50 protein-coding genes and 2 tRNA genes (1 of these 52 running past the window's edge) are annotated in these 57,671 nt (G+C 56.4%); 30 read left to right on the top strand and 22 right to left on the bottom strand.

What is annotated here, in order from left to right:
* The 3 genes from dapC to VJ369_RS05660 form a co-directional block, all read left to right on the top strand.
* A protein-coding gene (gene dapC, locus VJ369_RS05670) for a succinyldiaminopimelate transaminase (RefSeq protein ID WP_324091131.1) crosses the window boundary here: on the top strand, positions 1-723 show its 3' portion. Its footprint begins 393 nt before the window's first position; 723 of the gene's 1,116 nt are visible here — the last part of the coding sequence; its start codon lies beyond the left edge, outside the window; it ends in the stop codon at positions 721-723.
* A 98-nt stretch (positions 724-821) separates the two neighbouring features.
* Positions 822-2,102, top strand: a complete 1,281-nt coding sequence (locus VJ369_RS05665; RefSeq protein ID WP_096255960.1) for a citrate synthase — start codon at positions 822-824, stop codon at positions 2,100-2,102.
* 145 nt (positions 2,103-2,247) lie between these two features.
* Positions 2,248-2,847, top strand: a complete 600-nt coding sequence (locus VJ369_RS05660) for a hypothetical protein (RefSeq protein WP_324091130.1) — start codon at positions 2,248-2,250, stop codon at positions 2,845-2,847.
* Between the two features lie 65 nt (positions 2,848-2,912).
* Here the strand turns inward: VJ369_RS05660 and dapD are convergent, their stop codons facing one another.
* Complete coding sequence (gene dapD / locus VJ369_RS05655; protein WP_324091129.1) at positions 2,913-3,869, bottom strand: 2,3,4,5-tetrahydropyridine-2,6-dicarboxylate N-succinyltransferase; 957 nt, start codon at positions 3,867-3,869, stop codon at positions 2,913-2,915.
* Between the two features lie 74 nt (positions 3,870-3,943).
* Here dapD and dapE point away from each other — a divergent pair, with 74 nt between their 5' ends.
* Positions 3,944-5,038 carry a succinyl-diaminopimelate desuccinylase gene (gene dapE / locus VJ369_RS05650; protein WP_324091197.1) on the top strand — a complete coding sequence of 365 codons (1,095 nt, stop codon included), beginning with the start codon at positions 3,944-3,946 and terminating at the stop codon, positions 5,036-5,038.
* An 87-nt stretch (positions 5,039-5,125) separates the two neighbouring features.
* Here the strand turns inward: dapE and VJ369_RS05645 are convergent, their stop codons facing one another.
* The 4 genes from VJ369_RS05645 to VJ369_RS05630 form a co-directional block, all read right to left on the bottom strand.
* On the bottom strand, positions 5,126-5,947 hold the full coding sequence (locus VJ369_RS05645; protein WP_324091128.1) for an amino acid ABC transporter permease: 822 nt from the start codon (positions 5,945-5,947) through the stop codon (positions 5,126-5,128).
* On the bottom strand, positions 5,944-6,624 hold the full coding sequence (locus VJ369_RS05640; RefSeq protein WP_324091127.1) for an amino acid ABC transporter permease: 681 nt from the start codon (positions 6,622-6,624) through the stop codon (positions 5,944-5,946). The genes VJ369_RS05645 and VJ369_RS05640 overlap by 4 nt, the downstream gene beginning before the upstream one ends.
* Positions 6,625-6,722: 98 nt before the next feature.
* Complete coding sequence (locus tag VJ369_RS05635; protein WP_324091126.1) at positions 6,723-7,553, bottom strand: glutamate ABC transporter substrate-binding protein; 831 nt, start codon at positions 7,551-7,553, stop codon at positions 6,723-6,725.
* A 34-nt stretch (positions 7,554-7,587) separates the two neighbouring features.
* On the bottom strand, positions 7,588-8,361 hold the full coding sequence (locus VJ369_RS05630; RefSeq protein WP_414652624.1) for an amino acid ABC transporter ATP-binding protein: 774 nt from the start codon (positions 8,359-8,361) through the stop codon (positions 7,588-7,590).
* Positions 8,362-8,496: 135 nt separating this feature from the next.
* Here VJ369_RS05630 and VJ369_RS05625 point away from each other — a divergent pair, with 135 nt between their 5' ends.
* The 3 genes from VJ369_RS05625 (at position 8,497) to VJ369_RS05615 (ending at position 9,920) form a co-directional block, all read left to right on the top strand.
* Positions 8,497-9,279 (top strand): TIGR00730 family Rossman fold protein, encoded by a 783-nt coding sequence (locus VJ369_RS05625; RefSeq protein WP_324091125.1) that lies wholly within the window; start codon positions 8,497-8,499, stop codon positions 9,277-9,279.
* Positions 9,280-9,281: 2 nt separating this feature from the next.
* A complete protein-coding gene (locus VJ369_RS05620) occupies positions 9,282-9,626 on the top strand; it encodes a DivIVA domain-containing protein (RefSeq protein WP_324091124.1) in 345 nt (114 codons plus the stop codon).
* Between the two features lie 126 nt (positions 9,627-9,752).
* Positions 9,753-9,920: a DUF3117 domain-containing protein gene (locus tag VJ369_RS05615; RefSeq protein ID WP_096255978.1), complete on the top strand. Its 168-nt coding sequence runs from the start codon at positions 9,753-9,755 to the stop codon at positions 9,918-9,920.
* 72 nt (positions 9,921-9,992) lie between these two features.
* On the opposite strand, the gene VJ369_RS05610 is transcribed toward VJ369_RS05615, so the two are convergent.
* Positions 9,993-10,652, bottom strand: coding sequence for an O-methyltransferase (locus VJ369_RS05610; protein WP_324091123.1), 660 nt, complete (start codon positions 10,650-10,652; stop codon positions 9,993-9,995).
* A gap of 142 nt (positions 10,653-10,794) precedes the next feature.
* Between VJ369_RS05610 and sigE the strand changes: the two genes are divergently transcribed.
* Together sigE and VJ369_RS05600 are read left to right on the top strand one after the other, a co-directional pair.
* Entirely contained in the window at positions 10,795-11,418 is a 624-nt protein-coding gene (gene sigE, locus VJ369_RS05605) for an RNA polymerase sigma factor SigE (RefSeq protein WP_096255980.1), read from the top strand.
* Between the two features lie 66 nt (positions 11,419-11,484).
* On the top strand, positions 11,485-11,877 hold the full coding sequence (locus VJ369_RS05600; RefSeq protein WP_324091122.1) for a sec-independent translocase: 393 nt from the start codon (positions 11,485-11,487) through the stop codon (positions 11,875-11,877).
* Positions 11,878-11,884: 7 nt separating this feature from the next.
* Here VJ369_RS05600 and VJ369_RS05595 read toward each other — a convergent pair whose 3' ends face one another.
* From VJ369_RS05595 to VJ369_RS05585, 3 genes are read right to left on the bottom strand one after another with little or no spacing between them, the layout of a single operon-like run.
* The gene (locus VJ369_RS05595; RefSeq protein WP_324091121.1) at positions 11,885-12,988 is read right to left on the bottom strand and encodes an Mrp/NBP35 family ATP-binding protein; all 1,104 of its coding nucleotides are present in this window, start codon (positions 12,986-12,988) and stop codon (positions 11,885-11,887) included.
* On the bottom strand, positions 12,988-13,593 hold the full coding sequence (locus tag VJ369_RS05590; protein ID WP_324091120.1) for a DUF1003 domain-containing protein: 606 nt from the start codon (positions 13,591-13,593) through the stop codon (positions 12,988-12,990). Before VJ369_RS05590 ends, VJ369_RS05595 begins: the two co-directional genes overlap by 1 nt.
* Positions 13,594-13,640: 47 nt before the next feature.
* Positions 13,641-14,891, bottom strand: a complete 1,251-nt coding sequence (locus tag VJ369_RS05585) for a magnesium transporter MgtE N-terminal domain-containing protein (protein WP_324091119.1) — start codon at positions 14,889-14,891, stop codon at positions 13,641-13,643.
* A 132-nt stretch (positions 14,892-15,023) separates the two neighbouring features.
* Here VJ369_RS05585 and VJ369_RS05580 point away from each other — a divergent pair, with 132 nt between their 5' ends.
* Positions 15,024-15,857, top strand: a complete 834-nt coding sequence (locus tag VJ369_RS05580; RefSeq protein WP_324091118.1) for a general stress protein — start codon at positions 15,024-15,026, stop codon at positions 15,855-15,857.
* Between the two features lie 169 nt (positions 15,858-16,026).
* Here VJ369_RS05580 and VJ369_RS05575 read toward each other — a convergent pair whose 3' ends face one another.
* The gene (locus VJ369_RS05575) at positions 16,027-17,574 is read right to left on the bottom strand and encodes an aminopeptidase P family protein (protein WP_324091117.1); all 1,548 of its coding nucleotides are present in this window, start codon (positions 17,572-17,574) and stop codon (positions 16,027-16,029) included.
* A gap of 66 nt (positions 17,575-17,640) precedes the next feature.
* Here VJ369_RS05575 and VJ369_RS05570 point away from each other — a divergent pair, with 66 nt between their 5' ends.
* A complete protein-coding gene (locus VJ369_RS05570; protein ID WP_324091116.1) occupies positions 17,641-18,486 on the top strand; it encodes a PHP domain-containing protein in 846 nt (281 codons plus the stop codon).
* On the opposite strand, the gene VJ369_RS05565 is transcribed toward VJ369_RS05570, so the two are convergent.
* From VJ369_RS05565 to VJ369_RS05540, 6 genes are all read right to left on the bottom strand, one after another.
* Complete coding sequence (locus tag VJ369_RS05565) at positions 18,471-19,316, bottom strand: DNA-methyltransferase (RefSeq protein WP_105676104.1); 846 nt, start codon at positions 19,314-19,316, stop codon at positions 18,471-18,473. The genes VJ369_RS05570 and VJ369_RS05565 overlap by 16 nt on opposite strands.
* A gap of 110 nt (positions 19,317-19,426) precedes the next feature.
* Positions 19,427-21,058 (bottom strand): DEAD/DEAH box helicase, encoded by a 1,632-nt coding sequence (locus VJ369_RS05560; RefSeq protein ID WP_324091115.1) that lies wholly within the window; start codon positions 21,056-21,058, stop codon positions 19,427-19,429.
* A 268-nt stretch (positions 21,059-21,326) separates the two neighbouring features.
* Positions 21,327-22,793 carry an RNB domain-containing ribonuclease gene (locus VJ369_RS05555; RefSeq protein WP_324091114.1) on the bottom strand — a complete coding sequence of 489 codons (1,467 nt, stop codon included), beginning with the start codon at positions 22,791-22,793 and terminating at the stop codon, positions 21,327-21,329.
* Between the two features lie 101 nt (positions 22,794-22,894).
* On the bottom strand, positions 22,895-23,116 hold the full coding sequence (locus VJ369_RS05550) for a DUF3107 domain-containing protein (protein ID WP_105675182.1): 222 nt from the start codon (positions 23,114-23,116) through the stop codon (positions 22,895-22,897).
* A gap of 64 nt (positions 23,117-23,180) precedes the next feature.
* Positions 23,181-23,804: a TetR/AcrR family transcriptional regulator gene (locus tag VJ369_RS05545; RefSeq protein ID WP_324091113.1), complete on the bottom strand. Its 624-nt coding sequence runs from the start codon at positions 23,802-23,804 to the stop codon at positions 23,181-23,183.
* A 134-nt stretch (positions 23,805-23,938) separates the two neighbouring features.
* The gene (locus VJ369_RS05540) at positions 23,939-25,282 is read right to left on the bottom strand and encodes a glutamyl-tRNA reductase (protein WP_324091112.1); all 1,344 of its coding nucleotides are present in this window, start codon (positions 25,280-25,282) and stop codon (positions 23,939-23,941) included.
* A gap of 148 nt (positions 25,283-25,430) precedes the next feature.
* Between VJ369_RS05540 and hemE the strand changes: the two genes are divergently transcribed.
* The 9 genes from hemE (at position 25,431) to VJ369_RS05495 (ending at position 35,303) form a co-directional block, all read left to right on the top strand.
* The gene (gene hemE, locus VJ369_RS05535) at positions 25,431-26,486 is read left to right on the top strand and encodes a uroporphyrinogen decarboxylase (RefSeq protein ID WP_324091111.1); all 1,056 of its coding nucleotides are present in this window, start codon (positions 25,431-25,433) and stop codon (positions 26,484-26,486) included.
* Between the two features lie 119 nt (positions 26,487-26,605).
* Positions 26,606-28,186 carry a protoporphyrinogen oxidase gene (gene hemG / locus VJ369_RS05530; RefSeq protein WP_324091110.1) on the top strand — a complete coding sequence of 527 codons (1,581 nt, stop codon included), beginning with the start codon at positions 26,606-26,608 and terminating at the stop codon, positions 28,184-28,186.
* 84 nt (positions 28,187-28,270) lie between these two features.
* Entirely contained in the window at positions 28,271-28,957 is a 687-nt protein-coding gene (gene hemQ, locus VJ369_RS05525; protein WP_324091195.1) for a hydrogen peroxide-dependent heme synthase, read from the top strand.
* The gene (locus VJ369_RS05520; RefSeq protein WP_324091109.1) at positions 28,954-30,159 is read left to right on the top strand and encodes a ferrochelatase; all 1,206 of its coding nucleotides are present in this window, start codon (positions 28,954-28,956) and stop codon (positions 30,157-30,159) included. Before hemQ ends, VJ369_RS05520 begins: the two co-directional genes overlap by 4 nt.
* Entirely contained in the window at positions 30,156-31,130 is a 975-nt protein-coding gene (gene hemC / locus VJ369_RS05515) for a hydroxymethylbilane synthase (RefSeq protein WP_324091108.1), read from the top strand. The genes VJ369_RS05520 and hemC overlap by 4 nt, the downstream gene beginning before the upstream one ends.
* A gap of 10 nt (positions 31,131-31,140) precedes the next feature.
* Entirely contained in the window at positions 31,141-31,923 is a 783-nt protein-coding gene (locus tag VJ369_RS05510) for a uroporphyrinogen-III synthase (RefSeq protein WP_324091107.1), read from the top strand.
* Between the two features lie 25 nt (positions 31,924-31,948).
* Positions 31,949-32,935, top strand: a complete 987-nt coding sequence (hemB, locus tag VJ369_RS05505) for a porphobilinogen synthase (RefSeq protein ID WP_324091106.1) — start codon at positions 31,949-31,951, stop codon at positions 32,933-32,935.
* Positions 32,936-34,243, top strand: coding sequence for a glutamate-1-semialdehyde 2,1-aminomutase (gene hemL, locus VJ369_RS05500; protein ID WP_324091105.1), 1,308 nt, complete (start codon positions 32,936-32,938; stop codon positions 34,241-34,243). It abuts the gene before it with no gap.
* Between the two features lie 139 nt (positions 34,244-34,382).
* The gene (locus VJ369_RS05495) at positions 34,383-35,303 is read left to right on the top strand and encodes an amidohydrolase family protein (RefSeq protein ID WP_324091104.1); all 921 of its coding nucleotides are present in this window, start codon (positions 34,383-34,385) and stop codon (positions 35,301-35,303) included.
* Between the two features lie 67 nt (positions 35,304-35,370).
* Here VJ369_RS05495 and VJ369_RS05490 read toward each other — a convergent pair whose 3' ends face one another.
* The 4 genes from VJ369_RS05490 to VJ369_RS05475 form a co-directional block, all read right to left on the bottom strand.
* A complete protein-coding gene (locus VJ369_RS05490; RefSeq protein WP_324091103.1) occupies positions 35,371-36,222 on the bottom strand; it encodes a MetQ/NlpA family ABC transporter substrate-binding protein in 852 nt (283 codons plus the stop codon).
* Positions 36,223-36,327: 105 nt separating this feature from the next.
* Positions 36,328-37,008 (bottom strand): methionine ABC transporter permease, encoded by a 681-nt coding sequence (locus tag VJ369_RS05485; protein ID WP_324091102.1) that lies wholly within the window; start codon positions 37,006-37,008, stop codon positions 36,328-36,330.
* Between the two features lie 3 nt (positions 37,009-37,011).
* A complete protein-coding gene (locus VJ369_RS05480) occupies positions 37,012-38,004 on the bottom strand; it encodes a methionine ABC transporter ATP-binding protein (protein WP_324091101.1) in 993 nt (330 codons plus the stop codon).
* Between the two features lie 244 nt (positions 38,005-38,248).
* Entirely contained in the window at positions 38,249-38,932 is a 684-nt protein-coding gene (locus VJ369_RS05475) for a 3'-5' exonuclease (protein ID WP_324091100.1), read from the bottom strand.
* An 87-nt stretch (positions 38,933-39,019) separates the two neighbouring features.
* Between VJ369_RS05475 and VJ369_RS05470 the strand changes: the two genes are divergently transcribed.
* From VJ369_RS05470 to VJ369_RS05460, 3 genes are read left to right on the top strand one after another with little or no spacing between them, the layout of a single operon-like run.
* Entirely contained in the window at positions 39,020-39,409 is a 390-nt protein-coding gene (locus tag VJ369_RS05470; RefSeq protein ID WP_324091099.1) for an MGMT family protein, read from the top strand.
* Positions 39,406-42,615 carry an ATP-dependent DNA helicase gene (locus VJ369_RS05465; RefSeq protein WP_324091098.1) on the top strand — a complete coding sequence of 1,070 codons (3,210 nt, stop codon included), beginning with the start codon at positions 39,406-39,408 and terminating at the stop codon, positions 42,613-42,615. The genes VJ369_RS05470 and VJ369_RS05465 overlap by 4 nt, the downstream gene beginning before the upstream one ends.
* Entirely contained in the window at positions 42,612-45,959 is a 3,348-nt protein-coding gene (locus VJ369_RS05460; protein ID WP_324091097.1) for an ATP-dependent DNA helicase, read from the top strand. Before VJ369_RS05465 ends, VJ369_RS05460 begins: the two co-directional genes overlap by 4 nt.
* On the opposite strand, the gene VJ369_RS05455 is transcribed toward VJ369_RS05460, so the two are convergent.
* Entirely contained in the window at positions 45,949-47,247 is a 1,299-nt protein-coding gene (locus VJ369_RS05455) for a phosphotransferase (protein WP_324091096.1), read from the bottom strand. The two genes, VJ369_RS05460 and VJ369_RS05455, sit on opposite strands and share 11 nt — an antisense overlap.
* 116 nt (positions 47,248-47,363) lie before the next feature.
* On the opposite strand from VJ369_RS05455, the gene nudC reads away from it, so the two are divergent.
* The 3 genes from nudC to VJ369_RS05440 all read left to right on the top strand — a co-directional run bounded on the left by nudC (position 47,364) and on the right by VJ369_RS05440 (position 51,136).
* On the top strand, positions 47,364-48,293 hold the full coding sequence (gene nudC / locus VJ369_RS05450) for an NAD(+) diphosphatase (protein ID WP_324091095.1): 930 nt from the start codon (positions 47,364-47,366) through the stop codon (positions 48,291-48,293).
* Positions 48,290-50,413 carry an ATP-dependent DNA helicase UvrD2 gene (locus tag VJ369_RS05445; protein WP_324091094.1) on the top strand — a complete coding sequence of 708 codons (2,124 nt, stop codon included), beginning with the start codon at positions 48,290-48,292 and terminating at the stop codon, positions 50,411-50,413. The genes nudC and VJ369_RS05445 overlap by 4 nt, the downstream gene beginning before the upstream one ends.
* Positions 50,414-50,524: 111 nt before the next feature.
* Positions 50,525-51,136, top strand: coding sequence for a M48 family metallopeptidase (locus VJ369_RS05440; RefSeq protein WP_105675143.1), 612 nt, complete (start codon positions 50,525-50,527; stop codon positions 51,134-51,136).
* 82 nt (positions 51,137-51,218) lie between these two features.
* On the opposite strand, the gene VJ369_RS05435 is transcribed toward VJ369_RS05440, so the two are convergent.
* Complete coding sequence (locus tag VJ369_RS05435) at positions 51,219-52,637, bottom strand: zinc-dependent metalloprotease (RefSeq protein ID WP_324091093.1); 1,419 nt, start codon at positions 52,635-52,637, stop codon at positions 51,219-51,221.
* A 176-nt stretch (positions 52,638-52,813) separates the two neighbouring features.
* Here VJ369_RS05435 and VJ369_RS05430 point away from each other — a divergent pair, with 176 nt between their 5' ends.
* The 4 genes from VJ369_RS05430 (at position 52,814) to VJ369_RS05415 (ending at position 57,526) form a co-directional block, all read left to right on the top strand.
* Complete coding sequence (locus tag VJ369_RS05430) at positions 52,814-53,929, top strand: YlbL family protein (protein WP_324091092.1); 1,116 nt, start codon at positions 52,814-52,816, stop codon at positions 53,927-53,929.
* A gap of 115 nt (positions 53,930-54,044) precedes the next feature.
* Complete coding sequence (locus VJ369_RS05425) at positions 54,045-57,086, top strand: UPF0182 family protein (RefSeq protein WP_324091091.1); 3,042 nt, start codon at positions 54,045-54,047, stop codon at positions 57,084-57,086.
* A gap of 59 nt (positions 57,087-57,145) precedes the next feature.
* Positions 57,146-57,219: transfer RNA gene (locus tag VJ369_RS05420), tRNA-Met, on the top strand.
* 233 nt (positions 57,220-57,452) lie between these two features.
* A tRNA-Met gene (locus tag VJ369_RS05415) sits at positions 57,453-57,526 on the top strand.
* Positions 57,527-57,671 lie beyond the last annotated feature (145 nt).

The raw sequence follows: 57,671 nt of genomic DNA, 5'->3' as shown, positions 1-57,671 counted from the left end.
GCTATCGCTGCCGATGACCTCAATGAGCTCAGCGATGAAGAACGTGCGCGGGTCAAATTGGTGTGGGTTAATTCTCCGGGTAACCCCACCGGCAAGGTGCGAGACCTAGCATCGTTACGCCAGCTTGTACTCGAAGCTCGTGAGCTGGGCGCGGTAGTTGCCTCCGATGAGTGTTATGCAGAACTTGGCTGGGATGAATATGAAGACGCCGTACCTAGCGTCTTGGATCCGCGTGTTAACGACGGAAATTTGGATAATCTCCTTTCGCTCTACTCGTTGTCTAAGCAGTCGAACCTTGCCGGGTACCGCGCCGCTTTTGTCGCCGGTGCCCCCAACCTGATGCCGACCTTGGTCAACAGCCGCAAACACGCGGGCATGATTGTTCCAGGTCCAATTCAGCATGCGATGGTTGTCGCCTTGGGCGATGATGAGCATGTTGCAGCTCAGCGGGAAATTTACCGGGCGCGCCGTGAAATGCTTCGTCCGGCACTTGAAAACTTTGGCTTGACCATCGAAGACTCGGTGGCAGGTTTATACCTGTGGTGCACGGAAGGGCAATCCAGTTGGCAGACGCTACAGCGTTTGGCTGAACTTGGAATTGTGGCTGGCCCAGGTGCTTTCTACGGAACTGCCGGAGAACTACACGTACGTGTTGCCCTCACCGGTTCCGATGAACGGATAGCCGCAGCAGTTGAGCGGTTAAACTCTTCCGCCAATCGGTGAAGATGACAGTTGAATTAGCGTGAATGGGTCAATTAGCGGTATGTTCTACCGTGACGACTGACCTTTCGGAACTAAAGCCTTTCCGGTTAGGAGATGCAATGACAGATATTAAATCTGCACAGCTACAATTTGGTGATTCCAGCCTAGAGCTACCGGTTATCCCGGCTGCCGAGGGCAATGATGGTTTTAATGTAGCGCCACTTTTGAAGACCACCGGGAACGTAACCTACGACCCGGGCTTCATGAATACAGCGGCCACGAAATCCGCGATTACCTACATCGACGGCGACGCAGGCATCCTGCGTTACCGCGGTTACCCAATCGAACAGCTTGCCGCGCACTCGAGCTTCACCGAAGTCAGCTACCTGCTGATCAACGGCGAACTGCCTACTGCAGACCAGCTAGAAACCTTCGACGGATCCCTGCGCCGCCACACGCTGCTGCACGAGGAACTCAAGGGCTTCTTCGGCGGATTCCCGCGCGATGCACACCCAATGCCAGTACTCTCCTCGGCCGTCTCGGCCCTGTCGACCTGGTACCAGGATTCTTTGGATCCAAAGGATGACGCACAGGTTGAGCGTTCAACCCTGCGTCTGCTCGCTAAGCTGCCAGTTCTTGCCGCGTACGCGCACAAGAAGTCCATTGGACAGGCACTGCTGTACCCAGATAACTCGATGAACATGGTCGAAAACTTCCTGCGCTTGTGCTTCGGCACCGCAGCGGAGCCATACGTTCCGGATCCAGACGTGGTCAAGGCACTTGACCTGCTTCTGATCTTGCACGCAGACCACGAGCAGAACTGCTCGACCTCTACCGTGCGCCTGGTCGGCTCTTCGGAAGCTAACATGTTCGCGTCCGTTTCGGCCGGTATCCACGCACTGTCCGGTCCTGCCCACGGCGGTGCCAACGAGGCTGTGCTGAAGATGCTGCGCGAGATCCAGTCCTCGGGTATTTCTCCAGAAGACTTCATGGAGAAGGTCAAGAACAAGGAAGATGGCGTACGCCTGATGGGCTTCGGCCACCGCGTGTACAAGAACTACGATCCACGCGCAAAGATCATCAAGCAGACCGCTCATGACCTGCTGGCTAAGCAGGGCAAGAATGAATTGCTTGATATCGCAATGAAGCTGGAAGAGACTGCGCTAAACGATGAGTACTTCATCTCACGCAAGCTCTACCCGAACGTAGACTTCTACACCGGCCTGATCTACACCGCGATGGGCTTCCCCGAGAAGATGTTCACCGTCCTCTTCGCCATTGGCCGCCTGCCAGGTTGGATTGCCCAGTGGCGCGAAATGATCAAGGACCCAGAACTTAAGATTGGCCGTCCACGTCAGTTGTACATGGGCGAGACCGAGCGTAACTACCCAGGCGTCTAAGCTTAGAAATAGTTCGCGTAACTGGTTCAAAAATGGCCGGGCAGACACTAAGGTGTTTGCCCGGCCGTTTCCTGTTTTAACACCGATTATCGGCGTATCCTAGGGGACAGGGCACATTGTTGCTTGGATGAGTCAGGTGGTGCGCGTGTATTATCGTCGTGGCAATAATTGGTCTTTGGCCATAAATACCAATCCAAATATGCTGTTGGCTCTCTACCTTCGCGACTTGGGTGGAATAGATCCTTCGGAAGTTGGGCCGAACTCCGCTCTGGCCCCAGCAGTAAAAGCCCGTGGTCACCGCCAAGTGGCTCCAGGACAGATTAAACAAGAATGGTCCTCGTGGTGGGATTCGCTGATTACCCGCGAACCAACCAACGACACCGATCCTATGGATTTGCTCGCGGACCTCGGCGCCGGCTGCTATCCGGAACTAGCTAAGCTGGCCAATGCCCACTATGGTCAAGCAACTATGTTCGCCCATCAGCACCGTGAGAATTTTAGCGAACAGTCGAAGGACTACATTCCTGCGCGTATGGATGAGGTTGAAAGAATTCTCATCGACCATGGGGTGGAGCACGCCCAAGATGTGAAAGAAACTCAAATTCACGTCATCGACATTCCGTTGACCGAGCCACGTGCATGGCTTGTTGGCGGAGCGACGATCGTTGCTAGTACGTCATTATTGCGTGATGGGCGGGCTTTCCACGGATATATTCAGCCGATGGTGACCATCATCTTTCCCTGAAGTCACTACAACCACGGCGAGGGGCACACCGTGGTGTGCCCCTCGCCGTCAAGTACTGCTAAAAATTAGTTAGCATGCAATGCACTATTTAGTTCCACGAGCTGACCGGCGCGTGGCAAAACCTCGACAGCTCCGCTGATTGAGTTGCGACGGAAGAGCAGGTTAGGCACTCCGGATAGCTCCAGTGCCTTCACACTCTTGCCCTCCAGCTGCACTCGGGTTCCGGCGGTGACGTAGAGTCCGGCTTCAACCACACAATCATCACCAATGGAAATGCCTACGCCGGCATTGGCACCAAGCAGAACTCGTTCGCCAATAGTGATGCGTTCTTTGCCGCCACCGGAGAGCGTGCCCATGATGGAAGCGCCGCCACCGACATCAGAACCATTACCGACAACTACCGATGCCGATATACGTCCTTCGACCATTGAGGTGCCTAGGGTGCCAGCGTTAAAGTTGACGAAACCTTCGTGCATCACGGTGGTGCCTTCGGCCAGATGCGCTCCGAGTCGTACACGATCCGCGTCGGCGATGCGTACACCCGAAGGCAGGACGTAATCGACCATGCGCGGGAACTTATCCACGCCGTATACGTCCACATTGCCGCGTGTGCGCATTTTTAGACGCGTCATTTCAAATCCAGCGACCTGGCATGGGCCGAAGTTTGTCCACACCACATTTGCCAGGTGGCCGAAGATCCCGTCAAGGTTGATGGTATTCGGGGCCACCAAACGGTGTGAGAGCAGGTGCAAGCGGAGCCAGACATCTGCAGTATCTGCCGGCGCTACATCAAGATCAATGGTGAGCGAGATGACCTTCTGCGTGGTTCCGCGTTGTGCGTCATCAATTGCTGCTGCGGCTAATTCACCGGATAGTTCGGGGGCTTCAGAAATCACTCCGAGAACGGGAGCTGGGTACCAGACGTCCAAAACCGTGCCGTCAGTTGCGATCGTGGCCAGCCCATGAGCGGAAGCCAAACGTACCGATGAGTCAAAAGGTGCTGCTGCGGGTTCAAAAGTCATTCTCTGATCGTAGCGTTTACACTGCGAGTAATGTTGATAAATGACAGCGGAACGAAATCAAAAAGTGACGAATGATGGGTATTGTGAGCGAACTTAATCTTCGAGAAGACGTCGCCAAGCTAACCGAACGAATCATGAACATTGAATCGGTTTCAGGGAATGAAAAAGCCCTCGCAGATCAGGTTGATGAGGCGCTGCGCGGACTCGGCCACCTGGAGGTGCACCGGGATGGGGATTCCATCGTGGCACGCACCAATTTTGGGCGTGCACAACGGGTGGTCTTAGCCGGGCATTTGGACACCGTTCCGTTGCCGCACATGGCCGGGGCACGCGGGACAGTGCCGGCCACGGTCACCGACGGAGTTCTATTCGGGCGTGGGGCCACCGATATGAAAGGTGGCGTCGCGGTGCAATTGGCTCTCGCGGCCGAACTGACGAACCCCCGCTTTGATGTGACCTATATTTTTTATGATCATGAAGAAGTTGCCGCAGAAAAATCCGGGCTGGGAAGATTGGCCCGTAACTCGCCTCAGCTATTGCACGCAGACTTTGCGATTCTCCTTGAGCCCACCAACGGAACGGTTGAGGGTGGTTGCAATGGTACGAGCCGCTTCTTGGTGCGAACTACTGGCGCCGCCGCTCACTCGGCACGCGCATGGATGGGGGAGAACGCGATCCATAAAGCCGCTCCGATTCTCTCGCGCTTGGCTTCTTATCAGCCGGCCACCGTGGACGTGGAGGGGCTTGCGTACCGAGAGTCGATGAACGCAGTACGCATTAGCGGGGGAATCGCTGGCAACGTGATTCCTGATTATTGTGAGGTAGAGGTCAACTACCGGTTCGCCCCTGATAAGAACTTGTCGGATGCGGAAGCCGCTGTGCGGGCGCTCTTTGAGGGCTTTGACGTAGAACGCACCGATGGGGCCGAAGGGGCACGCCCGGGCCTTGACCAGCCCATTGCGGCCTCCCTAGTCCAGATTCTTGGACAAGAGCCCAAGCCAAAATACGGTTGGACCGATGTCTCACGATTCTCCGCCTTAGGGATCTCGGCGGTGAACTTCGGTCCAGGGGACGCGTTATTGGCGCACACCGATGACGAGCATGTGAGCCAGCAAGCCATCCGTGATTGTCTGAACACCTTGCGGCTCTGGCTGACCGAAGCCAACTAAACCCTAAACAGGCAAGCTTAAACTCACATCGGCTGGTGACTGCCCCAAGGGGCGGCCACCAGCCGATGTGTTGTTATCTGCAGTTCCCTAGGCAATACCTCGGGAGCTGAGCCGGCCTGAAACGTAAGAGGCCAGTTTAGATAGTGCAAAGTTGAGAATAATGAAGATTGCCGCAGCGATCACCAACGACTGGAAGGTGTTCGAGTTACCGGTACCCACCAGCTTGCTCATGAAGAGCAGCTCGTTGAAGTTGATGATGTAGCCCAAGGCTGAGTCCTTCAAGATCACAATGAACTGGCTAATCAATGCCGGAAGCATTGCCGTCAGCGCCTGTGGAATCTCAATTAAGCTCAGTGACTGCGTGCGGGTCAGGCCGATGGCAATACCTGCTTCACGCTGCCCCTTAGGCAAACCGTGAACACCTGAACGAATCAGCTCGGCAACTACCGAACCGTTGTACAGGGTCAGACCAATAACCACCGCGAAGAACGGCGAATCTTGGGGCTTTACCCAGCCGGATTCGGCAAGCATGATCCACAAGAACAGCATCATCAGCAAGACCGGAACCGCACGGAAGAACTCAACAACGACCGTACTGACCCAGTTGAGGAACTTGTTATGTGAGAGCCGGCCCATGCCGAAAATGAAACCAAAAATCAGCGAGGTAACGATCGAAATCGCTGCCGACTGAAGTGTCTTGATCAACCCAGGAAGGATGAAATTACTCCATACTGACCCGGTGGCAAATACATTCCACTTTTGTGGGGTCAGCTGACCAGCCCCGTACAACCCGTAAATCAGGTAGGCGATGAGACCTAGGAAGATCAAGGCCCAGATGATGTTGAGGATAAGGATGCGACGTCTGGCCTTGGGACCTGGCGCATCGAAGAGAACTGACTGAGTGCTCATCGCGCGACCGCCAACTTCTTAGAGAGCCAGGTAACTAGCAGACCGATGGGAACAACGATGACCACGAACATCAAAGCCACCGTGAGGAAGATCAGGAAACCCTGATCTGCACGGTACTCGATCATCGTTTTCATCAGACCCGAAATTTCGGCGACGGACCCGGCCAATGCCACGGTGGTGTTCTTGATCAGCGCGATCAGCACGTTGCCCATCGGGACGATGGCACCGCGGAACGCCTGAGGCAGGATGACCAGCTGAGCTGCCGGAAGGAAGCTCAGACCGATAGCACGGGCGGCCTCGGCCTGACCTAACGGCACGGTGTTCACGCCTGAGCGAATTGCTTCGCAGAAGAATGCGGCGTGATAGATGCTCAACCCGATAATGGCAATCTGGAAGAAGTTCAGATTGAAGTCGCTGCTGATTTGCAGTTTGAATACGCCGAAGAGCACCAAGACACCGAATGCCATGATGATTGTCAGCGGGGTATTGCGGAAGATATTAACATAGGCGGTACCAAAGGCACGCAGGCTGGGGATCGGGCTGATGCGCATGATGGCAAGCAGCGTACCCAGTACTAGCGAGATCAGGAACGCCCAAAAGGTGAGCTGCAGGTTAGCCCAGAAGGACTCCATAATGCGCGCACCATATTCATCCCAAAGACTTAAGTAGCCTTCCACGGCTTGTTCTCCTTGGTAGAAGGTATGGGTCTAAACCATTGGTGCCGCGCCTGGCCTTGGCCAGCGCGGCACCTGGTCATGAAATGACTGCCTTTGCTCTATGCGCAGGCTTCGAATTCCTTAGGTGGGTTCAGATCCGATGGAACGTATCCGGTACCCTCGGTGTTCTTGTCCAAGGACTTCTTCCAGTCACCGGAATCGATCATCTTCTGGATTGCGGTGTTGATGTCAGCGCACTTCTCGCTGGTCTTGTTCAGACCCACGCCGTATGGCTCTTCGGAGAATGGCTTGCCAACAACCTTGAACTTGCCCTTGTTAGCTTCGGTAGCTGCCAGGCCTGCAAGGATGATGTCATCGGTGGTGATCGCGTCAACGCCGCCGGTCTCCAACAGACCCAAGCAGTCTGCGTAGCCCTGCTGCTCGACCAGGTTAACGCCGGTGATGTCCTTCTTGACGTTCTCAGCAGAGGTCGAACCGGTGACCGAGCAAAGGTTCTTGCCGTCAAGCGATTCCTTGCCGGTGATCGAGCTTTCATCGGCGCGAACCAACAGGTCCTGGCCGGCGATGAAGTATGGTCCTGCGAAGCCAACGCGTTCCTTGCGGGAATCGTTGATGGTGTAGGTCGCGAAGATCATGTCAACCTGGTTGGTTTCCAACAGTGTCTCGCGGTTTGCCGACGGGGCCGAGACGAATTCGATCTTATCTTCGGCGTAGCCCAATTCGTTGGCGACGTACTTGGCGACATCAACGTCGAAACCGGTGTACTTGTCGCCATCCTTGAAGCCCAGGCCTGGCTGGTCAAACTTAATGCCAATACGGACCTTGTCGCCAGCCTCGTCACTACCGGCATCAGAGCCGCCACATGAAGTGAGAGCCAAAGCTGCGACGGCGGCCATTGCGGCGATTGCGCCTAAACGATTCTTACGCATGATTCCTCCTGAATACAGAATGCGGTGATGGAATTTAGTGGTTGGTAATGAGCTTGCCCAAGAAATCCTTGGCGCGCGCACTTTTCGGATTGGTGAAGAACTCATCTGGAGTGGCCTGCTCGACGATCTGGCCGTCGGCCATGAAGATCACGCGGTCCGCAGCCTTGCGCGCGAAGCCCATCTCGTGGGTCACCACCAGCATGGTCATGCCTTCCTTGGCTAGACCAACCATGGTGTCGAGCACCTCGTTGATCATCTCCGGGTCCAGCGCACTGGTCGGTTCATCAAAAAGCATGACCTTCGGACGCATTGCCAACGCGCGGGCAATAGCCACACGCTGCTGCTGACCGCCGGAGAGCTGAGCAGGAAGTTTGCCAGCCTGGTTGGCGACGCCAACGCGTTCCAGCAGCTTCATCGCCACCTTGTCAGCCTCGGATTTTTTCATGCCCTTGACCTTGATCGGGCCAAGGGTGACGTTCTCCAAGATGGTCTTGTGCGCGAAGAGATTGAAGGACTGGAAGACCATTCCTACATCGGCGCGCAGCATTGCCAGCGCCTTACCTTCTTCGGGAAGCACCTTGCCATCAATGGTGATGGTTCCATCATCGATTGTTTCCAGTCGGTTGATGGCGCGGCACAGCGTCGACTTACCTGAACCGGACGGTCCGAGGATGACGACGACTTCGCCCTTGGTGACCTGAAGATTGATGTCGTTCAGAACATGTAGTGCCCCATAATGCTTGTTGACCCCACGTAGTTCTACGATGGGGCCGTCAGAAGAAGCTTGAGCCTGATGATCGCTTTTCATAAATTAGACATTACTGCATGTGACGCACATTATGCGAGGTCGCGAATGAGTCACAAAGAGTTGTTATCAAACTGTTCTTTAAACGTGCGTCTCCAGATGGACACGATGTCGGGACGATACAGATAGAGTGAGGTCATGGACCATAAGCGGAAGAGTGAAGAAAATGCCCGGGCGGGGCGCAAGGTCCACGTTGAAGCGAGCTGGCCAAATAAGCAGCCTGCCGAGCAACTGGACCGCTATCTCTTAGCAAGCCCGCAAGAAGATGTGACGCACAGTGACGTTTGGCGCGTTCTGCGTATCCAATCCGAATTTGTTTCAGGTTTTGGCTCGCTGGCTGGGCTTGGGCCGGCGGTCTCCGTCTTCGGGTCGGCACGCACCGAGCCCGAAAGTATCTATTACAAGCAGGCTTACCATGTTGGGCAACGGCTGGCTCAAGCAGGCGCCATCACCATCACCGGCGGTGGCCCCGGAGCGATGGAAGCTGCCAATAAGGGTGCCAGCGAAGCTGGCGGAACTTCCGTAGGGCTGGGCATTGAATTGCCTTTTGAGACCGGACTAAACGCCTGGGTCAATCGAGGCATCAACTTCCGGTACTTCTTTGTGCGCAAAACAATGTTCGTCAAGTACTCGCAGGGCTTCATTGTCCTGCCCGGTGGCTTCGGAACATTGGATGAACTGTTCGAGGCACTCACACTGGTGCAAACGCAGAAAATTACTGGGTTCCCCATCGTTCTAGTTGGTACCGAATACTGGGGCGGCCTCGTGGGGTGGCTTACCGACGTTGTCGCCAAAGAGCGCACCATTTCGCCCAAAGATTTAGATCTATTCCACCTCACCGACGATCCAGATGAGGCAGTAGACATTGTGTTGCGTAACATGGTTAAGGACAAAGAAAAGAAGTCATCGAGCCGGAGTTAGTTATGCCATTTTTTCTCATTGCACTAGCAATCTTGTGCGTTGGCGGCGTGGCATTGCTGATTTCCAGTCAGCGAAGGTCCACTCCTGCAGGCCGTCACTTCGAATCAACTGATGAACCAATCGTGGGGCTGGTAGAACATGAGGCATCTTTGCCTCCGGTGCTGCTGCCGGAGCATCCACGAGCCAACGATATAAATGCAGTGAAGTTTTCTCTCGGTTTCCGAGGCTATCGCTGTGATCAGGTTGATGACACCTTGGATGTCCTCTCGGCCGAGATTTCCCGGCTAGAAAATACAATTCGTGACATGGAGTCACGGCGTGTGATTAGCGACACGACGCAAAATTAGCAATAATAGAAGATAAGTGTCCCTTATCAGCGACGAATCATCGCAGAAGGTGGACTTAGACATTGGGTTGTGCGCAAAGCAAATACATGTTGCGCGCGTTAGCCACGGACGAAGGGAACAGCTCATATGGCTGCGATGAAGCCACGTACCGGTGACGGGCCGATGGAAGTAACTAAAGAGGGCCGAAGCCTCATCTTACGGTTGCCAATCGATGGCGGCGGGCGTCTAGTAGTGGAGCTGAATAGTGCAGAAGCTGCAGAACTGCGTAACTGTCTAGTTGGGGTCACTGAATAAAACTTAAATAGCTAAGGACCGGTTCGCGAACCGGTCCTTAGCTATTTCCCGTTAACGGGATTTACGAGTTGCCTACCGCGCTTTGTGCCCGGCAATCACCGTAGCGACGAATAAGCCCTGTTCACTCGGGAAGAGATGAGTTTGCAGCTTCGGATCTTCGCGAAGCAAACGCAGCGCGTCGCGGGTAGCCACGGTCGAAGCGCGCCTTACCGCAGGGCGAGCCAAACGGTGCTCATCAAAGGCATTGTTCAAGATAATAACGCCGTTAGCTCCCACCAGGCGCTTAGCTTCGGCCACATAATCCAAGAGGTTTTCGGCACTGGCGTCGATGAGTACCAAATCGTAGGCGTGGTCAGCGAGTCTGGAGAGCACATTCTCAGCGCGTTCGTTGATGATGCGCACGCGTGCAGAGAGAATGCCTGCATCGCGCAAGCCCTGGCGCATCGCATTAGCGTGTTCCAGATCTGATTCGATGGCTGTCAGCGTTCCGGTGGCGCCCATGGCTTCAAGCATGGCCATCGAGGCTACACCGACACCCGAACCGATCTCCACGATGCTGTGTGGTGCGCGCAGTGTGCATAACAACGTAAGCATGGACCGACCTGCCGGGTCGATGCAGCCAACTCCAAGATCTGCGGCACGTTCGCGGGCCGCGAGTACATGATCACGCTCAAGACGCTGGTTCTGGCTGAAGCCCCAGCTAGCGAGGAGTTCGGGATTCATCGATGGCATGAGTGTGTGGTCCTTGCAGGTTGAGTGTAGGTTGCTCCGGGAACCATCGTACCTACCTTGAGCGGTGCGTGTTGGCCGAATTGCTGGCCTGCGCGCAGGGGATTCTTAGCTTCAGCTCAGCTTCCCGGGTAACACTAGAAGAGTGAATACGCTTAGAAGTCAGCTCAGCGCCTCCGCCGATGGTCCCGAAACCGAAACTCCTTCATGGGATGCGATGGTCTTGGACCATGGTCAGCAGGTCTTTCGTTTGGCCTACCGTTTGACCGGTAATCGTCAGGACGCCGAAGACCTTTCACAAGAAGCCTTTGTTCGCGCGTTTAATGCGCTTGAAAAATACACTCCCGGCACCATGGGTGGATGGCTGCATCGCATCACCACCAATCTGTTTCTAGATCAGGCACGCCGTAAGTCAAAGATTCGTTTTGACCGTTTTGCCGAAGGTGCCGAAGACCGTTTCCCCAGTAGCGCGGTTACCCCCGAGCGGGACTTTGAATTTAACAACTTAGATGTGGACGTGGCCAGAGCTCTCAAGGCGCTCGCCCCAGATTTCCGTGCAGCGATCGTATTGTGCGATATGGAGGGGTTCTCCTACGAAGAAGTCTCACAAATTCTCAACGTCAAATTGGGTACCGTACGCTCACGAATTCACCGCGGGCGGGCCATGTTGCGTGACGCATTAGCGCACCGTAACCCGGCAAACCCTGTCCCGCTGACGGTGAGCCTGCCGCGAATCCCACTCGGCTTGCGCACCGCACAGCAGGGCTAAGCATAAGTCACCTGCCATGGCGCGGTGATTTCGACCATTTGAAGCCGACAAGGTAATCTTTCATACGTGGAGTTTATTGGAATTAATGGCGGAGAATTCATCATTCTCGCCGTACTCGCAGTAGTCATCTTGGGTCCCGAGAAGCTTCCCGAGTATGCCAAAAAACTGGCGAATCTTGTCAAGGAACTTCGCAGGATGGCCAATGGCGCCAAAGAGCAGCTGCGCGAGGAAGTCGGCGACGAGGTTGCCGACATAGATTGGCGCAAACTGGATCCGCGGCAATATGATCCGCGGCGGATCATCAAAGAGGCGCTGATCGATGAATTTGATGACGCAGTCAGTGCGGCCAAGGGAGCCCCGGCCGTGCAAGCAGCTCCGGTCCGCACGGCGATAGCTCCACAGGAACAGCAGCCCTTGGCTAACAATGAGCCAGCACCCTTTGATACTGAAGCAACCTAAAGATTTATTAGAACGACATTGGCAGCGATCGCCCGGCAAGCCCGCGTGGTCGCTGTCCTAGTTTAATTGCCAGTTCACGCAATGATTGAGCCACCGGAGATTCAGGGGTGCTCAGTACCACCGGGACACCTTCATCGGAACCTACCCGGACCGCCACTTCCAGTGGCAACTGCGCCAGCAGTGGAACCATATACTCTAGCTGGCTGCTTAGCGACTCGCTGAGCCGCCCACCGCCGCCGCTACCAAAAATCTCCATCTTGCTTCCATCAGGCAGGCGGAGGTAGCTCATATTCTCCACCACGCCAATGACCTTTTGTTTGGTCTGCAAGGCGATGGTCCCGGCGCGCTCGGCCACCGCGGTGGCAGTAGATTGCGGGGTAGTGATGACCAGCAATTCACTGTTAGGCAAGAGCTGGGATACGGAGATCGCCATGTCTCCGGTGCCCGGGGGCAAATCCAAAAGCAGTACGTCCAGATCACCAAAGTACACATCGGTGAGGAACTGTTCTAACGCACGGTGCAGCATCGGGCCACGCCAGATCACCGGCTGGTTTGAATCCAAGAACATGCCGATGGAGATGACCTTCACGCCGTGCGCTACCGGAGGCAGAATCATCTCATCCACTCGAGTGGGCGGCTGGGTGATGCCCATCAGCGATGGAATCGAGAAGCCGTGCACGTCGGCGTCGATCAACCCAACTTTGAGCCCGTTCGCCGCCATGGCTGCGGCCAGGTTTGCGGTGACAGATGACTTGCCCACCCCGCCCTTGCCACTGGCCACCGCGATAATTCGGGTCAGCGAATCCGGATCGGAGAAGACTGTGCGTTTGGCCTTGAGCCGATCGCGCAGTTCGGCACGCTGGTGCGGATCCATTACACCTAAGGTGACCTCGACCTGCTGCACTCCGGCTACCGCTGCGACCGCGGTAGTGACATCGGATTCGATGGTTGAGCGCATCGGGCACCCGGCAATCGTCAGCAATACTTTGACCTTTGCCGTACCATCATGCAGCTGCGCAGATTCAACCATGCCCAGTTCTGTGATGGGCCGGCGCAGCTCGGGGTCGATGACGGTATCAAGTGCACGGCGTAAAGCCGCCGAATCAGTCACTAGTTATTGCCCTTCCGATGCTGGGAGCGGTTCGAATCGACGGTGTCGATCAGACCGGTATTAGGTGAGCTGTGCTTGTTTTTCCTTTTGGCACGCAGATGCAGTTCTTCGCCGTCCGCGGTTTCCAAGAGTTCTTCGAGCACATTGCGAAGCTCCGAACGGACATAGTCACGGGTGGCAACGTCACGCATGGCCAAACGCAGCGACGCAAGTTCCCGGGTCAGGTACTCAGTGTCATAGAGGTTTCGTTCCGCACGGTTGCGGTCTTCACTGAGCGAGACACGGTCACGGTCATCCTGGCGGTTTTGTGCAAGCAGCAGCAGTGGAGCCGCGTAAGAAGCCTGCAAGGAGAGCATCAGCGTCAGCGCGGTAAAACCAATCGCCGCATCGTCAAAGCGCCAGGCCTCGGGGGCCGCGGTATTCCAGATCAGCCAGAAGGCACAGAAGATCGTCATATAGAACAGGAATTGCGGGGTGCCCATGAAGCGGGCGAACTTCTCCGTCGCGGAACCAAACATGTCGGGATCCGGATTGAACTTCGGCCAGAAACGACTCCGTGCCGAAAGAGGAGTATCCAGTCCGTTGCTCTTGCGCTGTTCGGCCATGGGGTGAACTCCTTTACAACCGATCGAAAATGCTGAAGATGAGAGGCTTAGTCCGCTGAGCGCCAGTCATCGGGAAGAATGTGGTCCAACACGTCATCGACGGTGATGGCACCGACGAGGCGACCTTCGTTGTTGACCACGCCCACCGAGGTGAGGTTATATGTGGCCAGATGGCGGACCACATCGGTAATGCTGGATAAGTCAGACATAGGCTCAAGTTCTTTATCAAGAATATCGCCCAGCGGTTCCGGGGGAGCAGCACGCAACAGTGCCTGGATGTGAACTTGGCCTAAGTACCGTCCGGTGGGAGTCTCCAAGGGCGGGCGCACCACGTACACGGTGGATGCCAACGCGGGACTAAGCTCTTCCATACGTACCGAGGCTAAAGCCTCGGCGACCGAGGCCTCCGGGGTGAGGATCACGGGAACCGGGGTCATCACCGAGCCGGCGGTACCTTCGGGGTAGGCCAGCAGACGGCGCACGTCTTCGGCTTCTTCCTCGTTCATCAATTCCAGCAGTTGGTGTTTGGTATCTTCGGAAACCTCCGCCAACAGGTCGGCCGCGTCATCCGGGTCCATTTCTTCGAGCACGTCTGCGGCGCGTTCAAGGCTCAGCGCGGAGAGGATCTCAACCTGTTCACGGTCTGGGAGTTCCTGCAGCACATCGGCAAGACGATCATCTTGCAGGTGGGCTGCAACCTCAAGACGACGTTTACCGGTCATCTCGTGCAGGGCGTCGGCGAAGTCAGCTGCCTTCATCTCATCGTGAGTGGCTACGAAGTTATCCGCCGATTGCGGTTCGCTTTGGGCACCGTGACGCACATCTTCCCAAGAAACGAGCACCTTATTACGTCGTCGATTACGCAACCCCAACAGTGTGTTGGTCGTTTCGATCCGCTGCACGTAGTATTCGTTGATTTCCCAGTCGCCACGCCGGGTCTGAGTCAGTCCGACATCTTCAATCAGTCCGCGGCCCGAGGCGTCCACGAAGGTTACCGTACGGTCGAATATTTCGGCCACGACGAGCATTTCCTGCCCGCGCTGCTGGAAACGACGCATATTGACCAGACCAGAGCAGATGATCTGTGTGGATTCCATGGATTGGATTCGTGTCATGGGCACAAAAACGCGACGTTTGCCGGGCACCTCTACGACGACACCAACGCAGGCTGGGGCCTTCTGCGGGCCGCGCGAAACGACAACGACGTCGCGTAACCTACCTAGACGGTCGCCTAAGGGGTCGAAGACATCCAGCCCGAGCAGCCGGGCGACAAAGATTTTAGACACTTGTGCGCTCACCGTTCTAGCCTAGCGTGCTAGAGGCCGGTTGGTGGTGTGCTGAGCCACGTGAAATACGCCTAATCTTTCACCCTCAGCGATAGTTGGTGCGCAACTTGGCCTGCTCACAGTAAGAGAGTGCACAATATAGGTATGACCTCGCCGCATGGAGTAAATTCAATCAGCCCCAACGGTTTGCCCCGTGGCGAACTGCTTGGGCGCTACACCAGCTACCTGGATGCCCAGAAACTGGTGGACTATCTTGCAGATAATAACTTCCCAGTATCTGCGGTGACCATCGTCGGTAACGACGTGCGCACCGTGGAGCGGGTGACCGCCAAATTGTCCTACCCTAAGGTGGCCTTGGCCGGTGCAGCTCAGGGCGGCATGATGGGTTTGTTTGTGGGATTGCTGCTCTCACTATTTGGCGGCACAGGAAATGGTTTGTACCAGATCCTCTCGGCCATCGGCCTAGGCATGGCGATCTGGATGATCGCCGGTGTGGTGTCGTATTCCACCCGTCGCGGTAAGCGTGACTTCGCGTCCTCAAGCAAATTTGTCGCCACGAGCTTCGACGTAGTCGTCGACTTTGAACACGCGCAGGCCGCCCGTCAGATGGCCTCCCAGCTGCCAATGCGCCCGCAGCAGGCTTCCCCAGCGCAGCAGCCGGTTCAACCGGTTCAGCCGCCGGTGGCCCCGGCGCAGCCGCAGCCCCCGGTGACTACCGATGGAGTGCAGGCCCCGGCCCAAACTACCACGGCGCAGCCCGCGCCAACCAGCCAGTTTAACGATCTTCCCGATGGCCGCCCACGTTATGGTGTGCGAGTTGATGAACCAAAACCGGCAGCCCCGGAACAGCCGCAGAACGCCGATGTTGCAGCCGCCGAGCCGACGGTTGCCCAGCCTGCGGTGAACCCTGAAGCGGCCCAGGCGCCAGCCGAGCCGGACGACGACACTAAGTCTTCGGAAGAACCAAAACAGCAGTAAACTCCAGCAACGTCAAAGCCCGCCATGAATGATTTCATGGCGGGCTTTGACGTTGCCAGAACTACTTTTGTTCCCGGACAATGAGCTGAAGAATAACAAAATGATGGGCGGTTCAGAATCTCACAGAGACTCTGAACCGCCCATCGTTTTGCTGCGAGGCGACGTGCGATTAGCTGCGAAGTTTTGCCATCCAGGCCTCAACCTCTTCAGGCTTGCGTGGAAGCGCTGCCGAAAGGTTCACCGCACCATCGGCGGTAACTAAGATGTCGTCTTCAATGCGTACGCCAAGCCCGCGGTATTCCTCTGGAATCGCGAGGTCTTCGTTCTTGAAGTACAGTCCTGGCTCGATGGTGAAGACCATGCCCTCGACGAGCTCCGCGTCAAGGTAGAGATCCGCGCGTGCCTGAGCGCAGTCGTGGACATCCAGCCCGAGGTGGTGGCTGGTTCCGTGTGGCATCCAGCGGCGGTGGTGCTGGCCTTCGGGGGACAGCGCCTCTTCCAGGGAAACTGGGAGCAGCCCCCAGTCCTGCAGGCGTTCGGCCAAGACCGTGGTGGCAATGACGTGCAGGTCGCGGAATTTTAGTCCCGGACGAACCGCTGCGTAGGCGGCATCAGCCGCGTCTAGTACGGCCTGGTAGACCTTGCGCTGCACCTCGGTGTACTTACCGGAGACCGGCAGGGAACGGGTGATGTCCGCGGTGTACAAAGACTCTGCTTCAACGCCGGCGTCGAGCAAGAGCACTTCACCTTCGCTGACCGAACCGGTGTTGCGGATCCAGTGCAAAATCGTCGCGTTGTTGCCCGAGGCAGCGATGGTGTCGTAGCCCAGTTCATTGCCCTCTAGCCGGGCGCGGGCGAAGAAAGTACCTTCAACGATGCGTTCGCCACGCTTGTGGGCGATGGCAGCGTCGAGGTTGCGCACGACATCTTCGAATCCGGCGATCGTGGCGTCAACCGACTTCTGCAGTTCGGCTACTTCGTACTCATCCTTGACCAGACGCAGCTCGGAAACGAATTCTGAAAGTTCGTTATCAAGTGCGTCGCTGGACTCAAGATCCTGTCCGGTATTAATCCGGGAGGTGTCGACTAATGCTTCGACGTTGAGATCAACTTCGCGCATTAGACGCAGGCGGATACCGCCCAGCGCCTGTGGGCCAGAGTTCTTGGTGAGCGCATTTTCCAGCATGTCCAAGGACTCGGTAGGCATTCCGGTTCGTGCAGACATGGTGGAAAGAGTTGGACGTGGGCCCACCCAGAACTCACCGGCACGGGAGTCGAGGTAGAAATCTGAGGAGTCACGCCCTGCCATCGGGGCGAAGTACAGCGTCGCGGCGTGGTTGCCACCCTGATCTCCGGCGCCGTCATCGGTAGGCTCCAAAACCAGTACGGCGTCTGGTTCGTGATCTACGCCTAGCCCGGTCAGGTGTGCGAAGGCCGAGTGCGGGCGGAAACGGTAATCGGTGTCGTTGGAACGAACCTTGGCTGGGCCTGCAGGAACGACCAGGCGTTCGCCCGGGAACTGTGCGGAAAGCGCTGCACGGCGGGTGGCTGCAAAGCTTGCTGCAGGATCTTCTGCTGGAAGCGGTGAGGTGTCTGGAGCCCAAGCTGAAGCCATGAAAGTTTTGAAAACATCCGAGGTGGGGCGCTGGGAACGATTGTTGACACGATCTTCGAGCGGCTGGTCATTGCCCGAAGGCGAAGAAACTTGATTGGTCATACTTCTTAGTGTGTCACCGATTCGGGCCTCCGGGCAAAGTGCCACCGGTCGCGCTAATCTAGTCATATGCGAATTGACCTGCACACCCACTCAAATGTTTCCGATGGGACCCAGCGCCCCGAAGAGCTGATCGAGGCTGCGGCGCAGGCGGGCTTGGATGTGGTGGCCCTGACCGACCATGATCAAACCGCCGGGTGGGCCCCAGCGCGGGCGACGGCGCAAAAGCTTGGTGTGGGTTTTATCCCCGGCATGGAGATCACCTGTCAGGACCATCAGGGGATCAGCGTGCACCTGCTGTGCTATCTGCAAGACCCGGAATACCTGCCGTTGCTCAATGAACTAGAAATTTCGCGTAATTCACGGGTGATCCGCGCCCAGCGTATTGTTGAGCGACTTGCCGAAGACTACCCGGTGAGCTGGGATTTGGTCTCCGCTCACTGCCAGCCAGGTGCCACGGTGGGCCGACCGCATATCGCCGACGCCTTGGTCACCGCCGGGGTAGTGGAAAGCCGCAATGACGCATTTGCCAATATCTTGTCTTCGCGTTCACGCTATTACGTCTCCCACCCGGCCATTGATCCACGCGACGCGGTGCGTTTAGTTCTCGAAGCCGGGGGAGTGCCGATTTTTGCCCACCCCATGGCGAACCTGCGCGGTCGCGTGGTTCCCGAGGAAACTTTCCACGACATGATCGATGCAGGCCTCGCAGGAGTGGAGATTCACCACCGGGACAACAGCGAAGAAGGAAAAAAATTCCTGACTTCTCTGGCCAAGAAAAATGATCTGATTATCACCGGTTCCTCGGACTATCACGGGGCTGGAAAACTGAACCGGCTCGGTGAGAATCTCACCGAGCCGGACATGTTACAACGAATTCTTGACGCAGGAAGCGGATCTCAGGCTTCGCTGTAGGTGGTGGTTTCCGGTAGTCGGGAACGCATCACCTCGATGGCTTCCGGGTTCTGATCGATCAACACAAAGCGTCGATCCAACTTGGCTGCCACCGCTCCGGTAGTGCCGGAACCTGCAAAGAAGTCCAGAACCCAGTCTCCGGGGCGTGAAGATGCGGCGATAATCCGACGCAGAATACCTTCGGGTTTCTGCGTGGGATAACCGGTCTTCTCCTTGCCCGTGGGCGAAACAATGGTGTGCCACCAGACGTCGGTGGGAAGTTTGCCCAGGGCGCGCTTCTCTGGGGTGACTAGACCGGGAGCCATATATGGTTCGCGGTCCACCTCAGCCGAATCGAAGTGGTACTTTTTCACATTTTTCACGTAGACCAAGATGGTGTCGTGTTTAGCCGGCCACCTGCTCTTAGCCCTTGCCCCATAATCATAGGCCCAGATCAATTCGTTCAAGAAGTTCTCTCGACCAAATATCTGGTCCAGCAGCACCTTGACGTAGTGCACCTCGCGGTAATCCAGATGCACATACAGCGTGCCGTCTTCGGCAAGCAACCGGTACGCCTGCAAAAGCCTGGGTTCGATGAAGCTGAGGTAGTCATCAAAGCTGTCGTGGTACGAGCGGGCAGAACCCAGCTCGGTGTTGTAAGACAGGCCTTTAAAACCTACGCGGTCTCCTTCGCCCTCGGCGGCGCGCACCATGGTGCGCTGTGCTCGGGTCTGTTTCCTGCCGGTGTTAAACGGCGGGTCGACATAGATCAGGGTGAAAGATTCGTCAGGTAACGCCGACAAAGCCTTCATATTGTCACCATGCAACACGGTGTTTTCTTGAGCCGGCATGCCAGCAGTTACTGCAGGCACACCGGTTTCAGGCAAAGCGGAATTGTGCGGTTGAGCGTGCACCGTGGGTACGCGATCCTTTCGGAAGAAGAAGAGAAACTAAGAACCGATTAGTCCTGCGTTCCACCCTCGGTGCTACGCGTGCGGCGGCGTGGTCGACGGCGTTCGCTGGCCGACTTCTCGGAGCCTGCGTCATCGCCTGACTGGCTCTCCGGCTGATTGGTGTGGCGGTGGCGTTCGCCTTCACGAGCCGGGCGGTCTTGCTTGCCCTTGGAATGGCCGTGGCGGTTAGCGCCATCTTCTGCTGGCTGCTGTCCTTCTACGGTGCGCGTGCGGCTTCGGTTACCACTGCTGCGGCGGCGTGGGGCGCGCTCGCTGCTGCGCTCACTGCGCTCACTGCGGTCGCGACGTGGCGAACCGTCACCCTCTGCAGGTGCGGTCTTCTTGGCACGCTGCAAACGGCCCTTGGTTCCCTTAGGAATATCCAGGTCGGCAAAGAAGTGCGGCGAAGAGGAGTAGGTCTCTACTGGTTCTGGCACATTCAGGCCCAGTGCCTTGTTGATCAACGACCATCGAGGTACCGAATCCCAGTCCACGAAGGTGACGGCGATGCCGTCGTTACCGGCACGGCCGGTACGTCCCACGCGGTGCAGATAGGTCTTCTCATCATCAGGGCACTGCAGGTTGACCACGTGGGTGACGTCATCCACGTCGATACCGCGGGCTGCCACGTCCGTGGCGACAAGGATTTCTACCTTGCCTGCGCGGAAAGCCTTCAGCGACTGCTCGCGGGCTCCCTGGCCCAGGTCGCCGTGCAATGCACCAGCATTGAAACCGCGATCGATGAGTTCATCGGTGAGCTTTGCAGCCGAACGCTTGGTCTGGGTGAAAATGATCGTCTTGCCGCGGCCTTCGGCCTGCAGCATGCGGGCGACCATCTCATCTTTGTCCAGATTGTGTGCGCGGTAGACCAGCTGGCGGATGTTGCGCTTGGTCAGCGACTCATCATCCCCGGGGTCGGTGGCACGAATGTGGGTGGGGCGCGACATGTAGCGCCGTGCCATGGTGATGACGGCGCCGGGCATGGTGGCGGAGAACAGCATTGCCTGACGCACCGGTGGCAACGCGGCCAGGATGCGTTCAACATCTGGCAGGAAGCCTAGGTCCAGCATCTCATCGGCCTCGTCGAGGACCACGGTCTTGATCTGCTTGAGGTTCAGTACACGCTGACGATTCAGATCGATCAGCCGTCCCGGAGTGCCGACGATGACGTCGGTGCCCGCCTTGAGCGCATTGATCTGCTCTTCGTAGGGACGGCCACCGTAAATGGTGGTGATCGAAATGTTCGAGTGCTTCGAAGCCTGAGCCAAATCGGCGCCGACCTGGATGGCCAGCTCGCGCGTTGGAGCCACGATCAGTGCCTGTGGTGCGCCGGGGAATGGCAGGTCGGCGTAACCTTTGTCGCCTTCGCGGATGACACGCTGCAAGGCGGGGATACCAAAGCCGAGAGTTTTGCCGGTACCGGTCTTGGCCTGGCCGATAATGTCGTTGCCGCCGAGGGCCACCGGAAGGGTAAGCGCCTGGATCGGGAATGGATATTCAATACCGGCTTCGAGCAGCGAAGCGACGATGTCGTCGCGGACCTTGAGCTCGGAGAAGGTCTGCTTAGGTAATTCAACCTCGGCGGTATCGATTGGTTCGGGGAGTTCGACCTGTTCGGTCGATAGCGTCGTGTCGGTCACGATGTGTGTGTTCTCGTTTCATTTGTGGCACCGGTATCTGTGTTGCCAGCCCTGAACGTTCAGGGGGCGGTCACCTTACCGGTGCGGGTCCAGCGGAGCCGATCGCGTCATACACGTCATCTGCCACCAAGGGCGGATGTCGGGATGGTGACCGCTGGGAAGTCACCACGAAACTGTTCTCGTCGTTCAGCACGGTGCGACCGGGCATCCTAAATAGTGATAGCCCAAGCATAGCCGGTATCCACCGGTTTCCCGTAGGCTGGCGGGTCTAGGGCAGAATGTCGAACATGATCTTGCGTGTGGCCGGATCGGCAAGGCGCAGTACCGCGCTCACCAAGGTGCCTGGCATAGCGCTGCCGGTGAACTGTCCGGTGATCGGTTCGCTGACCAGCTGCAAATTGCCCGGCCGGCTTTTAGCCTCGCCCTGCTCCGGGTCGCCATTATGTGCCCCTGTGGCTTCGCGGAGCACTATTGCCTCAAATTTTTCCCCGATACGGTGCTGCAGCACATACGCTTCGATCAGATCGATGGCCGCGTTGGAGACGCGGTTCGCCGCGATGGAGCTTTCACGCATTAGTCCTGGCAGCTGTTCCAAGGCTGCATTGAGCTCTTCGGGAATTGGCTGGTTGTTTGCCTGCAGATCACAACATAGCAGGACGAAGCGATCCACCAACCGGCGCAGCGGCGCGGTGGTGTGCGCGTAGGGTGCTGCAATTGCCGCCTGCTCCAAGTCCGCTTCGTCCTGGCCGTTGATTACCTCGTAGTCGGCTCCGCGGAAAAGCGATGCTGCCCGGTGCATGATCACCAGCTGCCGCGGATCGTTAACGTCTAGGGTGCGCAGGTACTCGCCATAGCTGAGTTTCCGGTCCCAAGGGCAGCCAAGGAGGCGGGTCTGCTCGGTAAATTCGGCGAGGTCTTTGTCATTTGGCGCGGGCATGGTGCGCAAGATTCCGGTGCCGTGATCGAGCATGATGCGTGCCGCGGCAATTCCGGTGAGCAAGGAAATTTGGGCGTTGTAATCTTCCAACGGCAAGGGTTGGCCGCTGACGAGTTTGTAACCGTTGGCTTCCGGTTCGACTTCTTGATCCGGAAGGTTCAGTGATGCGCCGCCGCGCAGGCGTTCTTGTTTGATGCGCAGTGCACCAATTTCGGCAAGGAGCTCTAATTGCTCGCCGCCCTGGGAAGCGTCTAATTTTTGCTGGGCCGTGTGGTAATCGAGTTGTTCGCGGGATTTGATCATGGTGCGGGTGAGCGCAACGTCGGTTATTGCGCCGCTGTGATCCAAGGTGATGCGCCACAGGAAGGCTCGGCGTACCTGTCCGGCAAGCAACGAACCTTGATCTTCAGAGATCAACGGCGGGTGCAGGCTGACCTTGCGGTGCGGTAGGTAAAAAGTCTGACCGCGTGATCTGGTGACTTCATCCAGTGTGCTGCCCAGTTGCACAAACGCCGGAACGTCGGAGATAGCGTAGTTCACCACGTATGCCTCGCCGGTGCGTTCTAGGTACATCGCTTGGTCCAGATCGGTGGCGCCTTCGGGATCAATGGTGAAAAACGGGAGTGCCGTATCGTCATTAGGCGCAGGAGCTACGTTGGCTACCGCTTCCTCGGCGGCGGCTAACGCGGCTTGGTCAAAGGGCGCGGGAACTTCAAGTTCCTTTTCCAGTGCGAGCAGTAGCTCGTCCAGGTTGACGGCGGCATGTTTGCGAGGGCTATGGATCCGTGGATTAGTCACATATCTAGGATTATCACAAATATGTGATGTGAAGCACGCTTAAACGCTTCGTGGCCGCCCCAAATATTGGAACGACCACGAGGGGTGAAGCTAAAGATTCTCTAGTGCGCGAAACCCACGCGACGGGTCTCTTCGGGACCAACCTCGACATAGGCGATTCCGGCTGCGGGGATTAGCACCTCGCGGCCCTTAGGATCCTTCATCGATAGCACGCTGCCCTCGGAGATCGCCTTGGAGACGGCCTCATTCACTTCGGCGTTGCTCAGCTCGGATTCGAGTACGACTTCACGGGCTACATTCTGAATACCAATCCGGATTTCCATGATTGTCAATGATCCTCTCGAAAGAATTACGAGTCCCGTCTGGGGGCCTCTAAAACAAATCTAACTAGTTTTCCTTCGGGAACCGTGAAATTCCGCGCCAAGCTAAACGTGAGATCAGATCCACCGCGGTTTCTTGATCAACCGGTTCCTCGCTGGTGGCCCAGTAACGTGCGGAAACCTGTGACAGCCCGGCTAGCGCGCGGCCAATCAATAATCCTTCATCTTCATTCAGGTCGGTGTCTTTGACGACGACCTTCGAAATGGAAACGGCCAGAGCATTATTGAACTCTTCGATACGCGCGGAAATGAGTGGATCGGAAAGTACGTCTGATTCAAAAATGAGCCGATACGCCTGGGACTCACGCTTGATGTACTGGTAATAGGTGTTAATCGTCTCGAAGACTCGTTGCCGGTTATCGTCGGTTGAGGCGATGGCATCGTCGAGCAGCTTTGTGAAGTCGGCGAGATGCGAATCCAAGAGGGCTAGGTAGAGCTCGCGCTTGCCAGGGAAATGCTGGTAGAGAACTGGTTTGGAAACCAGTGCAACTTCAGCAATCTCATCCATTGAGGCGCCATGGTAACCATGGGCTACGAAGACCTGATGAGCTGCTTGAAGTAACTGGCGACGTCGCGCTTCACGAGGCATTCGTTGCGTGCGTGGACTTTTTATTTCCCCAAGATCCGCCATGATTTTGACCTTTCAACCTGCCGTGTGCGAAAGCCACATGCGAGTTGTCCGCACGTAAAACCAGCTCCTACTAGCAAGTAGTATTCCATGTTGCGAGGAAAAAAGCGCCGGTAAACGCAGGGTGTCTATTGCGCTTATGCGCTTTGTTCGGCAGGTACTGCCGGACAGCTGGCAGCTTCAGCCGAGGGGGACTGTACGGTAGGGGTGCTAAGCGCGGCGGTATTGCCAAGTGGCTCGCTCAGATCAAGACCGTAGAGTGTCTCCAAGGCTGCGACATATTCGTCGGTACGGCCTTGGGCAGCCAACTCCCGTGCACGCACGGTGGGGACATGGAGCAGCTGGCGCATCATCCGACGCATAGCCAGTTCAACTTCTTCGGCGGCGGCGGTACAACCGTGCTGGGCACGGACCTTAGCGACCTCGGAGTCGAGGACTGTTTTAGTGTGTGCCCGCAAAGCGATGATCGCGTGATCGGCTTCGCGTTCGCGCTGAGAAGCGGAGAACTCTCTGGCAGCCTGACTCACGATCCTGGTCGCGTCATGCACGGCCAGAGCCTGTTCGGTCGGCGCGGCCATGCGCACCGATTCGAGGGTGATTAGATCCACGCCGTCGAGTTGCGCCAAGGCCGGGTCAAAGTCATTGGTGAGCGCCATGTCGATGGCGATCAGTGACTGGCCCTTGACGCGCAGTTCGGTCAGGGCCGCACTATCCAAGCGATTTCCGCCACCGGAACAACCGATGATGACATCTGATTCACGCAGTGCCTGTGGCAACTGTTCGTTGCTCAACGGGAAACCGCCACGCTTATCGGTGAAATCGGCGGCGCGTCCGGAGTGCGAGTACACGCTGATGCGCTTCACTCCACGTTCCTTGAGCAATGCGATGGTTGCGCCGGCATACGAGCCGGTACCGAACAAGACAATGTCCTGGTCTTCCCAGCTGCGGTTTTCGTTCATCAGTTCTTCGGCGAGGTCTAAGGCGACCGACACGACCGACTTGCCCTGTGAACCAAGTTGCGTCCGACTTCCAACATCCTTCGCAGCGCGTGTGGCGTTCTGGAAAAGTCGGGTGAGGTTGCTGGTGGTGGTTTTTTCTTGCTGCGCCTGGGTCAGAGCGCGGCGAACCTGACCGGCGATTTCGCGTTCTCCCACGACAGCACTGTCTAGTCCGGCTCCCACCGAGAAGAGATGGCTGATTACCGGTTCGCCTTCTAGTGCGGTCAGTCGGCGAGTGAGGAAATCTGCGGAGAGCTCGGTATTCGCAGCTAGTTCGTTGACCAGCTGCTCGGTTGCTTCTTCGACGTTCTCCACGTCGGCGTAAACCTCAAAACGGTTGCATGTCGCCAGCACGACGGCGCCATTAATCACCGCCGACCCATTGGTAGAGGCGGCGGCTAGCCCGTTGGCCGAGGCGCTAAGTTGTGCCACGGTCTCCAAATCGAGCTGTGAATGCGATGCAACAAGAGATAAGAAAACCACAATGTCCCCAGAGTAGGCCGAAATAGGGGTCCAAACAACGCAGGCGAACCTAAGATCACGTATTTTCACGCAGTTATGTTGCTCACCTTCATCTGTCGGTGAACGGAGTAAATGGCCTTTTGCGCTCCAGAGTTGGCATGATTGAAACATGACTCTGTCGCAGAACCATCCCTTCGTTGATGGACGTACCTCCGATTCCGCTTTGATCCAAGCTTTAACTGGACGCACCCCGAGCCACCACCCGGTGTGGTTCATGCGCCAGGCAGGGCGTTCACTGCCTGAATACCTCAAGCTCCGCGAAGGTGTGAGCATGCTCGATTCCTGTCTGGACCCGGCAATGGCCAGCGAAATTACGCTGCAGCCAGTACGCCGCCACAAGGTCGACGCGGGCATCTTCTTCTCCGACATTGTGATTCCATTGCGACTTGCAGGCGTTGGCGTGGATATCGTTCCCGGTGTTGGCCCAGTCCTGGACAAGGCAATCCGCACCGCAGAAGACGTGGATAATCTGCCAGAACTCACCGATGAATCGTTAGACCCAATCCGTGAAGCGGTGGCCTTGACCGTTGCAGAGCTGGGCAGCACTCCGCTGATCGGCTTCGCCGGTGCCCCCTTCACCGTCGCCGCCTACATGGTTGAAGGCAAGCCAAGCCGCGACCATCTAGGTCCACGCACCATGATGCATGCCGAACCAGAAGTCTGGGACAAGCTGATGAACTGGGCCGCAGACGCTTCAGGCAAGTTCCTCCGCGCGCAGGTGGAAGCCGGCGCTTCGGCCGCGCAACTCTTCGACTCGTGGGCAGGTTCCCTGTCCCTGCCTGATTACCAGAAGTTTGTCGCCCCGTACTCCTCGCGTGCGTTGGACTTCGTGCGTGATACCGGGGTGCCACTGATTCACTTTGGTACCGGAACCGGTGAACTGCTCACCGCTATGCGCGATTCGGGCGTTGACACCGTCGGCGTGGACTACCGGATTCCTCTGGAAACCGCCATTGAACGCCTAGGCCAGAGCGTCTCGGTTCAGGGAAATATTGACCCTGCATTGCTCTCTGCTCCTTGGGAAGTGCTCGAGGCACATGTTCGTCAGGTGGTCGCCAGCGGTGCGAAGGCACGCGGCCATGTGGTCAACCTTGGCCACGGTGTACCCCCGACCACCGATCCGACGGTACTCACCCGTGTGGTTGAACTCATTCATTCGCTCTAACCACGCAGGACTAAGCTAGGTGTTATAGACAGATCACCCTTGTTTCTGACGGCGCCGGTAATCTCGGCGCAGTCAGAAACAAGGCGAACATCGAGGTGAATGTGGAAGGTGCAGCGTATATGACCAGGAATCAGCGCAACTCCCCGGCGTCAGAAAAACCAAGCGAGCGTCCAGCCACCAAGGCACGGCGCGACCTCGCCTCAGACACGGCGGCCCATGCACTGCGGCTACTGGAAAAGGTACGTTCCGCGGCCGAATCCCGCACAACAAAAGATCGAGTCACCGATCCGCAAACACCACACGCCATCGTGGTCGGCGGCGGCATCGCCGGGCTGGTTGCCGCCCGCGAACTGCGCCAGACCGGATACCGGGTCACCGTCCTTGAAGCGGCATCAAGCTTTGGTGGATGTCTGCGCCGGGTAGAAGTTGCCGGGTTGAATATCGACGCAGGCGCCGAGTCTTTCGCGGTGCGCGGAGGCACGGTGGTTTCCTACCTCGACGAGCTGGACCTGAGTGAGAAAATCACGCCAACCACCGGTGTCGGGGCTTGGCTGATTCAGGGTGACGGCGAAAGCCTCGTAGCTAATCCATTGCCTGCCACCTCATTAATGGGGATCCCAGCGCAGGTGCGCAACGACGACGTGCGTCGCATCATCGGCCGTGCCGCCACGGTGCGCGCGGCGGCGGATCTAGTCACTCCCATGCCCAAAAAATGGGCCACAGAAAAACTCTCCCTGGCCGAGGTCGTCCGTCACCGGATGGGGCAGGGTGTCCTTGATGCCCTAGTAGCCCCAGTGGTCAACGGCGTCTATTCCACAGATCCGGCGCGCATCGACATCGACGCGGCCGCCCCTGGGCTCCGCGCCGCAATGCAAGAGACCGGCTCGCTGGCTAAAGCGGTCGCCAAACTCCAAGGCGACGCACCGGCAGGATCACGCGTCGCTGGACTTGATGGCGGCATGTACACGCTGGTCACCACGCTCACCGAACAGCTGACTGCAGCATCAGTGGCGCTGGTAGCGAACTCTCCGGTCAGCAAAATCGATCATGATCCTCAAGCGCAGCACCCGTACAAGGTGCACAGCCTTGGCCAAGAACTCACCGCGGACCGGGTGGTTATCGCTACCGAAGCGCAAGCCGCGCTGAATCTGCTCAACCCGATGTTTGAAGATTCAAAGCGCATCAGCTCCGAGGCAGTGTCGAACTCCGTCGCCTTGGTAGTGCTGGTGGTCGATAAGCCAGAACTTGATGAGGCACCGCGGGGATCAGGGGCATTAGTTGCGCAGAACGCACCCGTTGTCGCCAAGGCGCTGACTCACGCCAGCGCCAAATGGCCTTGGCTCGCCGAGCAGTCGGGACCCGGAACTCATGTGGTTCGGCTGTCCTTTGGGCGTATCGGACAACATGAGCCAATCGTTGAATCAGGGGATACCCACGCATTGCTGGAGCAGGCCATCAAAGATGCTTCAAAGATTCTAGGTGTTCAATTGAACCAGGACGATGTGGTGGGCAGCGCTATATCGCGTTTCAACGACATGGTCCCGTTGCAGGGCGAGGAAGCGAGCGCACGCCGCGCTCAGCTCAACGCCGCAGTACAAGATTTTGATGGTTTGGATGTGGTGGGGGCATGGCTTGCCGGCACCGGGTTGGCCAGAGTCATCGGCCACACGCGCCGCAGCGTTGCCATTAGCGCCCGCTAATTTTCGAGATTACCGCTTAATTTAGATCAGATGATCAAGGAGAAAACCTCAGTGAGCTACGTACCACAGCATAATTCGCCGGTCATGCGAGACCGTGAGGCCGCCGGAGAAAACCCGACCATGTTCTACACCCTGTGGACCGTGTTCAAGCGTTCCGCCAAGGTGGAACTGGGCGCGGCTGATGCCACCGAGTTTGACTCGCTCATCGCGGAACTTGCCGACTCCGGTGCGGTTGTCCGCGGCATCTACGACGTGTCGCTGATGCGCGAAGAAGCCGACATTATGGTCTGGATGCACGGTCCGGCAGCTGAATTGCTGCAGGCATCGATGCGCAAGGTCCGCCGCAGTGCATTGCTTGCCGGCACCGAGATTGTGTACTCCACGATGGCAGTGCACCGAGAAGCCGAGTTCTCCAAGGACCACTCGCCGGCCTTCTCCCGCGGTGTGGATCCGAAGGGCTGGATGACTGTTTACCCATTCGTCCGCTCCCACGACTGGTACACCATGGATCCTGCGGCACGTGGCAAGATGCTACGCGACCACGGCATGCTTGGACGCGAATTCCCTAACGTGCTGGCTAATACCGTGGCAGCGTTCTCCTTCAGCGACTTTGAGTGGCAGATCTGCCTGGAAGCCGATGACATGATCGACCTGGTCGACATGATGCGTCACTTGCGTTACACCGAAGCACGCCACCACGTCAGCGAAGAAACCCCGTTCTACACCGGACGCCGGATCTCGGCCACCCAGGCCATCGAGGTCTTGAAGTGACCCAGGATTTCGATCCACGCACCGGCTACGACGCCAACGGTCAAATGATCCCTAAGGCCTACGACGCGATCCTGCTGTCCTCTTTTGGAGGTCCCGAAGGTCAAGACGACGTGATCCCATTCCTGCGCAACGTCACCGCAGGCCGTGGAATCCCCGACGAGCGCCTTGAAGAAGTCGCGGTGCACTACCGTAAAAACGGTGGGATTTCACCGATAAACGGCCAGAACCGGGCATTGCTTGCCGCGTTGGAAGCCGAACTGGCAGCGCGAAATATCGACATTCCGGTGTACTGGGGCAACCGCAACTGGCACCCGTTCGTCAACGACACGCTGAAGAACATCGCAGCCGATGGGCACCGTAAGGTGCTGCTGATGGGCACCGGTGCCTATACCGGGTATTCGGCATGCCGCCAGTACCGCGAAGATTTGGGCATGGGCTTACGCGAGACCGGCCTGGAAGGTGTGCTCGAAGTTGACAAGTTGCGCCAGTTCTTTGATACGCCTGCCTTTGTGCAGCCGTTCATCGAGGCACTGAGCACCTCGTTAGCCGAGGTTCGTGCGCAACTGAGCGCAAAGAAGCAAAGCGACGCGAAGATCAAGATCGTCTTTGTGACTCACTCGATTCCAATGTCGGACGCTAACGCTGCTGGTCCTGAGCAATTACGTGCCGCGGCGAGCGAAAATCTTTACACCGCGCAACACCGTGCAGTAGCAGCACATATTTTGGCCAACGTACCCGAAGCACAGGGCTTGGAACACAGCCTGGTGTACCAGTCACGTTCCGGTGCACCCCACGTGCCGTGGCTGGAACCAGACATTAATGATGCACTTGAGGCCGATGCGGCCGCCGGAGTAGCCGGTGTTGTTGTGGTCCCGATTGGCTTCATTTCCGATCACATGGAAGTGCTCTGGGACTTAGACACCGAAGCCAAGGACAGTTGCGCCCAGCTTGGCCTGGCCTTTAGCCGGGCTGCGACTCCTGGCACGCACCATGCCTTCGTTTCTGGGCTGGTGGATCTGGTTGAAGAGCGTTTGGCCGATGCCACTGGCGAAGCCTTGCGCGACGGACGGATCAGCGTGGTGGCGGGCGGACCATGGTTTGATGTGTGCCGTCCGAATTGTTGTGAAAAGCGCGCGCTGGATGGAACCTTGCGTCCCACCATCGCCGGCGTCGATTCAGAAGTGGGGGTGCCTGCGCCATGAGCGAGACATTTCGTGTAGGAACGCGTGGCAGCGCGCTTGCGACCACGCAAACCGGGTGGGCAGCTAAAAGATTGGCACAGTCCTCCGGGCTGGCGGTTGAAACTATTTTGGTGAAGACCGAAGGCGACGTGATCACCGGCCCACTGTCACAATTGGGCGGGACCGGAGTCTTCGCGGCTGCATTGCGCCAGCATCTGCTGGATTCCGGATGCGATTTGGCGGTGCACTCCTTGAAGGATTTACCGACCAAGCAGCCTGAAGGTCTGGTGTTGGCTGCTATTCCAGAACGTGAAGACGTGCGTGACGCATTGTGCGCCCGCGATGGTCTGAAACTCTCCGAGCTGCCCGAAGGGGCAAAAATCGGCACCGGGTCACCACGCCGTGCGGCCCAGCTATTAGCTTTCCGTCAGGACTTCCAGATTATCGATATTCGTGGCAACGTCCCCACCCGGCTTGGCCGGGTCAAGGGGATTGGGAATACCCAAGATGATGGCAGTGTCGGGCGAAGTGTGCAGGGCGATCTGGACGCGGTGATTTTGGCTGCGGCCGGGATGCGCCGCTTGGGTTTGGATAAGTACATCACCGAATATCTGGACCCGCAGATCATGCTGCCAGCTCCCGGGCAGGGCGCCCTCGCCTTGGAAGTGCGCAGCACCGGTTCGGATCATCCGGCTTTGGATCAGGCACTTGCGGACTTGGACCACCTGCCCACACGTATGCAGGTGGAAGCCGAACGCGCACTATTGTCTGCCTTGGAGGCAGGGTGCGCAGCTCCGATTGGTGCACTGGCTCGGGTGGAGGGACAGACACTGATCTTGGAAGCTGTTGCCTGTAACCCGGACGGTTCCGAAACCATGCGCCGGAGCGCTCAAAGTGACGGGCTTTCGGTGCAAGCCGCCCAAGAACTTGGACGAAGTCTCGCCGAGTCGATGATCGCCGACGGCGCCGCGGTCGTCGCGGGTTTGGTCTAAGCGGTTATACATGGGTCATCAGGCACTAATCCTGCGCGAGGCGGCGCGAGCCTCCGCCACCGTGCGGGAATTTGAAAAGCTGGGCATTGAATCGTTCTCTGCCCAGCTGATCGAAACCGTCTGGCCGCAGGATCTGAGCGAATTGCGCCGCTCGATTCACTCGTTAGCCGCCGGGGAGTATCAGTGGTTGGTGCTCACTTCGGTCAATACCGTTGAGGTCATCGCTACGATCCTCGACGGAAAAGAGCTGCCACGCGGACTGAAGGTTGCTTCTGTTGGAACAAAAACCGCGGCGGTTGCCAAACAGCGTTTGGGTGTTGACTCAGATTTTGTACCCACGGAGCAGTCCGCGGCCGGGATGGTGGAGCAATGGCACCTGGACCCAGGCCAGAAAATTTTCTACCCACATGGGGATCTTGCCAGCTCTACTCTTGCCGCAGGACTGGCTGGCCATCGACTCGATGAGGTTGTGGCTTACCAGACCGTTGGCGCACCGAGCGGGGCAGTCCCCTTACGCACCAGCCAGGTGCCTGCCGCGGCGCAAGTACTTGCACCACAGGAGATCGCCGTGAACCTCGGACGGTTTGACCTAGTGGTTTTCAGCGCACCAAGCATCGTGCGGCGTTTTGTTGAACTGACCGGTGACTTGCCGGTCAAGGGCGTGAAAAACATTGCTATTGGCCAGCCAACAGCGCAGGCACTGCGCCAAGCGGGTTTGCCAGTGGATGCGATTGCCAGTGAACCTACACCCGCGGGTTTGGCGTTAGCTGCCCAAGAACTAATCAAAAAGTGAATCATCAATTCTAGAAAGAAGTGACATGGGTTTCCCTCAGCACCGACCTCGCCGGCTCCGGCAGAATCCTGCAGTTCGTCGACTCGTGGCAGAATTTGAGCTTTCTTCGCGACAGCTGATCCTGCCTGCCTTTGTCCGTGAGGGACTCACCGAGCCGAACCCGATCACCTCCATGCCTGGCGTCATGCAACACACCATGGATTCGCTCAAGGCGACCGCGGCGGATGCAGCGCAGCGTGGCTTGGGCGGCATTATGCTCTTTGGCATCCCGGAGCATCGCGACGAGAACGGCAGCGCCGGGATCGATCCGAAAGGTATTTTGAACAGGGGCATCGCCGCCGTCCGCGAAGAAGTTGGCGACGAATTAGTGATCATGTCCGATGTCTGCTTGGACGAATTTACTTCTCATGGGCACTGCGGCGTGCTTGATGAAACGGGCGCAGTGGACAATGACCGCACCCTAGAAATTTATGCCGAAATGGCAGTGATGCAGGCTGAAGCCGGCGCGCATATCCTCGGCCCATCTGGAATGATGGACGGGCAGATCGCCGTCATCCGCGAGGCTCTGGACCAGGCCGGCAAACAAGAAGTTGCGGTACTGGCTTACGCGGCAAAATACGCCAGCGCCTTCTACGGACCGTTCCGTGAAGCCGTCGATTCGCAGCTGCAAGGCGATCGCCGAACCTACCAGATGGACGCGTCGAACCGCCGCGAGGCACTGCTGGAGGTGGAGCTGGACCTCGCCGAAGGTGCCGATATGGTCATGGTGAAACCAGCCATGAGCTACCTGGATATCGTCTCGGACATTGCACAGATGTCGCCGGTACCGGTCTCCGCCTACCAGATCTCCGGTGAATACGCGATGATCGAAGCCGCCTCGGCCAATGGATGGATCGACCGCAATGCCTCGGTGATGGAGTCCTTGCTGTCGATTCGTCGTGCGGGCGCCGAACAGATCTTGACCTATTACGCAGCCGAAGTTGCCGGCTGGTTGAACGAAGGAAATAAATAAATGTCGAATTCCGAAAAGCTTTTCGCCGAGGCTCAAGAAGTGATGCCCGGTGGCGTGAACTCGCCAGTTCGTGCCTTCGGCTCCGTCGGCGGCGTGCCACCATTTATGGTCGGCGCCAAGGGTGCTTACCTGACCGACGCAGACGGCAAAGAATATGTTGACCTAGTCTGTTCCTGGGGTCCAGCCCTATTGGGTCACGCTCACCCCGAAATTCAGTCGGCGGTTCACGCAGCCGTTGACCGCGGGTTGTCCTTTGGTGCATCCACCCCGGATGAGGCGAAGCTTGGCAAACTGATCAAGGATCGAGTCGGAGGGGTAGACCGGGTACGTATGGTCTCCACCGGCACCGAAGCGACCATGACCGCTGTGCGTTTGGCCCGCGGCTTCACCGGTCGTGAACTGATCATCAAGTTTGCCGGTTGCTACCACGGCCACCTCGACAGCCTCTTGGCCGATGCCGGCTCGGGTGTTGCAACCCTGGCGCTGCCAGGTTCCGCTGGAGTCACCGCGGCCACCGCGGCCGAAACCCTCGTATTGCCATACAACGACCGTGCCGCGGTTGAAGCCGCATTCGCCGAGCACGGGGCAAATATTGCCGCCGTGATCACCGAATCAGCACCGTGCAACATGGGCGTAGTCACCCCGGAGGCGGGCTATAACAAGTTCCTCAAGGACACCACTGCCAAGTACGGCGCACTGCTGATCCTTGACGAAGTACTCACCGGCTTCCGCGCATCATCTTCCGGATACTGGGGTCTGAGCGGTAAGGATGAAGGCTGGAATGCGGACCTCTACACCTTCGGCAAGGTCATCGGTGGTGGTCTTCCAACCGCTGCCTTGGGTGGTCGCGCCGATGTTATGGATTACCTAGCTCCGTTGGGCCCGGTATATCAGGCCGGCACGCTTTCGGGTAACCCGGTAGCGATGGCTGCCGGTATTGCTCAGCTGACCCACGCCACCGATGAGGTGTACGCTCACATTCTCAAGCAATCCAACGCTCTGCAGGCAAAGCTCAGCGAAGCCTTCAACGAGGCAGGGGTGGATCACTCGATCCAGCGCGCAGGTTCCTTGTTCTCCGTGGCATTTGGCACCTCGGCCAAGGGCGTACATAACTACGCAGATGCACAGGCTCAAGAAGCGTTCCGCTACGCACCGTTCTTCCACTCGATGCTTGATTCAGGTGTTTACCTGCCACCAAGCGTATTCGAAGCATGGTTCCTCTCCGCAGCGCATGATGATGAGTCAATGGAGAAGATCTTCGCAGCACTGCCTGCGGCGGCTCAGGCTGCCGCTGCTGCCACCGCGTAACACTCTGAAAACCGAGGTACCGGCTTCCCGCAACATGGGAAGCCGGTACCTCGGTTTTTTATACTCTGGAGACTTCAAGAGTCGATCTTGATAGCTTGGCTAGAACATCAATGGTTGCAAGAAATATGAGGAACGGTTCATGGCAGACGTCGTCTTGGAGCATCTAGTACCAAAAACGGATCAACAGATCCCCGAATTCTTGGAGTATCTCGGGATTCCAGGCCTCGCTGATATTCACGTACATTTCCTCCCAGAACCCATGTTGCAGAAAGTCTGGGCATACTTTGACCAGGCAGAACAAAGTTATGGCCGCCCGTGGCCCATTACTTATCGAATGGACGAGCAATCGCGTATCAGTCGGCTTCGAAAGATCGGGGTAGCGGCTATTCCTGCGTTGTCATACGCCCATAAGGCAGGCATGGCGACGTGGCTCAATGAATGGGCACGAGACTTCAGCAACCGCGTTTCCGGGGCCTTGCACTGTGCGACTTTCTATCCGGAACCCGGAGTTGGCACCTACGTCCAAGACGCAATCGACGCTGGAGCACGACTATTTAAGCTCCACATTCAGGTCGGCGGTTTCGCACCGGATGATGCCCAACTCGATGAAGCCTGGCGAACGCTTGAACAGGCACAAATCCCGGTAGTAATCCACGCCGGATCCGCACCGCTCGACGGCAGTTTCACCGGTCCGCAACATGTCCGCCAACTTATGGAGAGGTTTCCCAAGCTGGTGCTGGTGATTGCGCATATGGGCATGCCCGAATATCACGAGTTTGCGGATTTAGCCGAGGAGTTTGCCGGCGTATATTTAGATACCACCATGGTGGGGACCGACTTCACCAATGAATTTGCGCCGATGCCAGATAGTTATCTCCACCGCTTGCCAACCTTGCAAGACAAGATCATTCTCGGCTCGGACTACCCGAATATTCCATATGCCTATGCCCACCAAATTGAGGCGCTAGCCCGATTAGGGCTTGGGAGAGCCTGGCTCACGGCGGTGCTGTGGGGCAATGGGGCCAAGCTACTTGGTTTGTCTGGCGCGGCGGCTTCTTGAGCATAAACAACGGAGCGCTCCTCTGCCCGGTGGGCAGAGGAGCGCTCCGTAAAGCACTGTGGAGTCCTTATGAAGCTGGGATTACGCTTCCGTCGGTCCAGGTCTTCTTGATGTATGCGGCTACTTCTTCGGAGTGCAGCAGTTCGTCAAGCTTGGCAATGGCCGGAGTCTCTTCGCCTGCACGCCAGGTCAGGAAGTTCGAGTTCGGGTTGTCCTTCGAGGACTCCTGCGCAAGTACTTCATCCAGGTTCAACTTCGCCTGAACGATGAAGTTTCCGTTGATGACTGCCAGTCCGATGTTGTCATCTTCGGCGTAGAACTTTGGAACCTGCTCCGAGTTTACTTCTTTAAAAGTGAGCTTCTTCGGGTTCTTGGTATCGTCGCCGTCAAGGGTCAGAGCTGAATCATCGTCGGTCAGACCCGAAAGCAGTCCCACGCTTTCCAGCACGCGAAGCCCGCGAAGCTGGTTCACCGGGTCGTTATTCAACAGTACGATTGCCCCTTCGGTGACATCTTCAGGCTTGTCGAAATTCTTCGAGAATACGGTCAGTGGCTCCAAGTGGACGCCCTTACCGTGATCGAATTCGTAGCCCTTGTCGGCAACCTGCTGTGCCAGGTACGCCTCGGTCTGGAAGTAGTTAGCATCGATGGTGCCATCGGCCAAAGCAATATTTGGCGTCTGGTAGTCATCAATTTCCTGGATTTCCAGGTCGATACCGGCATCCTTAGCCAAGTTCTGATCGATGAATTCAAGAATCTGTGCGTGTGGGACCGGGCTTGCGCCGACCTTGACGACTACAGGGTTTGCTGGGTCGAGGCTAGGTGCCGCCGATGGTTCGGCGGATCCGGTGCTACCGCAGGCGGTCACCGCAAAGAGAGTAGCGACACCAGTGATGGCAAGTGCGAGCTTTGTACGCATTGTGAGTGTTTTCCTTTGAATACGAACCGTTGCCGGTAACGAAAGGGGAAGTTTGGTGTGGCTGTTCTGCCCACCAAGCCCGTCGGGTGACCGACGGAAAATTATCTAACGGTGATCAATCTTGCGAGCGACGATGTCGCCGGCAATCTGTACGATTTGGACCATGATGAGGATAATGACCATGGTGACCAACATGATTCCCATGTCGTAGCGCTGGAAGCCATAGTTGTAAGCCAAGCGCCCCAAACCACCGCCGCCGACTAGTCCGGCCATTGCCGAATAACCGATGAGCGTGACCACGGTGGTAGTCAGTGCGGCGATAAGCCCTGGCATCGCTTCGGGTACCAAGACTTTGCGAATAACCTGCATCTTGGTGGATCCCATCACCAATGCGGCATCTACCTTGCCGGATGAAACGTCACGCAACGCAGTTTCAACAAGTCGAGCGAAGAAGGGAACCGTACCGATGGTCAATGACACGGAGGCTGCTACCGGACCGAGCGACTCGCCGGTGATGGCCTTGGCCAAGGGAATCAGCGCCACCATCAGAATGGCAAACGGAATCGAACGGGTGATGTTGACGATGATGCCCGAAAGCACCACATTCAGCCAACGAACTGGTAGCAGTCCACCTTTGCCGGTGTTATGCAGCAAGATTCCCAGCGGTAAACCGATGACGATGGTGAAAACTGTAGCAATCAGTACCATCTGCAGTGTTTCCACGGTAGCCGGCCACATAGCCCTGGTGATACCTGGGTTGTTCAAGAGTTCAGTGAAGAAATCCATAACTTACTTGGCCTCCTTCACGGTTACTGCGATTCCAGCGGACTTCAGATATTCCACGATTGCGCCAAGGTCGGCATCAGGGGCAAACTGCACGCGCAAGTGGGCGAACTGCTGATCGCCCAGGTGTTCAACAGAGCCAGCCAAAACGTTGACATCGGTGTTGAATTTACGTGCAATGCCTGAGATGACAGGTTCGGTTGCCTGATCACCGGTGTAGAGCAGATCTACCACTGGTCCGGCACCCTCGACCTGTGGCGCGTCACCTGGAAGCGGCAGCAGTGTTGCAGCCAAACGTCCTGAAGGGTTCGTAATGACCGCTTCAATGTCGCCGTGCTCAACGATTTTGCCGGCTTCAAGAAGGGACACCGAATCACAGGCCTGCTTCACCACGTGCATCTCGTGGGTAATGATCAACACGGTGATGTTCAGGCGGTTGCGTAGTTCTTTGACAAGTTCAAGAATTTCGTCGGTGGTCTGCGGATCCAACGCGCTGGTCGGCTCATCACAGAGCAACACATCGGGGTCGGTGGCCAAAGCGCGGGCAATGCCTACACGCTGGCGCTGACCGCCGGAAAGCTGCGAGGGGTAGCCCTTGGCAAACTGGGTCAAGCCCACGAGCTCAAGAAGTTCCGAAACTTTCTTCGCAACGTCCTTCTTGGGCGTACCTACCAGTTCTAGTGGGTAGGCAATATTTTGTTCGGTGGTGCGCGAATCGAACAAGTTCGCATGCTGAAAGACCATACCGATACGACGGCGGGCATTACGAAGCTCATCGTCACTGACGTTAGTTAGCTCCTTGCCGTTGACTGCAACGGTGCCGGAGGTCGGCTGGTCAAGCAATGTCAAGCATCGAACGAGCGTGGATTTACCAGCTCCGGAGTGCCCAACAATGCCGTGAATTTTCCCGGTGGGGACTTCAAGGCTCACACCGTCTAGGGCAACAACGTCATTGTTGCCTTGGCGGTAGACCTTACGCAGGTCACTAATTGTGATCACTAGGCGCGTTCCTTCAATTCTCAAGGGGTATAGAGAGTACCCTCCATTGAATCATTATCGAACAATATCGCCCTAACGCCCCTCAGAATAAGGTAACTATTCTTAATTTCGGGCGTAATTGCCGGTGCTGTCGAAGAAGATTCGCTGAATTGTGACTGAAGATGAACGATTGACTTACCCGGCAATTCGGGGGAGTCCTCTTATAGATTGTGAAGTGGACAACAGTTAGTGGAAAATCGGGCCATTAGCTGTCTTTGATCGGCCAAGCACCGTCAACAACAGCCTGCGGATCACGCTTTCGTAGGTACTCCTGGAAGCTTGCGGCTTGATCCCGAGCCCAGCCAATCTGCCAACCATGCAAGTCTTGTGGGTCCACCTGAAGTTGTGGGTATTTCTGCGCAATGGCACGAGCAACACCAACACATGCGACAGAGTCGGCAAACGAGGTGTGCGCATTTTCGAGAACTACGCCGTAATGCTCACAGGCTGCGGCAAGTGTGCGTTTTCCCTTGCGAAACTTGTCCACCTGCTTGTCAATGATGAACGGATCGATCACGTTACCCGGAATGAGCGGTACTAGACCATAGCGCAACGCCTCGGCATGCAGAACCGAAAAATCGTAGGACGCGTTAAACGCCACGATGGGGGACTGCTGGGCAGCAAATTGTAGCAAATTGAGGATCTCGGAGACGCCTTGCGGAGCAGGCATTCCTTCAGCACGTGCCTTTTCGGTGGAAACACCGTGGACAGCGGTCGCTGCCTCGGGGATCTCGACTCCAGGGTCAACGAGCCACTCGCGCTGATTCACTACCTGCCCCTGAGCATCGAGAAGAACCACTGACGCGGTGACAATGCGAGCGGTGTTGGTATCGACGCCTGTGGTTTCCAAGTCAAAGCCAACGACAAGGCCCTTATGCCATTCATTCATAGAAACAACGCTACCTGTTCGTTCCTGCAACTTTTCCACTGACGCTCCGGTTGTGGATGAGGAACTCGAAGTTGGCACAATGGTGACATGAGCACCGTACCCACACCCGCAAGTCTCGAATATGCCGAAGCCGTTCACCGGCTCGCGGCATTAATTCCGCCAGGCGCGGTCCTTAGCTATGGTGACGTTGCAGAGCTGCTGGGTAGCGGTGGCCCAAGGCAAGCGGGAAAAGCTATGGCGTCTTCCCCGTCGGCTACACCTTGGTGGCGAATAATCCGCGCCGATGGCACGCTGCCACCGGTCCTGGCTGAGCAAGGCAATACCGCGTGGATAACCGAATGTACCCCGCGCAAGGGCCAACGCGTCGACATGAGCCGGGCGCGGTGGCAACCAGATGATGCACAGTGGCAGCAAATTCAATCTTTGAAAGCGGCGTTGCAAGCAAGCTACTTGTCGCCAGCGGATGATCAACTATGAACATGGAAGAATCAATCGACTCGGCACCGTTAGATACCGCTTTATTGCTTGAGCAATTGTCAGTGGTAGAAAAACCGACGCTAGTCATTGGAGCTCCTGGCACTGGAAAAACTACAGCCCTGATTGACCTGGCTGTAGCGCACCTTGCCGCTGGCCTGGATCCGCTACAACTGTTGATCATTGCTCCAACTCGTCTTACGGCCGCCGGAATACGCGATGAACTTAGCCGCCGGGCAGACCAAACCTTTACCGAACCGGTAGTTCGAACCTGGTCAGCGTACGCATTCGACCTGATTCGCCGGGCACGGTTAGAAGGTTTGTTGCCTGCTCTAGAACGCGCACCACGACTTTTGTCGGGACCCGAACAAGACACACTTATCGGCAACCTGCTTGAAGGGCACCGGCAAGGTCTGACTGTTGGTCCGGGCTGGCCATCAGATCTGGATCTGGCCGTAGAGACTCGAGGGTTTAGAAAAGAACTTCGTGAATTTTTTGACCGGGTCTCGGAACTTGGACTTGAACCGGTGGATATCGCCGAATTAGGTGAACAAACTAAACGCAGCGAATGGGTTGCCGCGGCTCGTTTTTATCAGGAATACCGTGACCTGCTTGATTTGGGCAGTGCCGAAGCTTTTGATCCTGCGGGGCTGATGACCCGCGCCGCACAGATTCTTGAGGAAAATCCAGAATTTCTGAACGACGAGCACGAAAAACTGCAACTAATTTTAGTGGATGACCTTCAAGAAGCGACGTTGTCCCAGCACCGGCTCTTGCGTGTGATTGGACGAGAGCGCTCCATAGTTGCTTTTGCTGCTCCAGACAATGTTGTCCAAGGCTTCCGTGGTGCCCGGGCAGATGAACTGAGCCGGTTCGCACAGTCTTATAGTGCAAATGACGATATTCAGTTTTTCGAATTAACTAACAGCTTCCGCATGGCGCCTGCCATCATGGACGTATGGCAGCGCGTGGTGCGCCGCATCCCTTTGGCCGCGGGCCAACGTGGCCGAGCCTTACACACACGTCCCGATATTGAAGATGGCGAAGTTCTGGCGTTGTGTTTCGAAAACTCCACTCTGGAAGAGCGCTATATTGCCCAGCGCATCGTGCAGATGGACCTCTATGAGGGATTCCCGCTCTCGGATATTGCCATTGTGGTCCGCAACGGTTCACAGGTGCGTTCACTCAGTCGTTTCCTCGAAGGCCAGGGGATTGCGGTACAGGTTCCGCCTGCCGAAATCCCGTTGAAGGACGAGGGAGCTGTGCGGCCGTTATTGGATCTGGTCCAGCTTGCCTTAGCAGACGGTGTCAGTGATGACCCGTTACTCATGCAGAACTTATTGCTTTCGCGGTATGGCATGAGTACCGCTTTGGAGATTCGCCGGCTGCGTCAGATGCTGCGTCTACGCGAAAGCTCTCAAGGTGGGCGACGCTCCAGCCAAGAACTTCTCGAAGCCACCCTTCACGAACCAGAGCTGACCGAGTCATTAGGCCCTGTGGCATTCGGACTGAACCGCTTGCTGACCATGTTTGCTGCCTTACGCGCGGACTTAGCCACCGGACAAGCGACACCAGAAACGGCCCTTTGGGCTCTGTGGGATGCCTCGGGGCGCGCCAACGCTTGGCGTAAAGAGGCCTTGGCAACGGGGAATACCGCGCGCAGGGCCGATCATGATCTGGACGCGGTGCTCTCGCTGTTCCAAGCAGCAGAGCGGTTCGTGGACCAGCTACCAGGTGCCAGCGTGGAGCTCTTCCTAGACCATATTTTGCATCAAGACCTGCCTATGGACTCGCTGGCCTCTAGAGCTACCGGTACCCAAACGGTGACGGTACTAACCACCGCTGCCGCGGCAGGAAAACAATGGCCGGTGGTGTTCATTCCAGGCTTGCAAGAAGGCAGCTGGCCAAATCTACGCCTCCGTGGAGAATTGCTAGGTTCAAATGCCTTGGCTGACGCAGTTGAGCATGGGATCTCCTTCCTCAGCACTCGAACCCCGACACAATTGATGCGTGGAATTCGCAGTGATGAAACGCGAAGTTTCAGTAATGCTGTTTCACGCGCGTCAAAAATGCTGATCTGTTCCGCGGTAGACAACGAAGACTCCCAACCATCCTCGTTCCTGGACCTTGTAGATCCATACGAGACGGCTGCCCGAGAACTCACCGAGGTCCCTCGTATCAGGGCACTACCAACCTTGGTGGCAGAACTGCGTTCAATGGCTGAACGAGCTAAGGCTGCGCAGCTCGGAGCCATTCCAGAACCGGTGGACGTCTCTGCCCAAGAGATCTATCACGATGCCACCTCGGTTCTTAACCGTTTAGCACGAAATGACTATCCGGTGCGAGGTGCCCATCCGCAGAGCTGGTGGGGGCTGAAACCATTGAGTACAAATGCTCCTGTGGTTCCTGAAGACCAGCCGCTTCGCGTTTCGCCGTCCAAGGTGGAAACGCTTGTGAAATCGCCGCTGAACTGGTTTGTGCAAAGCGCCGGCGGGCAGGCAGCCCATGACTTTGCCGCCTCCTTAGGTACCCTGATCCATTCAATCGCCGAGGAGCACCCCGAAGCCAGTGGCACTGAATACGCACAGATCTTGGAACAGCGCTGGCCGGAGCTGGAAAAGCTTCCCAATTGGGAAGGCCAACGCGATTTTGACCGAGCCGAGGAAATGCTCAAAAAACTCGCGCAGTATTCCATCACCATGCGAACTTCTGGACGGACGTTGGCTGCCATCGAACTACCGTTCCAAGTCGATGTCCCGCACGAGGGAAAAAACATTCAACTACGCGGCGTCATTGACCGAATTGAAGCGGACGAAAATGGCAGGGTTACCGTGGTGGATCTGAAAACCGGTGGCACCGCGCCCTCAGCGAAGCTCACCGAAACTAATCCGCAGCTTGCGGTCTATCAAACGGCAATCCAACTCGGCGCACTGCAGGACCAAGAAGAAACCGCGCAGTTGTCCTCCGAACCGGCAGGTGCCTCTCTGGTATACGTGGGCACCTCAACAAAGTCGGCTTCGCTGAGGGACCAGCCAGCGCTAGGGGAGGACACCTGGGCCCGTGAGCTGATTCTGCAGGCCGCACAACTGATGGGCGAGAGTGAATTCATTACCCGCCATACGGTTGGTTCAGAGGGGCTCCGGGGCTCTTGCACACTGCCCGAAATCTGCCCATTGTGCGAAGAAGGACGACAGGTCACCGAACGATGAGCAATATTAGATTCTCCCCACTAGAACTCTCCGAAGCTTTGGGGGAGCAGTTTCCACCCACCGCGCAACAAGCGGAGATTATTTCCGCGCCATTAGAACCAATGCTGGTGATCGCCGGAGCTGGGTCGGGCAAAACAAAAACTATGGCCGATAAAGTGGTCTGGCTGGTTGCCAATGGGCTGGTTCGCCCGGAAGAAATTCTTGGTGTGACCTTTACTCGTAAAGCTGCCGGAGAGCTTTCGGTGCGTATTCGTGCGAAGATTGCGCAGCTTGTCGCTACGGGGTTGTTGAGTGAGGAAGACACCCGTGACTTCCTTGACCCAGCTGTCTCTACTTATCACTCCTACGCCAATACCCTAGTCCAGGACTATGGGCTACTGCTGGGCATTGAAGAAGACACGGTGCTACTGGGAGCCGCCCAATCCTGGCAAATTGCTCATCAGGTCTTGGAAAGCTACACCGGAAGTTACGAACACCTAGGTTCGGCGACCAGTACCTTGATCGATGCGATCGTCTCTTTTAGTTCTGAGTCCTCAGAGCATCTGGTCTCACCACCGCAGGCCCAACAGTGGCTCGATAACCTCATCAAAGAACTCAACGTTCTCCCAATGCAGGCCGATAAGGAAAAGAACCGAATTGCCCCGGCTCAAAAGTTACTAGACAAGCTTGCCTCTCGGGCAACGATTGCTGAATTAGCCCAAGAATATGCGCTGTCGAAGCAAAAGCTGGGCGTCATGGATTACGGTGATCTGGTTTCTCACGCGGCACATATTGCCCAGCAGGTTCCCGCAGCGGCGCTCGCCGAAAGAGCCAGCCATAAGGTGGTTTTGCTCGACGAATTCCAAGATACCTCGCATGCCCAAATGGTGTTGTTCTCTGAACTGTATGGCCACGGTCATCCAGTCACCGCAGTCGGTGACCCGAATCAGTCCATCTATGGTTTCCGCGGAGCCAGTGCGGGGCAGCTCTTCAGATTTCCCGAAGAGTTTCCTATTGTGCGTGAGTCTGACAGGGAAGTTGCCCACGTTAAACACCTCACGGTCGCCTGGCGTAATACCGTCAACGTTTTGGAAGCGGCAAACCAGATCACCGCAGGTGGACAGGAACAAGTTAGTGGACCGGTGTCGGTTAAACCTCTGGAACCGTCTGCTTTTGCGCAGCAAGGAAGGGTAGTGCTCAACCGTTGCGCCACTGTGCGCGACGAAGCTGAGAAAATTGCAGATCTTATCGTGGCGCAGAACAAGCCAGACACCGGTACTGTGCTCAAGACCAGCGCCGTTCTCAGCCGTAACCGAGCGAATCTATCGGTGATGGGGGAGGTGCTTGGTGAACGAGGAATCCCATATCAGCTTGTAGGGCTATCCGGGTTACTGAGCACCCCGGAACTAACCGACTTGGTGTCTTGCTTGCAGGTGCTGGTTGATCCGTTACGTTCGGATAAATTGATGAGGCTACTGGCTGGAGCGCGCTGGCGGCTTGGCGCCGCAGATCTAGCAGCATTTGCCGACTGGTCACGTTCGCTGGCCCGTCGCCGGCAAAAGGGACTAAACCCAGAACTGGATCCCGCCGAGGCACTGACCGAACAGCAAAGCGAGCAGGAAGTGGCCCGCGCCGAATTAAACGATGCGGCCAGCCTTGTTGAAGCGCTCGATTACCTGCCACCGGCGAAGTGGACCAGCTCTGATGGACGCAGTATCTCTGATATCGGGTTTGAACGTCTTGAAGCCTTGCGTACCGAACTACGTCAGCTGCGTCTGATCGCCAATGATGACTTAGAAGCGTTAATCCGCGAGGTCGAAAGAGCGATGAATTTGGATATTGAGGTGGCATCACGACCATGGATTGCCACGGATAAATATCGCGTTAACCTCGATGCTTTTGCCGATGTGGTGCGCGAATATTGCCGCAATGCCCCACGAGTTGAGCTGGCCGGATTCTTAATGTGGCTTGAACAAGCCGCAGAGAAAGAGAAGGGCTTGCCGCTGCCTTCGGAAGACGCAGACCCGCAGGCAGTGCAACTTCTCACGATTCACGCCTCCAAGGGACTGGAATGGGACACCGTTGCGGTGATGTCATTAAACGAGGGAGTGTTCCCGGGCGCCAAATCAGATCGTTGGACCAGCGGTGATAAAGCACTGCCGTGGCCTTTACGCGGGGACAGCGGCGATCTGCCCCAGTGGGATACCGACCAGCCGGCGCTCAAGGAATTGATTGAAGCCGAATCTATTTTCAAAGACCGCGTGGATGATCACCATATTGCCGAGGAACGCAGGCTGGCTTATGTGGCAGTGACCAGAGCGAAATCGTTACTCATCTGTTCTAGCAGCATCTGGTCTGGCTCGCGGACCAAACCCTGTGAGCCTTCGGTATTTATGAATGCACTGCTTCCGTTGGTGAATTTGGAAAATCCACATGCCGAGATTGGGCAGTGGGTGGAAGATGAGCAAGCCCCGGAAGAGAACCCGGTACGTTCCCAGCCGTTGGAAGCACTCTGGCCCTATGACCCGTTGGAGGGCCCAGTGATCAGCGGTGCCGTGCAGAAAACACCGCATCCATACTCGCGCAGAGAAGTCCTACAGCTTGTGGCCGAAGACGTCACTTCGGACAAAGACAACGATCAAATGCTCACCAGTTTTGGTGAACATTGGAATGATGAAGCGAACCGGCTGTTGGCACAACGCGAGTTCCTCAACAATCGTGAACGTGTCATTGAAGCGCCCGAGCATGTGCGAGCCTCGCTCTTTGTGGAGCTTGCCGAGGATCCGGTTGAAGTATTGGAGAACCTTCGCCGCCCCATCCCTCGCCGTCCCGGTTTAGCCGCGCGGCGAGGTACCGCGTTCCATGCGTGGATTGAAGAGTTTTACGAACAAACCCAGATGCTGGACTTGGGGGAGATCGTGGAACCAGCGGATCGCTATATTGACGAGGTGCTGGATCTTGAATCAATGAAGGAAGCGTTCCTCGCTAGCGAATGGGCTGATCGACAGCCGGCATATGTGGAGGTGCCACTTGAAACACGTGTCGGGCCCGTTGCGGTACGTGGCCGTATCGACGCGGTATTTCAACTCGAAGATGGCACCTGGTTGATGCTCGACTGGAAAACCGGCCGGGTGCCAAGCGGTAAAGACTTGAAGAGCAAGTTGGTTCAGTTAGCGGTGTACCGCTTGGGCTGGTCACGACTTCATGGGATTCCGCTGGAACAGATCCAAGCGGCGTTTTACTATGTCAGCGCCGGCATCACAATTCACGCAGAATCTTTGGCTTCCGAAGAGGACCTTGAACTAATGATTGCCAACGCTTTCGTCACCCTGACAGAGCAGGAAACTAAGGGATCTACGAGCTAGTTTCTTCCTTTGACTCGGTGTCCTTCGCAGGCACCGGGTCCTCGGATTTAACTGCTGCTACAGGTTCGGGCGTTGCATCAGTGGACTCGCCGCTGGTTTGCGGCGCCGGTTCCTGGCTTACTGGCTTTTGCGGTGCAGGATCCGCCGAAGCCATGGCAGGCTGTGGTGATGGATGAGGCTCCAGATCCTCATCCACCGTAAGCTGGGTGACCTTCGACGTGTTGATTGCGGGAGCACTGGCCTTCTTTGGCTCGCTTGGTACTTCCGGCGCAAGCGCCGGGGCGGCCAGCGGGCGGGGAGCTTCGACCACCGACAGCGGCTGTCCTCCATACTCGGCGATATTGGTATCTAGTTCCTGCAGCATCTCTTCGGCATCGGCAATACGCTCTGCGTCTTTGCTGTCCAAGGATTTCACCAGCCACTGTGCCAGCGCGAACTCTGCTGCCAATGCGGCACGGCGCATAATATGCGGGTCAGCGGATTTACCGCGCGCCTCAACATAGGCGGCAAATACGCGCTCGCTAAAGCCATGATCATCGATGGCTGAAAGCCAGGCAAAGTCATCGGCAGGATCTCCCACGTGCAGGTCGGTCCAGCCCTTGACCGCGGTGATGCTCGCGTGCGAAACCTGAAGTTGCTCTTCGTCAAAGTCACCATGAACTACGGTGGCGTTAAAACGCCAAAGAGAGACGTCCTCCATGGCATGTTCCCAGCGACGAAGTAGACCGCTAGGTACGCGACCGGTTGCGGCCGCGGTATCCAGCTCGTTGAGCTTTCGCTGGCGCACCTCATCGGCGGTGTAGGTGGGCAAGCCAGCAACTTCAACGGATTCGTCGGGAATCTGATGGATCGCTGCCATGCACTGGCCTAGAGCCACCGCAAGCTTGCTGCCTTCCTCAACCAACTCTTCGAGGGTAGGAACCCTTCCGGGTAAATCTTTGTAAACGAAGGTACGCAATGGTCCTTGGCGTACGGTGCCGGCCACCGAAGGAAGCGAGAACGGCAAAGCCGCGCGGACCTTTGCCGAGAATGCGCGTAAGGCGGAGAGTTCAGCTTCCAAGCGCATACTTGCTTCATCATGACGCGGTGAGCGTACACGCCAGCGGTGTTTCTGAGCGTCCACGATGAGTGCTGAGTCGAAGTCTTCTGCATCATCGGACAACGCGGCGAACCCGACCGGGGTTAATCCCGGTACGGCGGCGGTGGCAATTGCGGCGAGTTCCATGGCAGAGCGTTTCACACCCTCCACCGTATGCGAGATTGGCAGTATCTTTCGTGAATGACGCACGGAAGATTGCTTGTTTCGGCGCTCAATCGGGCAGATGCGATTGAGATCATTGTCAATTGTTTCCACAGGGGCTCCAAACCAAGCTGTTGCTCAGCGAATTGCACTAGGTTAGGAGTATGTCGTTGGCAGAAAAATATCGTTTACCACTTACCTCTCTGAGCTTTGCGCGATCGGTGTATGAGCGTCCGGTTACCGAACACGATCAACCGGACCTCTTACCGCAAGTTATGGCCGACCCACTGAGCCGGGTCATGCTGATATCTTCGCGCGGAGCCGCTCTTCGAGGTGAATCGTTGATGTTTACGCCCGGTCCGGAATATCAAATTTCCGGCACCGAGCAGTTCGTTTATCTGGGACGCGACCAACAACATCCGTATGTATTGGCCATTGTTGATGAATCGGTGCTGGAGGATATTGCCGATGCTTCATGGACTACTCTTCGCGAGGCTTTTAGTTCCCTGAGCGAAGCTCAAGCCGAATTATTTGTTGAAGCTCAAGCGATCACAAATTGGCGGCGCAATGAAGTGTTCTGCCCACGCTGTGGTTCCGAACTTCGCGCGTCAACCTCAGGTTGGGTGCAACGCTGCGTCACCAATAATCATGAGCTCTTCCCGCGGACCGACCCTGCCATTATCGCCGCAATCATCGATTCCCAAGACCGGCTGCTACTCGGTGCCAACAGCACTTTTAAATCCAAAATGTATTCGGTCCTTGCCGGTTTTGTTGAGGCAGGGGAGTCATTGGAATCGGCAGTACGCCGGGAAATCTTTGAAGAGTCCGGGGTGCACGTCGGTGACGTGGCCTATCTTGGTTCCCAGCCTTGGCCCTTGCCACGCTCGCTGATGCTTGGCTTTACCGGTGAAGCGCTGAGTACGAATCTCGTTCCTGACGGTGCCGAAATCCTCGACCTGCGTTGGTTTACAAGAGAAGAGCTCGGTACCGAACTACGCGCCGGAAGCCTTCAAATTCCCCGCGGAGTGTCTATTTCGCATGCATTAATCCGTAATTGGTACGGAGAACCCCTTCCGGAGGCCCCAAACAAGTGAGCGAGCAAGAAAACTTTCAGGCCCCAGATCTTCTTTCTGGTCTTGATGTGGAACAACGTCTCGCAGCAGAAACTCTTCGTGGCCCGCTATGTATCCTTGCCGGGGCCGGCACGGGTAAGACCCGAGCGATTACGCACAGAATCGCGCACGGAGTGCATACTGGTGTTTACAACCCCACCAGCGTCTTGGCATTGACCTTTACGACGCGAGCCGCTTCAGAAATGCGAACCCGGCTTCGTCTACTGGGCGCCCCCGGAGTTCAAACTCGAACCTTCCACGCGGCCGCACTACGACAGTTGCAATACTTCTGGCCGCAGTCAATTGGTGGAACCTTGCCAAACTTGGTGGAGCATAAAGCACCGCTGATCGCCGAGTCTGCCCGACGGCTAAGGATTTCAAGTGACCGCGCGATGGTGCGTGACCTGGCCTCAGAAATTGAGTGGGCCAAGGTCTCGATGCATTCTCCGGAGAGTTACGCTAAAGTCGCATCCAGCCGGGATCTGCCCAATGGGCTCGAAGCGGTCAGCATGGCCCGGATTTTCCAAACTTATGAGGAGCTCAAAGACGACCGTAGCGTTATCGACTTTGAGGATGTCCTGCTGCTAACCAGTGCAATTCTGGAAGACAACGAAAAAGTCGCGGCAAATGTGCGATCGCAGTATCGGCACTTTGTTGTGGACGAGTATCAGGACGTTTCGCCGCTGCAACAGCGGCTCCTGGACTTGTGGCTCGGTGGGCGTGACGAATTATGTGTGGTCGGTGACGCATCCCAGACTATATATTCTTTTACCGGGGCGAAGCCGGATTATTTGCTGAACTTCGGCGCAAAATACCCGGAGGCGACGGTCGTCAAACTCGTGCGTGACTACCGGTCCACGCCCGAAGTAGTCAACCTGGCCAATAAGGTACTTTCCACTCGTCGGATTGAAACATCAATGCCGGATCCGACGGTGACCTGGCCCGAACCGCTTGAACTTATCGCGCAGCGCGACCATGGGCCAAGCCCAGAATTTTTTGAGGCCGCAGACGACGAACAAGAAGCCGCCGAAGTGGCCCAGCGGATCAAAGCATTGCTCAAAAATGGTCAAGACGTTTCTGAAATCGCGGTTCTCTATCGGACCAACGGACAGTCGCAGGCATTTGAGCAGGCGCTAACTGCGCGTGGAATTTCATATGTGATGCGTGGCGCCGAACGTTTCTTCTCAAGACGAGAAGTCAAAGAAGGCATGCTCGCGCTACGTGCCGCGCTGAATGTCGCCGGGGACCAGTCTGTTTCACAGTTGGTGCGCGATGTTCTCGCATCCCACGGTTATGCGCCAGAGGCGCCAACGGGCAGCACTGGTGCCGTGCGTCAACGCTGGGAATCACTTTCAGCATTGGTGCGCCTGGCTGATGACCTAGTCGCCAGCAGGGGAGCGCAAGGCGATCAAGTTACCTTGCGCGATGTCGTGAAGGAACTCGAAGATCGCGCTGCCACGCAGCACGCGCCCACCTTAGATGGTGTTATCTTAGCGTCATTCCACGCAGCTAAGGGGCTGGAATGGGACGTAGTGTTCTTGGCTGGACTCAGCGATGGACTCGTTCCAATTACTTATGCCAAAGACCAAGCGGGGTATGACGAAGAGCGACGGCTTCTTTATGTCGGAATCACCAGGGCAAGAATCCACCTCTACCTTTCATGGTCTTTGGCTCGCACTCCCGGCGGCAGGGCACACCGTTACCCGTCCAGATTCTTAGATGGAATCAAATCAGTACGCCAAGCAAGCAGTCGACAGCAAGCTCCGGTACGTCGTAAGCCACAGAAACTGACTCCTCTGGTTTGCGCCGGTTGTGGTTCCTTCTTGACCACGGCTAAAGAGCGAAAACTCAAGCGCTGTTCATCCTGCCCGGCCGCCTACGACGAAGCGCTTTTCGAATCGCTGCGCAGTTGGCGCGCTGCAGTGGCACAGAGCAATTCAGTACCTGCATTCGTCATATTCACCGATGCAACGCTGATGGCTATAGCCGAACATCGGCCCTCTACGCTTCCGCAGTTGGCTAAGATCTCAGGCGTGGGGCGCAGCAAGCTCGAACGCTACGGAGAAGCCATGCTGGCTGTCTTGGCCGAGTACGCGGGCTAGTTATCTACATTTGGCGAGGCATGGACGCTGTGCAGTTAGCAAGCTATCTAAGCTAATTGGATCACCGAGTAACCACCGTGCACGTGCGAAGGATAGAAGTGGAGGCACCCGATGCCGAATTTCCCACAGACCGTAGAATTTATTGCGGCTGATGACATTCCGGTCCGTATCGTACGGTCAAATAAGCGCAAGAAAACCATCTCCTCACAATGGCGGGATAATCGGCTCGTAGTGCAGGTGCCAGCGGCACTAAACGAGAGTACCGAGCGAGTGTTCGTCGATGAGATGCTCAAAAAGTATCGGCAACGTAAAAACCGTGAGTCAGCGTTATCAACCGAAGACTCCTTGATGGATCGAGCCAAAGCGCTCGATGCAAAATACCTGGGCGGAATCGCTAATCCTTTATCGGTACGGTGGGTCAATAACCAGAACAAACGTTGGGGTTCGGCTACGCCATACCAACGCAGTATACGGTTATCGGCGAAGCTGAAATATGTACCGATCTGGGTTCAAGATTATGTGTTGGTCCATGAACTTGTGCATCTGGCAACGCCCGGTCAGGGACATGGAAACGAATTTCAGCAACTGTTGGATCGCTTTGAAAGGCGTGTGGAAGCCGACCAATTCTTAGCCGGATTTAGCGCCGGATTCAACGCATATGCTAAAGAAAATGGTCAGACCGAGCTTGAAGCCGGTGGCTTCGACGACTTGGAGGACAATTGACCTGCGCGTAGAGCAGCTTTAAAGCACAACAGGAGCTAAACAGCTAAGGCTGCCCAGCTCCTGTTGCGTGAAGGACTAGATTTTAGTTCTTCGGGTCTTCGTTCTCTTCATCCGGTTTGTCATCTTCCGGCGCGACGTCGTCAAAACCGCCGTCCAGAAGCTTGCCTAACGCGGCATCAAACTCGTCGTACTCTGAGGCAGCGGATTCTCGACGTTTGGTGAATCCAGCTGGATCGCTAAGATCCTCAGCTGTAGGCATGAGGTCTGGGTGGTCCCAGATCGCGTCTCGGCCTTCGGTGCCACGTTCTTCATGAAGATGTTCCCACAACGCTGCAGCTTCCCGAAGCTTACGTGGGCGCAGTTCCAACCCGACCAATGAGGCAAAAGCCGACTCGGCTGGGCCGCCCGAAGCACGGCGACGACGCATGGTCTCGCGGAGGTGCGCAGCGAACGGCAAGTTCGCTGCTGCCAGGGAAACCACGTGGTCAACCCAACCTTCGATGAGAGCAAGAGTCAGTTCAAGATTTTCTAGAGCCTTTTCCTGCTCGCCGGTGCGCTGTGGGGTGAAGAGCCCCTCACCGAGGAGTTCCTGCAAGTTCTCCGGATTGGACGGATCGATTCCCCGTACGGCTTCTTCAACCCGGGACATATCGATATGAATGCCACGGGAGTAGGACTCGACTGCGCCAATCAGCTTTGAGGAGAGCCAGGGAACCCGGTTGAACAGGCGTGTGTGCGCATTTTCGCGAAGAATGACGTAGAGCAGAACTTCCTGTTCGGGGATTTCCAAACCTTCACCAAAGTTTGCGACGTTGGCGGACACCAAACCTGGCGTCGTGCCAGCCAGCGGAAGTCCAATGTCGGTACCACCGAGAACATCTTTGGCCAGTCCGCCTAGCGCGGTTCCTAGCTGCATGCCGAACATGCTCGATCCCAGATTATGGAACATGGCATCGGAGTTGCCGAGCATGCCCTTCATCTCTTCAGGAATCTGGTCCTTCATAGCGCTGGTGATCGCTCGGGTCACCGACTCGGCCACCGGCTCGGTCACTTTTTTCCAGACACCTAAAGTTTTGTCGTACCAGCGTTTGCGGGTCCATACTTCGGTGGCTTCGCCATTGGATTCAAAAACAGTCGCGTTGTTCAGCCACAGATCTGCCAGATAGGAAGCATCAACGATTGCACCTTGCCGAGACTCGGAAGGTTTCGGATCTTCGCCGGCATAAGCCTGCAGCGCAGTGTCAGACGCAAGCTTCCAATTGACTGGGCCGTCGGAGGAATTATTTTGCATCATTGCGGACATCATCGCTTGCGCTTGCTGCATCATTTGCTGCATAGCGGCAGGATCTTGGGAGCCCATGGCTTCCCGTAGCTGAGGCGGAAGGTCATTTGGATCGAAACCGTTACCGAAGAGCTGAGAGAACATTGCGGACATCGGATCCTGCGGATTGTTTTCTTCGTCGTCACCGTCAGGTCGGTTATTCGGAGGGTTCTGTGCCATGTACTTAAAGTACCCTCTGAGGCTGAGAGTTCACATCAATGAACACCAGAGTTCGCTTTCGGCACATCGAATACTCCTTATAGCTGATGAAGATCGGGGCGGGCCTTCAGTAGGCTAGGAGGGTAGCGTTTGTGAAAACGCTCCGGAAATAATTTTAAGCGGTAGGAGCAAGGCCAGTGCACGAGCAGGAACCATCATCCACAAAGGATGCCGCCCCGACTCTCGGTGCGTCAGTTCCTAGTTCCAAACCCGTGAAAACCACGATTGCCGGAACCCTAGCTCTCCTGCTAGTCGGTTTGATTCTCTTTTTGCCCACTAACTTTGTGGTGCGCACGCCTGGTCCGGTATTGAACACACTGGGCGAGTACAACGACAAAGAACTCATCACTATCCGTGGAGAAAAGAGTTATCAGTCCGACAGCATCTTGGACATGACAACCATTTACGTCCAAGGTGGTGGGCAGAACCGCGTCTCGACGCCTGTCATTCTTGAAGCGCTTATTAATCCCAACAAAGATATTGTTCCGGAAGAGACGATGATTCCACGTGGGGTGACCAGCGAGGAACGCGGCCAGGCCAATGATTCAATGATGGTTTCGTCCCAGGAACTATCGATTGCTGCGGCAATGAACGAGCTCGGCCACGAATATAAAACCTGGCTGGAAGTTGCCGATTTTTCCACGGATACAAACAAGGACTCGTTGAAGCCCGGGGACCGGTTGCTCGCCTTCGAGGGGAAACCAGTCACGAGTCTCGATGAACTCAAAACACAATTAAATGACCGTGGCGATCAAACCAGCACGATGACGGTCCAACGTTCCTCCGGGAAAGACGCAACTGAGAAACTTGATGTGAAGGTTTCCACCGCTCCAGGTGCTGAAGGAACCCGACAGCTTGGAGTTTTTCTGAGTACTTCGTTTGACTTCCCGATTGACGTTAAATTCGGAGTTGAGGAAGTTGGTGGCCCGAGCGCCGGAACGATGTTTGCGCTGGCCATTATCGACCGGCTGACCGAAGGATCCTTGGCAGGCGACCACCACATCGCCGGAACCGGAGAGATTACCGCGGATGGGGAAGTCGGAGCAATCGGCGGAATCGCTCAGAAGATGGTCGCCGCTAAGGCAGATGGCGCCACGGTCTTCCTGGCTCCGGCAGATAACTGTTCCGATGTCGCCGGGCGAGTGCCCAAAGGACTAAACGTCGTCAAGATTGCAACATTGCATGAAGCACGACAGGCACTAGAGCAGATTGCTCAAGGTACGGACCCGGCCACGCTGGAGTCCTGTTCATAGATTCGCGAGGCATCGTTCATACAACTTGGTGTCTGCAGCTTAGTAAGTACAGTGATAGTCATACGAGTTCTGGCGTTAGTAAAGGCGTGCGGGACATCTAGGTAAGGAATAAATAGTGTCATACGGATCGGATAGTCCGTTCGGGGGCCCACCGCGGCCCCAAGGGCCGCGACAACCTTCCAAACCAGCAAATAAGAAAGCGTCTCCTCTGACGCTCACGGTATTTGCTGTGGTCATTTTGGTGGCTGTGTTTGTTTTCCTCTCAAACTTCTATGCAGATATCCTCTGGTTCAACCAGCTCGGGTTCTCGGACGTTTATTGGACCGAACGAATAGCCAAACTCATCATCTTCGTCATCGCGCTAGTCGTGATGGCGGTTCCGATGTGGCTTTCCATGCGAAGTGCTTATAAGCACCGCCCGGTTTACGCGCCGGAAGGCACCCACCAGGACTCTATGTCGCGCTATCAAGCGCAGCTGGAACCAATTCGTCGGTTCCTAATGATCGGTATCCCCGCGGTGGTCGGAATCTTCTCCGCCATCGCGGTAGCCGGACAATGGCAGACGATCTTGTTGTTCATCAACCGGGTGCCTTTCGGTGCCAACGATCCTCAGTTCAATATGGATCTCGGATTCTTCGTTTTCACCTTGCCATTTATTGGGCTAATCGTCGGATTCTTGATTTCCGTGGTTCTGCTTGGCGGTGTGGCAGGACTGCTGACTCATTACCTTTATGGTGGCATTCGCGTCGAAGAACGCGGCGGTATCACGGTGGGCAAGGCCGCTCGCGTGCATACGGCGATAGTTGTCGCAGTCTTCTTGCTATTGCAGGCAGTGAACTTCTGGATTTCACAGTACGAAACTTTGAATAACCAGTCCGGACGAGTTGCCGGTGCGTTGTACAAGGACGTGCATGCGGTTATTCCTGCACGGATGATCCTGGCTATCGTCGCGATTCTGATCGCTATTACCTTTATCATTGCTGCGATCAACGGACGCTGGCGCCTACCACTGATTGGCACCGCGATGCTCGTGGTGACCATGATCGTTGCCGGCGGCGTTTACCCATACTTGGTGCAGCAGTTCCAGGTTGTTCCATCGCAGCGTGCCTTGGAAAGCGAGTATATCGATCGAAATATTGAGATGACTCGTCAAGCGTTCGGACTAAGCGACATTGAGGTCACTCCATATGACGCGAAGGTGAGCACCGAGAAGAACGCGCTGGCCAAGGAAACCGAAACCACCGCAAACATTCGTCTGCTGGATCCCAACTTGGTTTCCGCTGCTTTCGCACAGTTGCAGCAATTCCGTGGTTACTACACGTTCCCAGAAAACCTCAACGTTGACCGTTACGAGATCGATGGCAAAATCGAGGACACGGTGATCGCTGCGCGTGAAGTAAGCGTCAACCCTAACGACACCTGGGTTAACCAACACGTGACCTATACGCACGGTTATGGACTGGTTGCCGCTTACGGTAACCGCGTTGCTGCTGGAGGGCGCCCAGACTTCATGCTCGGCGGCATCCCGTCCACCGGTGATTTGATCACTGAAGCTGATTACGAGCCGCGTATTTACTTTGGCGAAACTTCGCCAGACTATTCGGTGGTTGGCGGTCCAGAAGGTTGGACGGACCAGGAACTAGACCGCCCAAGCGCTGGCGGTGAGGGTGAAGATACCCGTTACACCTTCCAGGGTGATGGTGGTCCAAACGTTGGCAACCTGTTCAACCGCATCGTTTACGCATTGAAGTTTGCCTCGACTGACCTGTTGCTATCGAACGCGGTCAACGACGAATCGCAGATTCTTTATGACCGTAATCCACGCGATCGCGTGAGCAAGGTTGCGCCGTATCTAACACTTGATTCCAATGCCTACCCGGCAATTATTGACGGTCGAGTTAAATGGATCATTGATGGCTACACCACCTCGAACGACTTCCCATATGCACAGCAACAGCAGATTGAATCGGCTGTTTCTGACTCCCTGACCAATGCGTCAGACTTTGATCGTCTGTCAGGCCGTGTGAACTACATGCGTAACTCGGTCAAGGCTACGGTGGATGCATACGACGGCAAGGTTGATCTTTACGCCTGGGATACCGAAGATCCGATCCTGAAGGCATGGCAGAAGGTCTTCCCAACTGCTGTGCAGCCACTGGACAACATTTCTAGTGAACTGATGGAGCACGTCCGTTATCCAGAGGATATGTTCAAGGTTCAGCGCGAGGTTCTCACGACCTATCACGTTGATGATGCCGGTGCATTCTACGAATCGAACGATGCGTGGGCAGTGCCAGATGATCCGACCTCATCGACTAAGGGAGTGAAGCAGCCTCCATACTTCCTTTCGTTGAAGATGCCAACACAGGATGCTGCGTCATTCTCATTGACCTCGACCTTCATCCCGCAGGCAGCTGCTAACGGCCAGCAGCGTAACGTGCTGTTCGGCTTCCTTTCGGCAGACGCAGATGCGGGTAGTAAAGAGGGTGTGAAGAGCGATGAATACGGCAAGCTGCGCTTGCTCGAACTTCCACGCGATACTGCTGTACCTGGTCCAGGCCAAGCCCAGCAGAACTTCGATACCAACCCTAGGGTGACCACGGAGCTGAACCTGTTGCGACAGGGTGCTTCCGAAGTGAAGAACGGTAACTTGCTGTCGCTGCCTGTCGGTGGCGGTATCCTCTACGTCCAGCCTGTGTACGTGCAATCCTCGGGCCAGACAAGTTACCCAACCTTGCGTAAGGTATTGGTCGCCTTCGGTGATCAGGTCGGCTTCGCCGATACGCTGGCCGAAGCTCTTGATGAAGTCTTTGGTGGCGACTCCGGTGCCGTGACCGGTGAAACCGGGGACGGATCCAAGCCTAAGGATCAGCCAGGGGAGAGCAATGCTCCTACCCAGTCTGAGACGCAGAAGCTGACCTCAGCATTGGACGCAGCAAATGAAGCGATCAAGAAATCGGATGAAGCTTTGAAGGCTGGCGACTTTGCTGCCTACGGTAAGGCGCAGACTGAGCTTCAGAATGCCTTGTCTCGTGCACTGGAAGCGGATGCATCGATTAACGGTGAAGCCGCTCCGGAGGGCGAGGTAAAGACGAACTCCGAAGCACCAGCCGCACCGACTGAGTCCGCGCCGCCAGCCGATGGGAACAACGGGTAGTTGTTCTCTAGTCTCCGATTTGCATTCTGCTCCGCGATGATGAAGAATAGTCTAGTCATCGCGGGGTGGAGCAGTTCGGTAGCTCGCCGGGCTCATAACCCGGAGGTCAGAGGTTCAAATCCTCTCCCCGCCACTTATGGGACAAGTCGAGAATAATTCGACGGTGACCAAAACGAAGTCCTCTCAGTCTTTTGACTGGGAGGATTTCTTTTTGCCGTCCGCGGAATCCGTATTTCTGATTCTTCGCGACCGTGCCAGAAATTTCCTTGCAATCGGGTGCAGGGGCAACCGGCACGTTCTGTGACTAAGGACATGCCAGCTCGATTAGCCATGAAGTTTACTAGTTGGTAATGTTGTATTTACCGACGCGGGGTGGAGCAGTTCGGTAGCTCGCCGGGCTCATAACCCGGAGGTCAGAGGTTCAAATCCTCTCCCCGCCACAGATGTGAAGAGTCGCGACATAGTTTACAGATGAGTTGCGACACGCTTTACAAATCTTCATCAGGGACCCCTGGCCAACGGCCAGGGGTTTTCTGTTTATCCGGCCAGTAGTTCCGTTCTTCGTTGATCACATGCCGACTGAGG

It is taken from the genome of Glutamicibacter sp., assembly GCF_035257265.1.
GTDB lineage: Bacteria > Actinomycetota > Actinomycetes > Actinomycetales > Micrococcaceae > Glutamicibacter.
This window is presented reverse-complemented; position numbering and strand designations above follow the sequence as displayed.

What these genes read in the sequence shown, in the direction of transcription:
- VJ369_RS05665 (WP_096255960.1), top strand. Translation starts at nt 822, where the DNA reads ATGACAGATATTAAATCTGCACAGCTACAATTTGGTGATTCCAGCCTA.
- dapD (WP_324091129.1), bottom strand. Translation starts at nt 3,869, where the DNA reads ATGACTTTTGAACCCGCAGCAGCACCTTTTGACTCATCGGTACGTTTG.
- dapE (WP_324091197.1), top strand. Translation starts at nt 3,944, where the DNA reads ATGGGTATTGTGAGCGAACTTAATCTTCGAGAAGACGTCGCCAAGCTA.
- VJ369_RS05645 (WP_324091128.1), bottom strand. Translation starts at nt 5,947, where the DNA reads ATGAGCACTCAGTCAGTTCTCTTCGATGCGCCAGGTCCCAAGGCCAGA.
- VJ369_RS05635 (WP_324091126.1), bottom strand. Translation starts at nt 7,553, where the DNA reads ATGCGTAAGAATCGTTTAGGCGCAATCGCCGCAATGGCCGCCGTCGCA.
- VJ369_RS05630 (WP_414652624.1), bottom strand. Translation starts at nt 8,361, where the DNA reads ATGAAAAGCGATCATCAGGCTCAAGCTTCTTCTGACGGCCCCATCGTA.
- VJ369_RS05625 (WP_324091125.1), top strand. Translation starts at nt 8,497, where the DNA reads ATGGACCATAAGCGGAAGAGTGAAGAAAATGCCCGGGCGGGGCGCAAG.
- VJ369_RS05620 (WP_324091124.1), top strand. Translation starts at nt 9,282, where the DNA reads ATGCCATTTTTTCTCATTGCACTAGCAATCTTGTGCGTTGGCGGCGTG.
- VJ369_RS05615 (WP_096255978.1), top strand. Translation starts at nt 9,753, where the DNA reads ATGGCTGCGATGAAGCCACGTACCGGTGACGGGCCGATGGAAGTAACT.
- VJ369_RS05610 (WP_324091123.1), bottom strand. Translation starts at nt 10,652, where the DNA reads ATGCCATCGATGAATCCCGAACTCCTCGCTAGCTGGGGCTTCAGCCAG.
- VJ369_RS05590 (WP_324091120.1), bottom strand. Translation starts at nt 13,593, where the DNA reads ATGGCCGAACAGCGCAAGAGCAACGGACTGGATACTCCTCTTTCGGCA.
- VJ369_RS05580 (WP_324091118.1), top strand. Translation starts at nt 15,024, where the DNA reads ATGACCTCGCCGCATGGAGTAAATTCAATCAGCCCCAACGGTTTGCCC.
- VJ369_RS05575 (WP_324091117.1), bottom strand. Translation starts at nt 17,574, where the DNA reads ATGACCAATCAAGTTTCTTCGCCTTCGGGCAATGACCAGCCGCTCGAA.
- VJ369_RS05570 (WP_324091116.1), top strand. Translation starts at nt 17,641, where the DNA reads ATGCGAATTGACCTGCACACCCACTCAAATGTTTCCGATGGGACCCAG.
- VJ369_RS05565 (WP_105676104.1), bottom strand. Translation starts at nt 19,316, where the DNA reads ATGCCGGCTCAAGAAAACACCGTGTTGCATGGTGACAATATGAAGGCT.
- VJ369_RS05550 (WP_105675182.1), bottom strand. Translation starts at nt 23,116, where the DNA reads ATGGAAATCCGGATTGGTATTCAGAATGTAGCCCGTGAAGTCGTACTC.
- VJ369_RS05545 (WP_324091113.1), bottom strand. Translation starts at nt 23,804, where the DNA reads ATGGCGGATCTTGGGGAAATAAAAAGTCCACGCACGCAACGAATGCCT.
- hemE (WP_324091111.1), top strand. Translation starts at nt 25,431, where the DNA reads ATGACTCTGTCGCAGAACCATCCCTTCGTTGATGGACGTACCTCCGAT.
- hemG (WP_324091110.1), top strand. Translation starts at nt 26,606, where the DNA reads ATGACCAGGAATCAGCGCAACTCCCCGGCGTCAGAAAAACCAAGCGAG.
- hemQ (WP_324091195.1), top strand. Translation starts at nt 28,271, where the DNA reads ATGCGAGACCGTGAGGCCGCCGGAGAAAACCCGACCATGTTCTACACC.
- hemC (WP_324091108.1), top strand. Translation starts at nt 30,156, where the DNA reads ATGAGCGAGACATTTCGTGTAGGAACGCGTGGCAGCGCGCTTGCGACC.
- VJ369_RS05510 (WP_324091107.1), top strand. Translation starts at nt 31,141, where the DNA reads ATGGGTCATCAGGCACTAATCCTGCGCGAGGCGGCGCGAGCCTCCGCC.
- hemB (WP_324091106.1), top strand. Translation starts at nt 31,949, where the DNA reads ATGGGTTTCCCTCAGCACCGACCTCGCCGGCTCCGGCAGAATCCTGCA.
- hemL (WP_324091105.1), top strand. Translation starts at nt 32,936, where the DNA reads ATGTCGAATTCCGAAAAGCTTTTCGCCGAGGCTCAAGAAGTGATGCCC.
- VJ369_RS05495 (WP_324091104.1), top strand. Translation starts at nt 34,383, where the DNA reads ATGGCAGACGTCGTCTTGGAGCATCTAGTACCAAAAACGGATCAACAG.
- VJ369_RS05490 (WP_324091103.1), bottom strand. Translation starts at nt 36,222, where the DNA reads ATGCGTACAAAGCTCGCACTTGCCATCACTGGTGTCGCTACTCTCTTT.
- VJ369_RS05485 (WP_324091102.1), bottom strand. Translation starts at nt 37,008, where the DNA reads ATGGATTTCTTCACTGAACTCTTGAACAACCCAGGTATCACCAGGGCT.
- VJ369_RS05475 (WP_324091100.1), bottom strand. Translation starts at nt 38,932, where the DNA reads ATGAATGAATGGCATAAGGGCCTTGTCGTTGGCTTTGACTTGGAAACC.
- VJ369_RS05470 (WP_324091099.1), top strand. Translation starts at nt 39,020, where the DNA reads ATGAGCACCGTACCCACACCCGCAAGTCTCGAATATGCCGAAGCCGTT.
- VJ369_RS05465 (WP_324091098.1), top strand. Translation starts at nt 39,406, where the DNA reads ATGAACATGGAAGAATCAATCGACTCGGCACCGTTAGATACCGCTTTA.
- VJ369_RS05460 (WP_324091097.1), top strand. Translation starts at nt 42,612, where the DNA reads ATGAGCAATATTAGATTCTCCCCACTAGAACTCTCCGAAGCTTTGGGG.
- nudC (WP_324091095.1), top strand. Translation starts at nt 47,364, where the DNA reads ATGTCGTTGGCAGAAAAATATCGTTTACCACTTACCTCTCTGAGCTTT.
- VJ369_RS05440 (WP_105675143.1), top strand. Translation starts at nt 50,525, where the DNA reads ATGCCGAATTTCCCACAGACCGTAGAATTTATTGCGGCTGATGACATT.
- VJ369_RS05435 (WP_324091093.1), bottom strand. Translation starts at nt 52,637, where the DNA reads ATGGCACAGAACCCTCCGAATAACCGACCTGACGGTGACGACGAAGAA.